The following is a 56,425-nucleotide window of genomic DNA, read 5'->3' as shown; positions in this document are numbered from 1 at the left end:
ACGGAGAATCGGTCGGGTGCAATGGAGAACACCGCCGCCGCCAGGGCCGCCATGGTCTCGCCCTGCGTGATGTCGGCGACCCGGATGTCATAGGTCGGAGACAGGGCCGCCACCTGATCGCGCCACAGGTCTGCGTCGTTCAGCAGCCCCGGGATCAGAACCAGACAGGGCCGCTCCATGGTTCAGCCCGCCGTCCCGACCGTCGCCTTCGCAGCGATCACGCGCAGCACGGCATCGGCCGCCAGTTCCGACGGGTCCAGCCCGCCGCGCCCCATTAAATCCAGGGCCGCCGTCTGGCGTCGCGCCTGTTCGGTCGCCATAGCCGGATCAGTCAGCAACCGACCGACCGCCGCAGCCAGGATGGCCGGGGTGGCTTCATGCTGGATGAACTCAGGCGCGATCCGGTCGTCGGCGGCGACGTTGAACAGGGTGATGTGTTTCGCCGTCACCAACCGCTTCATCAACTGATAGCTCAACCCGTCGATCTTGTAGGCGATGACCATGGGGGCGCCGGCCAGGGCCAGTTCGGTGGAGACCGTGCCGCTGGTGGCCAGGGCGGCCGTCGCGGCGCGCATGGCATCGTACTTTTCGGCCTCGTCCACCAGATGCACCCGAAACGGCCAGGCGGCGACCCTTCCAGCCACATCCTTGGCCACCGTCCCGGCGGCGACAACGGCGAGTTCCAGCGTTGGATCGATGGCCTTCAACTTGCCGATCGCCGCCTCATAGACAGGCGTCATCCGCGTGATCTCGCTGGGGCGGCTGCCCGGAAGCACCAGCAGCAGTTTGGTGTCGGCGGCGATGCCGCGTCGCGCACGGAAGGCCGCACCGTCGGCATCCTCTACATCGACGTGCAGGGCGGAAGAGCCGACCACGGTCGTCGACAGCCCTTCCCGCTCGAACCATGGCGCGTCGAAGCTGTAGAGGGCCAGCAGATGATCCACCGCACCCGCCAGCGTCCTGGCCCGGCCCGGCCGTGACGCCCACACCTGCGGCCCGACGTATTTGATCAGAGGCACGTCCGGTCGCGCGGCGCGGATGGCCTTGGCGACACGGATCGTAAAGCCCCAACTGTCGATCAGGACCACGGCGTCAGGTCTTTCTCGTTCGGCCAGGGCCGCCGTCTCGGCGACGCGACGTTTGACCTTGCCATAAGCGCGCAAGCCCTCGATCCAGCCTAGGATCGACAGTTCGGCGATGTCGAACGGGCTGACGACACCCTCGGCCGCCATCCGTGGACCGCCGACGCCGACGAAGGTCACGTCCGCGCCTAGCCGCGTCTTCAGGGCCTTGGCGAGACCGGCGCCGAGCGCATCGCCCGAGGCCTCGGCCGCCACCAGCATGATCTTCAGCGAACGGCTCATCGCGCTTCGCCCCAGACAAACAGGCCCAAGCGGTCCGCCGCCGCGATGATGGCTGCGCGGTCGATCAGGATCAGGCGTCCCGCCACCCCCCCGATGCCCGCCAGGCCCGCCGCCGCAGCCATCTCGACCGTGCGTGGACCGATCACCGGCATGTCCACCCGCAGGTCCTGGATCGGCTTGGGCGCCTTGCCCAGCGCGCCCTTGCGGTCATTCGCAGAGCCGCGCAGATCGGCAGGTAACCCCGCGACCCGGCTCAGCATGGCGTCGGTCCCTTCCTGAGCCTCGACCGCCAGCACCAGGCCATCACACACGACCGCGCCCTGACCGATGTCCAGTTCACCCGATTTTTCAGCAACGTGCAGCGCTTTCTTCAGGTCAGCCAACTGTTTCTGCGTCGGCGACACGCCCCCCAACGAACCGGCGGCCAGCGTCTCTCCACCCAAGATATCGTCGGCGCCCTCGACGGCGAAGCCCTCGGCCTCGAACACCGACAGGATCTTGCGCAGCAGGGCGTCGTCGCCTTTGGTCGCCGCCGCCACGATGCCGGGCAACAGGGTCGCGCCCTTGAAATCTGGCTTCAGCGTCTTGAAATCGGGCCGATTGACGATGCCCGCCAGACAGACGGTCGTGCAGCTCTCGGTCTTCAGCGCCTTCAGGATGGCGCCGATCTGGGCCATGCCGAACTCGGCGCCCGGCCAGCGGATCAGGTGGGGATCGGCGAACCCGGCCAGTCGGATCAGGAAGACCGGCCGCCCCTCGACGTCGCACCGCGCCGCCACCGCCGCCGGCAGGTCGCCGCCGCCGGCGATCAGGCCCAGCTTGCCGGAACCGGTCATTCCGCGTTCGGCAGGCACAGCGGACGCCGCCCGCCGTCGCGGATGAAGGCGATGATCTCCATGATCTCGGGCAGATCGGCATAGGTTTGAGCCACGCCGTCGATCCGACCCGCGAACTCGCCCTGCCCCTCGAACAGGTCGCGATACGCCGCCAGAAGACGCCGCACCTGGTCCTTGTCATAGCCCTTGCGCTTCAGCCCGATCAGGTTCAGCCCGCGCAAACGCGCATGATTGCCCCAGGCCGAGCCATAGGGGATGACGTCGCGGGTCACGGCCGCCAGGCCGCCGATGATCGCCCCCTGCCCTACACGCCCATTTTGATGCACGGCGCACAGACCGCCCAGGAAGACTTTGTCCCCAACCTGAGCATGACCGCCCAGGGTGGCGTTGTTGGCCATGACCACATTGTTTCCGACCACGCAGTCGTGGCCGACGTGGGCGCCGGTCATGAACAGGTTGTTGGCGCCCACTACGGTCACGCCCGCGCCCTGTGGCGTGCCCCGGTTGAAGGTGCAGTGCTCGCGAATCAGGTTGTTCTCGCCGATCTCCAACCGCACCGGCTCGCCCTTGTAGCCGTTGTGCTGCGGATCGCCGCCGATGACCGTGAACGGGTGGATCACCGTCCCGGCGCCGACCGTCGTGTCCTGCTGAACCACCACATGGCTGACCAGACGCACGTTGTCGCCCAGCACCACGTTCGGTCCGACCGTGCACCAGGGCCCGACCTGAACCCCGTCAGCCAGGGTCGCCGTGGCGTCGATCAGGGCGGTCGGGTGGATGGTCATCAGGCCGCAGGCTCCGGCGCTGGAACGGGCACGGTCACGACCATGGCCATGAATTCGGCCTCAGCCGCCAGTTTCCCGTCGATGAAGGTCTCGCCCCGGAATTTGTAGGCGTCGCCGCGCGCCTTGATCACCTTGACCTCCATGCGCAACTGGTCGCCCGGCCGCGCCGGCTTGCGGAAACGCACGCCGTCGATCGACATGAACATGATGACCTTGTCGGCTACGGCCACGTCCAGCGTCTTGGACATCAGCAACGCACCGGTCTGGGCCATGGCCTCGACGATCAGGACGCCCGGCATGACGGGATCGATCGGGAAATGGCCCTGGAAGAAGGGCTCGTTGTGGGTGACGTTCTTGATGCCGACGATCGAGGTGCGCGGCACGAAGGCTTCGGCCTTGTCCACCAGCAGGAAGGGATAGCGGTGCGGCAGCCGCCGCATCACCTCGGCGTAATCGATCTTGCCGTCTTCGCTCATCCCTATGATTCCTTTGGTGCCTTCTTTGAAGAGGCCTGTTTGGCGAGCCAGATCGTCTCGCGCAAGAACTGTCGGATCGGACGCGCCGGATATCCGGACCAGGTTTCGCCCGCCGGAATGTCGGCCAGCACGCCCGCGCCGGCCGCGACCCGAGCGCCCTCGCCGATGGTGATGTGGTCGCCGATGCCCGCCTTGCCGCCGAAGATGACGTTGTCGCCGCTGGTGACTGAACCCGAAATACCGGTATTCGCAGCCATCAGATTGTTGCGCCCGATGACGCAGTTGTGGCCGACCATGACCAGATTATCGATCTTGGTGTTCTCACCGATGACCGTGTCGTCATAGGCGCCGCGGTCGATGCAGGAGTTGGCCCCGACCGTCACCCCGTCCTGCAGGATCACGCGACCCAACTGCGGAATGTCCATGGCGCCGGCGGCCGTGCCCGTCGCGCCGAAACCGGCCTCGCCAATGCGGGCGCCGGCATACAGCTTCACCCGATCGCCGATCAGGGCGAAGCCGACCGTGACGTTCGACCCGACGACGCAGTCCCGGCCGATCTGCACACCCGGCGCGATGACACTGCTGGCGCCGATGCGTGACCCACGCCCAATACGGACGCCCTTGCCCAGGATCGCGCCCGGTTCGACCACGACGCTGTCGTCCTCGGCCGCTTCGTCGCGCGTGATCGCCGCGTCGAGCGTGATGGGTCGATGCAGCAGAAGCGACGCCTTGGCCCAGGCGGCCTGAGGCGTTCGCGAGACGATTACGGCGGCCCCTTCAGGTGCCGCTTCGATAGCCTCGGCCGGCACTATGACGCAACCGGCCTTTGTCGCCGTCAGGGCCGAGGCGAACTTGCGGTCGCCCAGAAACGCGATCGCGCCCCCGTCCGCAGAGGACAAGGGCGCGACGGAGGCGATCATGCGATCCCCGCCCCGCGCGACCTCGCCGCCGATCTGTGCCGCCAGTTCGGCGACGCTGAGGGGCGACAGGGTTTCGAAGAAGCGAGGATCCGGCATCGGCGGCGGCTTAGTTGGCGGCCGCCGGTTGAGCTTGCGTCTGAGCCGGCACCGGAAGGCGGTTGAAGCTCAGGGTCGGCAGGGCGGTGTTCAGACGCTGGATAGCCATGTCGGTGACGTCCATGGCCGGGTTCATCATGAAGACGCTCTCACGGTCCAACAGCAGGCCGCAGCCCTTCTCTTGATACAGGGCGGTCAGGATCGGCGAGACGGCTTCGGTGATGGCCTGGCGCTGCATACCCAGGGTGTAGCGCAGTTCGTTTTCACGGGTGGATTCCAGCTGCTGAGCTTCCTGAGCGCGCTGTTGCAGAGCCTGACGGCGCTGTTGCAGTTGATCGGCCGGCAGGCTGGCGCCCGACGTTTGAAGCTGCTGGGCTTCGGTCTGAATCTGCGTGGCATAGGGTTGCAGTTCGCCCTGAACTTCCTGAGCCAGCTGCTGCATGCGGGCTTCGACCGCCTGACCGGCTGCCGATTGAGCCAGCAGACGCGCGTTGTAATAGACGCAGACGCCAGGGATGACCGGGCCGGGGTTGGCCGGCGCTGCGGCCTGCTGCGCCGAAGCGGCGGTGGCGATGAGCGAAGCGGCGGCGGTCGCCGCGATGATCAGAGCTTTCATAGGGTTTCCTCGTGCGGTCGAAAAAGCCGCGATTAGAACTGGGTGGAGGTCGAGAAGCGGAAGGATTCCGTCTTGTCGTAGTCTTCCTTGGACAGGACCTTAGAGATGTCGAAGCGGATCGGTCCCATCGGCGACTTCCAGTGAATGCTGATGCCCGCCGACGCCCGCAGCGACAGCTCATCGGCGATATTGGTGTTCTCGGTGCCTGTGGACGTCAGCTTGTATCGATCGTCCAGCACGCCCAGCGTGCCCACGTCTGCAAACAGCGAAGTCTTGATGCCGTACTGCTCAGGCAGATAGTTCGGCAGAGTCAATTCGACCGTGCCGATGGCGTAGAAGTTGCCGCCCAGTGCGTCAGTTGTGTTCAGGTCGCGAGGGCCCATACCGGCCGTCTCGAAACCACGGAAGCTGTTGCCGCCCTTGAAAAAGCGGTCGTTGATGCGGATCGGATCGCCGTTCCAGCCGCTGACGTAGCCCGTCGAACCTTGGACACTGACGATCCAGGCAGGTGTGAAGCCATAGTACCAGCTGGCGTCAGCCTCGGTCTTCACATAGTTCACATCGCCGCCCAGACCAGCAAGATCCTGTCGCAGTGAACCAGACCAACCCCGCGTCGGTCGAACCGGGTCATTGGTGTAGTTCACTTGCAGGGTGTAGCCGGCCGACGAGTTGATATAGCTGCCGACCTGGTCGCAGAGCGCCGAAGACCCTTGCCCTGCCCCCGCGCAGTAGCCGGATGGCACGATGATCTCGTCCGACTTGAGGAAGTAGCGGGTGCTGAGCAGCATGTTGCCGTTCAGCGGATAGGACAGGCGCAGGCCCGCGCCGGTCGAGCGATAGTCGTACGACGAATATTCGCTGAGATCGTAACGCGAGTGGAACACGTCGAAGCCCGCCCGAAGGTCACGGCCCAGGAACTTGGGCTCGGTGAAGCGGAAGTCCACCTGCTGGCGCAGCGAACCCCATTCCAAACGCGCAACTACGTTCTGGCCGCGCCCGCGGAAGTTCCGTTCCGAAATGCCCAGGTTGACGGTGAAGGAGTCGACCGAGCTGAAGCCTGCGCCGACGGACAGCTCGCCAGTCGGCTGTTCTTGGACGTTGACGTTGATGACCGACCGATCGGGCGCGCTGCCGCGTGTTTCCTCGACCGTCACGTCCTTGAAGAAGCCCAGCGCGCGCAGATTGTTGCGCGACCGCTCCATCAGGGCGCGATTGAAGGCGTCGCCTTCGGTCAACAGCAGTTCGCGACGGATGACCGGGTCGATGGTGCGGGTATTGCCCACCACATTGATGCGATCGATATAGACGCGCTGACCTTCGGACACGTTGAAGGTCACGTCGACCGTGTCCGTTTCGGGATTGGCCTTGTAGGTCGGATTGATCTCGACGAAGGCGTAGCCGGCCGAACCGGCGGCGAAAGTCAGAGCGTCGACCGCCTGCTCGATCTTGTCACTTTCATACAGGGCTCCCGAACGGATCGGGATGAGGCGCTGCAGGAAGTCCGCGTTCAGGCGGTCGTTCTGAGTGACGACCTTCACCTCTCCGAAGTTGTATTTGTCGCCCTCGTTCAGCGTCAGCGTCAATTGGAACGCCTGATCGTCGGGCTGAAGCTCGGCCACCGACGAGACGACGCGGAAATCATAGAAGCCGCGATTGGTGTAGAACTTCCGCAGTTGCTCCTGATCGTATTCCAGCCGGTTGGGGTCATAGTTGTCGTTGTTGGAGAAGAACTTCCACCAGGTGGATTTCTCGGTGACCATCACGCCGCGCACGTCGCGATCCGAGAAGGCCTCGTTGCCCAGGACGTTGATCGCGCTGATGCCGGTTTGCGGGCCTTCGTTGATCTCGAAGATCACATCGACGCGGTTTTGTTCCAGTTGGACCAGCTTGGGCGTTACCGTCGCGGATATGCGGCCCTGCAGGCGATACAGTTCGATGATGGCGCCGACATCTTCCTGAACCTTGGCGCGGGTATAGATGCCGCGCGGCGACAGGGTGACTTCCTTGGTCAGCTTGTCCTGCGAAAGCGCCTTGTTTCCCTCGAACACCACCTGATTGATGATGGGGTTCTCGACGATCTGGACGATCAGGTCGCCGTTCTGGATGCCCAGTTGTACATCGGCGAACAGGCCGGTGCGCGACAGGGTGCGAACGGCGACGTCCAGCACGGAGGCGTCCACCGCGTCGCCGGGCCGGATCGGCAGATAGGACAGCACCGTGGTCTGATCGATCCGCTGCGCGCCCTGCACGATGATGCGGTTGATCGTGATGGTCTGAGGCGCCGCGATAACGATGCGCGGCTCGGCGCCGGCGACGGCGGCGGGCGCTTGCGGCGTCGCGGTCTGAGCAGGATCAGGAGCCGGTAGAGCGGGCGCGGGCGCAGTCTGGGCCAGGGCAGGCGCGCTCAGCCCGGCGGCGACCGCCAGAGCCAGCAGGCTTGAACGGGCGCTCAGTCTAACAGCGGCGCGAGAGGTCATGTCGTTCATTCGGTAAACCATCGGGGGCTGGCGTCGGCTCACGAGACGAGCCCGCCGAGGAATTGGAAGAGGTTGAGCTTCTGTAGGTCGTTCCACGTCGCGAACAACATAAATCCCGCCAAAAGCGCAAGGCCTGCACGATAGCCCATCTCCTGGAACCGCGCCGACACAGGCTGCCTTGCCACAGCTTCGTAGCCGTAGAAAAGCAAGTGCCCTCCGTCGAGGATCGGGATGGGAAGCAGATTTAGAAAGCCGATTCCGATCGAAAGTATGGCGGCCAAGGTTGTCAGGGTCAGGATCAGGTTGATTGCAATGGCGCCGGGGGCCGGATTGGCCTCGACCGCGGCCGTCGTCAACGACCCTGTCGCCTTGGCGATCCCCAGCGGTCCGCTGAACTGATCGCCGGACTCGCGACCGGTCACCAACCGCCCGAGATAGGTCAGGGTCGAGCCGATCACGTCGCCGGTCTGGCGCACGCCCTCGACCACGGCGCCGACCGGGCCATAGCGGACATGGCGCACATCGCCCGCCGACGACCCAAGGCTCAGACCGATGCGGCCGACCTTGACCCGTCCGGCGATGGGGTCGTTCTCTTCGCGGCGTTCGGGCGTCGCGACCAGTTCGACGGGCCGCCCGGCGCGCTCGACGGTGAAGCGGACGGGATCGCCGGTGGACAGCATGACGGTACGCGTCACCGCGCTGCCGTCCTTGATGGCCTTGCCGTTCACGTCGGTGATCAAGTCGTTGATCTGGAAGCCGGCGGCGGCGGCGGGTGATCCCGCCTGAACCTGAGCGACCCGAGCGGGGCGCAACGAAACGCCGATCGCCATGAAGACGACCGCAAAGATGGTGATGGCCAGGATGAAGTTGGCGATCGGCCCGGCCGCGACGATCAGCGCGCGCTGCCACACCGGCTTGAAATGGAAATAGTCGCGCTCGGCGCCCGGCCCGCGCTCGGCGACCACACGCTGGCGCAGTTCATCCAACCCTGCCCTATCCGGCACGCTGGAGGCGTCGAGATCGCCCGAGAACTTCACATAACCCCCCAGCGGCAGCCAACCCAGCCGCCATTCGATGCCGTGGCGGTCGGTGCGGCTGAACACGGCCTTGCCGAAGCCGACCGCGAAACGATCCACCTTCACGCCAAAGGCGCGCGCGACGAAGAAGTGACCCAGTTCATGGATGGTGACGATGAACGTCAGCACCAGCAGGAACGAAGCGATTGAGATCAGGACCTGACCCAGGACGCCCAGCATTCGAAAATCGTCTCCCCTGGCCTGATATCAGGCCGCGTTCGCAAGACAGGCGATGACGGACCCGGCCATTCGACGCGTCTCGGCATCGACCGAAAGGGCCGCGCCGCAGGCGTCTCCAGAGCCGAAAGCCATCCCCGCTTTCGTCGCACGCTCAAGCGTTTCGGCGACGACTGCGGCAATATTGAGAAAGGCCAGCTTGCGGTCAAGAAATGCAAAGGCCGCGACCTCGTTGGCGGCGTTGAACACGGCGGGCGTCGCGCCCCCTGCCTTCAAGGCCTGGCGGGCCAGATCAAGCGCTGGAAACCGCTCCAGATCGGGCGCTTCGAACGTCAACCGGCCCAGGGCCGCAAGGTCCAGCTTGGGCGCGGGCCAAGCGATCCGGTCAGGCCAGGCCAGGGCGCATGCGATGGGCGTGCGCATGTCCGGCGGCCCCATCTGAGCCAGCGTCGAACCATCCACATATTCCACAAGGCTGTGGATGATCAATTCGGGGTGCACCACCACGTCGATTCGCTCCTGCGGCATATCGAACAGATAGGCCGCCTCGATCATCTCCAGGCCCTTGTTGGCCATGGTGGCGCTATCGACCGAAATCTTGGCCCCCATGCTCCAGTTCGGATGCGCGACCGCCTGTTCGGGCGTGATTCCGATCATCTGCTCGCGCAGCGTTTGCCGAAAAGGTCCGCCCGATGCCGTCAGGATCAGCCTGGCCACCCGCTCAGGCGCATCGGCCGGAAAGACCTGGAAGATGGCGGAGTGCTCGGAATCGACCGGGATCAGCCGCCCCCCTGCCCGCTTGACCCGTTCGATCAGCGCCGGCCCGCAGCAGACCAGGCTTTCCTTGTTGGCCAGCGCCAGGGTCGCGCCTGTCCCGGCCGCCGCCCAAGCCGACTTCAGCCCCGCCGCACCGACGATGGCGGCCATGATCCAATCGGCTGGCCGTGTCGCCGCCTCGACGATGGCGGCATCGCCCGAAGCGACGTCGATGTCTGTGCCGGACAAGGCGTCGCGCAGTTCGCTCAAACGCGCCGGGTCGGCCGTGACAGCGAGTTTCGGTCGCCAGCGTCGCGCCTGTTCCGCCAGCTTGGCGATGTTCGCCCCGCCGGTCAGCGCCTCGACCTCGAATGCGCCAGTGCCCGTGGCTTCGGCCTGATCCATCAGGTCCAGCGTCGAGACGCCCACGGACCCCGTCGATCCCAGCACCGTGACACGCCGCCGGATCACGCCCCCCGCTCCAGCAGCACGACGATCAGCCGCCCCGCCGCCACGACGACGACGGCGAACATCAAGCCGTCGACCCGGTCCAGCAATCCGCCATGACCGGGGATGGTGTTGCCTGCATCCTTGACCCCGAACCGCCGCTTCAACGCCGATTCCCACAGGTCGCCGGCCATCGTCGCCAGCGCCGCCGCCAGACCCAGCACAGCGCCCCACACGACGGTCAGGGCGCCCATCTCCAGCCAGGCGGTCATGATCGCGCCCGCGATAGCGCCTGCGACGATCCCGCCGATGAAGCCGGACCATGTCTTGTTGGGCGAAAAACGCGGCCACAGCTTTGGTCCGCCGAAGGTCGATCCGGCCAGATACGCCAGGATGTCCGCTGACCAGGCCACGGCGAAGACCAGCACCGTCCAGTGAAGGCCGACGACGCTGTCCACGTCGCGCAACCAGATCAGCAGGACAGACGGCCAGCCGAGGTAGAGGACGCCGTAAGCCGCATCCAATGCCTCCTGCCCGCGACTGCGCGCATAGACGCCGGCAGCGACCGCGCCGAACACCAGCATGATGAAGGCCACGGACATGGCGCCGAAATGCGCGCTGATCACCGCCGCCACGACGCCGAAGCTGACTGCCCCGCCCATCACCCGGCGGGCGTGCGGCGCACTCATGCCCGCCCACTCGAAGGCCAGAACGACGCTGGCGACGATCATCAACGCCAGGAACCAGACGTCGCCGGCCCATGTTGCAGCCACGGCGGCGGGCGCCAGCACGACGGCGGAGGCGGCCCTGAGAGCGATGTCGCGACCCTTGACCGCCATCAGGCCGTCGCGCGCTCAGTCGCGACCACGCGGCCGCCATAGCGACGGTCGCGTTGAACGAAGGTCGAGATCGCCTCGGTCAGCGCCTTGGGGCCATAGTCCGGCCACAGGATGTCCTGGAACACCAGTTCGGCGTAGGCGGCCTCCCAGAGCAGGAAGTTGGACAGCCTTTGCTCGCCGGACGTGCGGACGATCAAGTCCAGCGGCGGCGCCCCGGCCGTCGCCAGCCCCGCAGTCAGGGTATCCTCGCTGATCGGCTCGACGGTTTCACCCGCCAGCATCCGCTCCATATGCCGACGGGCGGCGTCCACCAGATCGGCCCGGCCGCCATAGTTGAAGGCGACCTGCAGCAGGAAGCGGTCGTTATGCGCCGTCTGGGCCTCGGCCTTTTCGATGATGGCGGCGATGTCGGCAGGCAGACCTTCGCGACGCCCTAATATCTTCAGCCGAACGCCGGCCTTGGCCAGGCGCGCCAGGTCGCTGGCGACATAGGTCCGAACCAGCCCCATCAGGTCCGACACCTCGTCCTCGGGCCGGCTCCAATTCTCGGTCGAGAAGCCGAACACGGTCAGGCATTCGATGCCCAGATCGGGCGCCGCCTGGATCGTGCGTTTCAGCGCCTGCACGCCTTCGCGATGGCCTAGGGCGCGCGGCAGGCCCCGCGCCTTCGCCCAGCGGCCGTTGCCGTCCATGATGATGGCGACATGACGCGGCCCATCGGGACCCCGTCCTTGTGGGCGTTGGCCAGAAGGCGCGGCGCTGTCTGCCGTCATCTGTCGTGCGATCCCTTCAGGGCCAAGCCGTTTCGCCTCAGACCTGCATGATCTCTTGTTCCTTGGTCTTCAAGGCCTCGTCGATGCGCTTGATGGCCGCGTCGGTTTCCTTCTGGACCTCGGTCTCCATCTTCTTCTGCTCGTCCTGGCTGATCTCGCCGGCCTTCTCGGCCTTCTTCAGATCATCATTGGCGTCGCGACGGACGTTTCGGACCGAGATCTTCTGTTGCTCGGTGTATTTGCCGGCCAGCTTGACCAGATCCTTGCGGCGTTCCTCGGTCAGCGGCGGCACGGGGATACGCAGCGTCTGGCCATCGACGATGGGGTTCAGGCCCAGGTTGGCGTTGCGGATCGCCTTTTCGACCGCGACGACCATGCCCTTGTCCCAGACGTTGACGCTGATCATGCGCGGCTCGGGCACGCTGATGGCGGCGACGGCGCTCAGCGGCGAGGCCGAGCCATAGGCCTCGACCCGCACGGGCTCCAGCAGGCCGGCGTTGGCGCGTCCGGTCCGCAGGCCGCTGAACTCTTCCTTCAGGGCGGTGACCGACCGCTCCATGCGGTCGCGATAGGTCTTCAGTTCAGGCTTTGCCATGGTCTTGGTCTCTCTTGTCTTTCCTGGTCACGCAGACGTTCAAGCGACGTCCTGAATGACCGTGAACGTACCTTGGCCGGTCAGGGTCCGGCGCAGCGAGTTGTCTTCCCGAATGGAGAAGACCACGATCGGTATGCCCGTGTCGCGCATCATGGCGATGGCCGACGCATCCATGACCCGCAGATCCTTGGCCAGAACATCCTGGTAGGTCAGGGTCTCGTAGCGGGTGGCGGTCGGATCCTTCTTGGGGTCGGCGGTATAGACGCCGTCGACGCTGGTGCCCTTCAGCAAGGCGTCACAGCCCATTTCGGCGGCGCGCAGGGCGGCGCCCGAGTCTGTCGTGAAGAACGGCGCTCCGACGCCGGCGGCGAAGATAACCACCCGTCCCTTTTCCAGATGACGCAGGGCGCGGCGGCGGATGTAGGGTTCGGCGATGGCCGCCATCGGAATGGCGCTCTGGACGCGGGTCGAGACGCCGATCTTCTCCAGAGCCGACTGCATCGCCAAGGCGTTCATGATGGTGGCCAGCATGCCCATATAGTCGGCCTGGGCGCGTTCCATGCCCGCCGCCGCCTTGGACAGGCCGCGGAAGATGTTGCCGCCGCCGATGACCAGGCAGATCTCGACGCCCTCGGCCGCCACGTCCGCGACTGACTTGGCCACCGCATCGACGGTGTTCATGTCCACGCCGAACGATTGATCCCCCATCAGCACCTCGCCGGAAACCTTCAGCAGGACGCGTTTGTAGCGGAAGGTCGAGGTGGCGTCGGGCATGCGGGAAGGTCCGTTTGACTGCGGCGCCATTGAATCAGGCGACTTCTTATAGACGAAGGGCGCGCCGGCCATCAAAGCCGAACGCGCCCCTCTGATACAAAACCCTCACGAATGAGGGGAAGACTTATTAGTTGCCGCCCATCATGGAGGCGACTTCCGACGCGAAGTCGGGGCCTTCGACCTTCTCGACGCCTTCACCCAGCGCCAGGCGGACGAAGCCAGCCAGGTGCAGGTTGGAGGAGCCCAGTTCCTTGGCCGAGTTGGCGACCAGCTGTTCGATGGTCACGTCCGGGTCCATGACGAACGGCTGCTTAGACAGCACCACGTCCTTCTGGAACTTGTTGATCTGACCTTCCACGATCTTGGCGATCATGGCTTCCGGGCGACCTTCTTCCTTGGCTTTTTCGGTCAGGACGGTGCGTTCCTTCTCGATGGCGGCGGGGTCCAGGTCGTCGGTGTTCAGCGACAGCGGAGCGGTTGCTGCGACGTGCATGGCGATCTTGCGGCCTAGTTCGCGCAGGGCGGTCTTGTCGCCCTCGCCTTCCAGGGCGACCAGCACGCCGATACGGCCCACGCCCGGCGAAACCGCGTTGTGGACGTAGGTCGAGACGACGCCTTCCGACACCGACAGGCGGGCGGCGCGGCGCAGTTGCATGTTCTCGCCGATGGTGGCGATCATGTTGGTCACTTCGTCCTGGACCGTCTTGCCGGCTTCCAGTTCGGCGCCGTGCAGGGCGTCGACCGTGTGGTGGTCAAGACCCAGTTGGGCGAACGACTTGGCGGCGTTCTGGAACAGTTCGTTGCGAGCGACGAAGTCGGTTTCGGCGTTGAATTCGATGGCGGCGGCGACTTCGCCCTTGCCGTCTTCCTTCGACGCCACGGCGACCAGGCCTTCAGCGGCGACGCGGTCGGCCTTCTTGGCGGCCTTGGACAGGCCCTTGGCGCGCAGCCAGTCGATCGCTGCTTCGATGTTGCCGTCGTTTTCGACCAGCGCCTTCTTGCAGTCCATCATGCCGACGCCCGAACGCTCGCGAAGTTCCTTCACGAGGGCGGCAGTGATCTCGGCCATGTTCTTCTCCTTGGGGGATTTCGTATGTGGGAACGGCCGGACTGACTTAGCCCGGCCGTGTGTCAGTTCGTCAGGCGGCGCTCACAAGCGCGAACACCGCCCTGCAGGCGATCAGCCCGTGGCCTTCTCGGTTTCAACGGCGTCGTTCGCTTCAGAAGTGGCGGCTTGCGCGGCTTCGTCGGCGACAGCCGGTTCAGCGGGAGCCGGTTCAGCAGCGGCTTCCAGTTCGGCGGCGACCGATTCCGTACCGGCCGGCGCGGCGTCGGCTTCGACCGGGGTCGAAGCTTCACGCAGCATCGGCTCTTCCGGATTGATCGCAGCGCCCAGGTCCACGCCCGAGGCCGAAGCGCCGGCGGCCAGACCGTCCAGGACGGCGTCGGCGATCAGGTCGCAATAGGTCTGGATGGCGCGGGCGGCGTCGTCGTTGCCGGGGACCGGATAGGTGATGCCGTCCGGGTCCGAGTTGGTGTCCAAGATGGCGATGATCGGGATGTTCAGCTTGCGGGCTTCCTGGATCGCGATCGCTTCCTTGTTGGTGTCGATCACGAACATGATGTCCGGGATCGAACCCATGTCCTTGATGCCGCCCAACGACAGTTCCAGCTTGTCCTTCTCGCGCTGCAGGTTCAGCAGCTCCTTCTTGACGCGACCGTCGCCACCGTTCTCGAGGATGACTTCCAGCTCACGCAGGCGAGCGATCGAGCCCGAGACGGTGCGCCAGTTGGTCAGCGTGCCGCCGAGCCAACGGTTGTTCATGTAGTACTGGGCGCAGCGCTTGGCCGCTTCGGCGACCGGCTCGGCGGCCTGACGCTTGGTGCCGACGAACAGGACGCGACCGCCCTTGGCGGCGACGTCACGCACGGCCACCAGAGCCTGGTGGAACAGGGGCATCGTCTGCGACAGGTCGATGATGTGGATGTTCGAGCGCGAGCCGAAGATATAGCGGTCCATCTTCGGGTTCCAGCGGTGCGTCTGGTGGCCGAAGTGAGCGCCTGCTTCAAGCAGGGTGCGCATCGAGAATTCAGGCAGAGCCATGATCGTTCAGTCCTTTTTCCGATCAAACGTGGCGCGGGGGATTAAAGGTCGAACGACCCTCGGAATGGTGCGTATCGGGATTTCTCCCCGACTCGCGCCTCACCCGCGTTGCGAAATGCGGGGGCCGTTTAGGCCGAATGGGCCGCAATAGCAAGCGCCACCCCTCTGAACGCAAGAAGGCGGCCCCTTCCGGGACCGCCTTCGACCTCGGCGACCTTCACCTTAGTTCATCGCGTCCAGCAAAGCCTGGGCCCGGTCGCGGTGCATGGTCACGGGCGCGACCAATTCACGAGCCAGCGTAGCCAAGGCGGGCGCCTCGGTGTTGTCCGAGAAGCCGTTCAATAGAGTAAGCGTCTCGTTATGGGCGGCCACCTGCTGGGTCAGATAGACCTTGTCGAAGTCACCCGGCGTTGCGGCGTTCAGATTGTCGATCATGCCCTTGCGACGCTCATCCAAGGTCGTCGGAACGGCGACGTTGGGCGCTGCGGTCGCTTGTGCGGCGGCAAGCTTCTCGCCGGCGGCTGTGTGATCCTTGGTGATCATGGCGGCCAGCGCCTTGACGTCGGCATTGGCCGATTTGGCTTCGGCCACCTTGGCGGCTTCCAGCTCATACATGTTGCCGGTTCCCAGGCCCGTTACGAAACCATCCACGGTATTGGCGCCCATGGTCATGGCGGAGGTCTGGCCGACGACGCCGGAAGTGGCGTCTTGCGTGGCATTGACGGCCTCATTGGTGTTCTGGCCGGCGCTGTCTCCACCCTGGTTGCAGGCGGCGAGGAGAGCGAGTGAAGCGACGCTGGCGATGGCGAGGTATTTCATTGGAACAGTCTCCCTTATGGACTCCCAAAACTCATCACGCCGCCGTGAGGTTCCGACATATCAATAGCTTGACCATAATTGGACAGTCGCAGCCTAGGCGTCTTCCAGCATCACCACGCCCGGCGCCGACTTCAGCGCACCGCGCAAGGCCCCGTCCAGGCGATAGCGACCCGGAAGCTTCAGCTCGACCTCCTGTCGGCCGTCCAGCGAGGCGATCAGGGAGATTTCACCGCCCTTGCCGATCGCGCCTGACCGGGCCCTTTCCAGTCGTGCCTTCAGGGCTTCGGCATCGGCGCTGCGAGCCGAGACATGGATGCGCAGGCCGATGTTGGCGTCGTCCAGCAGGTTGTCCATGCGTGACGCATCGTCGCCGAAGAAGCGCACTTCCCCTTCCGACGACTTGGCGCGCACCCGCACCATGACCGAGGCGCCGGGCTCCAGCACCTCACGACATTTGCGCAGTTGTTCGGGCGGGAACAGGCATTCGAACTCGCCCGTCGGGTCCGAGAAGGTGACGAAGGCGAACTTCTCGCCCGTCCGCGCGCTGGCCCGCTCCTGCTTGCGGCGCACGACGCCCGCCATCTGGAAAGCCTCATGCCCGGATTCCGCCAGAGGAATGGCCTCGGCGACGAAGGTGACGCGCTTGCGCCTCAGGGCCGAGGTCATGTCGTCCAGAGGGTGGCCGGACAGATAGAAGCCGACGGCCGACAGTTCGTGATCAAGTCGTTCCGGTCCGACCCAAGGTTCGACCGTCTTCAGCCGCGGCCGGCCGACGTGGGCCTGGTCACCGCCGAACAGGCTGACCTGGGACGAGGCGCGTTCGGCCGCGACGCTCTGGCAATAGGCCATCAGAACATCGGCCTGTTCCAGCAACTGACGCCGATTGGGGTGGATGCTGTCGAATGCGCCGGCCTTGGCGAGACCTTCCAGCGCACGCTTGTTGACGCTGCGCGGATCCACGCGCTCCAGGAAGTCGAAGATGTCGGCGAAACGCCCGCCCGTCTCGCGCACCTCGATGACGTGTTTCATCGCCTCCAGGCCCACATTGCGGATCGCGCCCAGAGCGTAGAGCACCGCACCCTTGTCGTCGTCCCAGGCCACGTCGAAGTCGGCCGACGACCGGTTGATGTCGGGCGAAAGCACCGGGACCTCGAACCGTCGCGCGTCCTGATAGAAGACCGCCAGCTTGTCGGTGTTCGAGAGGTCCAGGCTCATGGACGCGGCGAAGAACTCGACCGGCTGGTTGGCCTTCAACCACCCCGTCTGGAACGAGATCAGCGCATAGGCGGCGGCGTGCGACTTGTTGAAGCCATAGCCGGCGAACTTGGCGACCAGGTCGAAGATGAAGCCGGACTGGGTCTCGGGGACGGTCTTTTCCAGCGCGCCCTTGACGAAGCGAAGGCGCTGGAAATCCATCTCCTCCTTCTTCTTCTTGCCCATGGCCCGACGCAGCAGGTCGGCCTCGCCCAGGCTGTAGCCCGCCAGGATCTGGGCGATCTTCATCACCTGTTCCTGGTAGATGATGACGCCGTAGGTCTCGGTCAGCACCTCCTTCAGACTGGGGTGCAGATAATCGACCTCGGCCCGACCGAACTTGCGGTCGATATAGGTGTCGATCATCTCCATCGGGCCCGGCCGATAGAGGGAGATAAGGGCGGTGATCTCCTCAATGGAGCCGCAACGCATCTTGCGCAGCGTGTCGCGCATACCTTGGGATTCCAGCTGGAACACGCCGACCGTCTGGCCCGAGGCCATCAGCTCATAGGTGCGGGCGTCATCCAGCGGCAGCAGGTTCCAGTCCTGCGCCGCGCCGCGCCGCTCAAGATAGGCGCGCGCCCGATCCAGGACGGTCAGGGTCTTCAGACCGAGGAAGTCGAACTTCACCAGACCCGCCGGCTCGACCCATTTCATGTTGAACTGGGACGCCGGGATGGTGGAGCGCGGATCCTGATACAGCGGCACCAGCTCGGTCAGCGGCCGGTCGCCGATGACGATGCCTGCGGCGTGGGTCGAGGCGTTGCGATACAGCCCCTCCAGCTCCAACGCCGTTTCCAGCAGGGTGCGAACCGCCGGCTCGGCGTCCCTCGCCTCTTTCAGGCGCGGTTCCAGTTCGATGGCCTGGGCCAGGGTTACGGGCGCAGCCGGGTTGTTCGGCACCATCTTGCAGAGCCGGTCCACCTGACCCAACGGCATCTGAAGCACACGACCGACATCGCGCAGCACGGCCCGCGCCTGCAGGGTGCCGAATGTGATGATCTGGGCCACCCGGTCCTTGCCGTAGCGGTCCTGGACGTAGTCGATCACCTCTTCGCGTCGCTCCTGGCAGAAGTCGATGTCGAAGTCGGGCATGGAGACCCGCTCGGGATTCAGGAAGCGTTCGAACAGCAGGCCGAACCGCAAGGGATCCAGGTCGGTTATGGTCAGCGACCACGCCACCAGCGAACCCGCCCCGGACCCCCGCCCCGGGCCCACGGGAATGCCGTGGGTCTTGGCCCATTTGATGAAGTCCGACACGATCAGGAAGTAGCCGGGGAACCCCATCTGCTGGATGATCCCGACCTCCCATTCCAGACGGGTCCAGTATTCCGCTTCCGGGACGGCGGGCGTGATCTCGGTCAGGCGGACCTTAAGGCCTTCGCGCGCCTGGTGGGCCAGTTCGTCCGGTTCGGACCGCCCCGCCCCGGCGTCGAAACGCGGCAGGATCGGCGCGTGCGTCTCGACCAGGAAGGCGCAGCGGCGCGCGATGTCGATGGTGTTGTCGCAGGCCTCGGGCAGGTCGGCGAACAGTTCGCGCATGACGGCGGCGGGCTTGAACCAGTGCTGGCCCGTGATGCGGCGGCGATCCTCCTGGCCGGTGAAGGCGCCGTCGGCGATGCACAGCAGGGCGTCATGCGACTTCGTCTGGGCGGCCTTGGCGTAATAGACGTCGTTGGTGGCGACCAAGGGCGTATCGTTGGCGTAGGCCCATTCGACCAGGCCCGGCTCTGCGCGCTTCTCGTCATCCAGGCCGTGACGTTGAAGCTCGACATAGAATCGGTCGCCGAAGGCGGCCTTCATGGTCGCCAGGGTCGCGGCGCCTTCGGCCTTGTTGCCTTGGGCGAAGAGCGGGTCGACCGGGCCGTCCGGGCCGCCGGACAGCAGGATCAGCCCTTCGGAACGCGCGACGACCTGTTCCCAGGATACGCCCGGCTCAGCCATCTCACCCGCATCCAGATAGGCCGAAGACGACAGAGCGCACAGGTTCAGCCATCCGGCGGTATTCTGAGCCAGCAACACCACGGTCGGGACCTTGGCCCAGCGGGCCTTGATCTGGCCGCCGATCCCGAAGACCGGCAGGGCGCAGGCGACGAGAGGCTGGACGCCCGCCTCCTTGGCCGTCTGGCTAAACTCCAGCGCGCCGAACAGATTGGCCCTATCCGCGACCCCGACCGCCGGCATGCCCGCATCGGCGGCCAGCTTGCCGACCTTGGCGGCCTTGATCGCGCCTTCGAGCAGCGAATAGGCCGAGCGAACCCGCAGATGGACGAAACCCTGAATGTTCACCGGCTCGCTCACACCTTCTCCGACCGCCTGCCCACTCATTTGCGGCCTAGTCCGCCCTGACTCCCATATCGGGCGGCGATCAACCATCGCAAACCTGCTCTCGGGCGGATAGGCTGTGGATCACTGACTTCAGACGGTTATCGGCAAAAACGCCGTCTAATCCGTCTAATTCGTCTGATCTCAAGCGCCGGTGACGTTGATCGCTACGGTCCAGACCATCAGCACGAAGCCGCCGCACGACGCCAGCGACAGCATATCTCTCATCAAACGCGGCATGACATTGTCTCCCACCAATCCGATATGTTCCGCTAATGTTCTATGTTGGCTTTTTGTTCTCGTCAACCACGCTGTGTGAAACCATTCGATCAACGCCGTCGTAGTGAGTGGAAACGGAGATCGCACGATGTCTACTCGCACCACGCTTGTCGCGCTCGCATCCCTGACCATCGGAGCGTTTGCGCTCGGCGCGCCTCTGCCCCGCCCCGCCGAGGCCCAGACGGCGGCGACGCTTCAAACAGCCATCTTCGCCGGTGGGTGTTTCTGGTCGGAAGAAAAGGCGTTCGACGACGTTCCGGGCGTCCGGTCTGCCGTGTCGGGCTTCGTCGGCGGACACACCGTCAATCCGACCTATGAACAGGTCGTGCGCGGCGGCACCGGCCATATGGAAGCGGTCCAGGTCACCTTCGATCCGCGCGTGGTTTCCTATCGCACCCTGGTCGATCGTTACTGGCGCACAATCGACCCAACCGACCCGAACGGCCAATTCTGCGACCAGGGGCCGTCCTACCGCTCAGCCGTGTTCGCCACGGATGGCCAACGCACCGACGCCGTCACCTCGCGGGACGCCGCCATGCGTGTTCTGAAGAAGAGCTTCACGACGCCTGTCGTTGGCGCCCAGCGCTTCTGGCCAGCGGGCGAAGAGCATCAAAACTACGCCAAGCGTCACGCCGCTAGCTATCAGGCCTATCGGATCGGATGCCGCCGCCCCGAACGCCTGCGGGCGATCTGGGGCGACGCCGCCGTCAGTTGATCAGTAGGCGTGGCTCTGGGCCGCGCGCTCTTCCAGATGACCGTCCTTCAGGGCGAAGACACGGTCCATATGGCCGGCCAGCTCCATGTTGTGGGTGGCGATCAAGGCCGCGACGCCGGTGTTCTTGGCCAGGTCGCGCAGGGCTTCGAACACCGACTGGCTGGTGGTCGGATCCAGGTTGCCGGTCGGCTCGTCGGCCAGCAGCAGGCGCGGCCCGTTGGCGAGCGCACGGCCGATGGCGACCCGCTGCTGCTCGCCGCCTGACAACTGCGCCGGCTGATGCGTTAGCCGTTCGCCCAGGCCAAGCGCCGTCAGCGTGACCTCGGCGCGTTTGCGGGCTTCGTCCTGAGGCACCCCCGCAATCCGCATCGGCAGGGCGACGTTGTCGCGTGCATCGAACTCGGGCAGCAGATGGTGGAACTGATAGACGAAGCCGATCCGGCCCAGACGCAGGCGCGTGCGCGCGCGCTCGTCCAGATTTCCGACCTGTTCGCCGTCGATGGCGACCGTGCCGCTGGTCGGTTTTTCCAACAGGCCTGCGGCGTGCAGCAGGGACGACTTGCCCGAGCCCGACGGGCCGATCAGCCCGACCAGCTCGCCAGGAAACACGTCCAGATCGACGCCCTTCAGAACGGTCAGGCCGCCCTGGGCGGTGTCATAGGTGCGGGTCAGGCCGCGCACCGACAGGATGGGAGCCTTACTCATAGCGGAGCGCCTCCACGGGATCGATGCGAGATGCGGTCCAGGACGGCGGCAGGCTGGCGATACAGCTCATCAGCAGCGACCAGAAGGTCACCCAGGCCACATCCGTCGGGTCGACCAGCGCGGGGATGGCGTCCAGCATATAGACGTCGGAATCGAACAGCTTGGTCTGCAGCACGAACTCCAGGAAATGCTGGATGGGACCGATGTTCCAGCAGAACAGCAGGCCCAGCACCAGACCGGCGATGGTGCCTGCCACGCCGATCATGGCGCCGGCCATGAAGAAGACGCGCAGGATGGACGACGGACTGGCGCCGATGGTGCGCAGGATGGCGATATCGCGGCCCTTATTCTTCACCAACATGACGATGCCGGAGATGATGTTCATGGCGGCGATGGCGACGACCAGGCCCAGGATGATGCTCATCGCCACCCGCTCGACCTTCAGCGCCCCGTAGAAGGCGGCGAGGCGTTCGCGCCAGTCGCTGACGACCGCGCCTGGCCCAGCCGCGTCACGAATGGCGGCGGTCAGGGCGCCGACCTGGTCGGGATCGTCGACCTTGATCTCGATGGCGTCCCAGACGCCTTCCTTGCCGAAGAAGAGCTGCTGCTGTTCCAGCGGCATGAAGATGAAGGCGCGGTCGTAATCGGCGGCGCCCGAGCGGAACAGGCCGCCGACGAAATAGGTCTTCTCCAGACCGCCCAGATTGCCGAAGGCGCTGTCGGCGCCGGTGGGCGAATACAGGGTCACCGGATCACCGACCCGCAACCCCATGGAGGTGGCCAAGGCCGCGCCGACCAGGATGCGATCGCCGCCGTAGGGGCCCTTGCCGAACCCGGCGCGCTCCTGCGGCGTCAGGCTGTCGAACACATATTGGGTCTTGGCCAGGTCTTCGGGACGGATGCCCTTGGCGATGGCGCCCGTCGTATAGCTGCCGACGCGGATCAGGCTTTGCGCCTCGTTCAACGGGCTGGCGCTGGCGACGCCCGGAACGGCCTGGATCCGTTTCAGCGCAGCTTCGCGATCCGGCGAAGTCAGGACAGCGCCCTGCACATACATATGCCCGTTGAAGGCCAGCATCCGGCCCAGCAATTCGCTGCGGAAGCCGGACATGATGCTCATGACGCTGATCAGGACAGCGACAGCCAGCATGATGCCGATGAAGCTGATCACCGCGATGGTGGCGACGCCGCCCTCCTTGCGCTTGGCGCGCAAGTAGCGGAGGGCCAGGCCGATCTCCCACGAGGAGAAGGCGCCGGACGGACGGGACGGCAGGCTCAAGCGGTCAGCCTTTCGATGGCTTCGGCCAGGGGCACAGAGACCTTCTCGCCGGTGGCGCGGCGCTTCAGTTCGACCACGCCGTCCGCCAGCCCCTTGGGACCGATGGTCAGCTGCCATGGCACGCCGATAAGGTCGGCGGTGGCGAACTTGCCGCCCGGACGCTCGTCGGTGTCGTCGTACAGCACGTCCTTGCCGAGCTTCTCCAGCTGGGCCACCGCGTCCTCGCAGGCGGCGGAGACGGCTTCGTCATTGGCGCGCAGGTTGATCACGACCACGTCGAACGGGGCCACGGCGTCAGGCCAGATGATGCCGCCCGCGTCGTGGCTGGCCTCGATGATGGCGCCCAGCAGGCGCGATACGCCGACGCCATAGCTGCCCATGTGGACCTCGGTGTCCTGACCGTCCGGCCCGGCGACCTTGGCCTTCATCGGGACCGAGTATTTGGTGCCGAAATAGAAGATGTGGCCGACCTCGATGCCGCGCGCCGACAGACGGTCGCCCTCGGCGGTCTGGGCCTCGAACTGGGCCGCGTCGTGCATTTCCTCGGTCGCGGCGTACAGGGCCGTGCGCTCGTCGAACACGGCCTGCAGCGCCTCGGCGTCGAGGTCGTGACCGGGAGGGGCCATCTCGACCAGCTTGCGGTCGCAGAAGACCTCGCTCTCGCCGGTTTCGGCCAGGACGATGAACTCATGGCTCAGGTCGCCGCCGATCGGGCCGGTGTCGGCGCGCATGGGCACAGCCTTGAGGCCCATGCGGGCGAAGGTGTTCAGATAGGCCGTGAACATGCGGTTGTAAGCGACGCGCGCAGACGCCTCATCCACGTCGAAGGAATAGGCGTCCTTCATCAGGAACTCGCGGCCGCGCATCACGCCGAACCGGGGCCGACGCTCGTCGCGGAACTTCCACTGGATGTGAAACAGGTTCAGCGGCAGCGACTTGTAGGACTTCACATAGGCCCGGAAGATGTCGGTGATCATCTCCTCGTTGGTCGGCCCGTAAAGCAGTTCGCGCTCGTGCCGGTCGGTGATGCGCAGCATCTCGGGACCGTAAGCGTCATAGCGGCCGCTCTCGCGCCACAGGTCGGCCAGTTGCAGGGTCGGCATCAGCAGTTCGACAGCGCCTGCGCGCATCTGCTCCTCGCGCACGATCTGCTCGACCTTGCGCAGCACCTTCAGGCCAAGCGGCAGCCAAGCATAGATGCCGGCGGCCTCCTGCTTGATCATGCCGGCGCGCAGCATCAGCTGGTGCGAGACGATCTGGGCGTCCGAAGGGGCTTCCTTCAGCGTGGGCAGGAAAAAGCGCGACAGGCGCATGATCGGAAATCCTAGGCGTAGAGACGGAACAAGGCTTTAGCCGCTCGACCGGGGCGAAAGCTAGGCCGGGTTGCGGTTTAGACGGCCGGTCCGTTGGCGAAGTTCGGCAAGGGCAGCCAGCCGGTGAAGATCAGCACCATGATGAATATCCAGAGCAGGGCCGAGACCCAGGTGGTCGTCAGGAACTTCTTCTTCAGATTTGGCGTCGTGGGCGCGCCCCACTGGGTCCCGTCCGTCGGCGGCTCGTGCGTCTCGCGCGATGTGCCCAGCGGCAGCACGGCGAACAGCACCGTCCACCAGGCGATGATGTAGATGCCGACCATGGTGAAGACGCCGATGGGCATGACGGACCTCTAGGGATGCGGCCGGCCGACGCCGTAGCGGGCCGCCAGATAGGGAGCGATGGCGTGATCCTGAAGGAAGCGCCGGCCGGTCGTCTCGCTGACCTGCGCGTCGGGCCAATCCAGTTCGCCGTCCAGGATCAGGATGGGACAGCCTTGATGCGCCTCACCCACCTGATAGATCACGGGCGGGCGCGGGCGGGCGTGATCCAGATAGACCAAATCCAGCGCGTCACGCAGTTGCGGATAGAAGGCCAGCACGCCCTCGACATAGGCGCCGGCCGGACAGAACAAGGGACCGCCCTGATCGTCATGCCAGTCGGGGTTCAATAAGAAGAGTCGCTCGGCCATCGGCGTGGATATAGCGGAACTACCGCCTCTGTCGCGACCGCTATTTCACCCCAGTCCGACGCCTGGATCACGCGTTCGACGCTCTGATCGCATCAGCGCCTATCGGGCGCAGCTTGGCGGAGGTCGGATACGCGCACGGCTTCGATCCGCGCTGAAGGACTTGTAGACGCCTGCGCAGGCCGGGCCTCTTGGATTTCGCGCGGCGAGGCTTAAATGCCAAGCCTTGCTGAACGGAATCCGCAACATGGCCGACTACGACTACGACCTCTTCGTCATCGGCGCCGGTTCGGGCGGGGTGCGGGCGGCGCGGCTGACGGCGCTGGATGGCAAGAAGGTCGCGGTCGCCGAGGAGTACCGGGTCGGCGGCACCTGCGTCATTCGTGGCTGCGTGCCCAAGAAGTTCATGGTCATGGCGTCGGAAGTCAGCCACGCGCTGGAGATCGCCGAGGGCTACGGCTGGTCCTTCGACAATGCCAGGTTCGACTGGCCCACCTTCCTGGAGGCCAAGGACGTCGAGATCGCCCGCCTGTCGGGCATCTACGCCGCCAACCTGGGCAAAGCCGGGGTCGAACTGGTCCACGGCCGCGCCGTCCTCAAGGACGCCCATACGGTCGAGATTGTCGGCAAGAACCGCACCATCACGGCTGAGAAAATCCTGATCGCCACGGGCGGCCGCCCGTGGAAGCCGGAGGATATGCCGGGCATCGGACACGCGATCACCTCGGAAGAAGCCTTCCATCTGCCGGAACTGCCCAAGCGCATCCTGATCGCGGGCGGCGGCTATATTGCGGTGGAATTCGCGGGCATCTTCGCCGGCCTCGGCGTCGAGACCACCCTGATCTATCGCGGCCCCAACATCCTGCGCGGCTTCGACGACGACGTGCGCGCGCACCTGGCTGGCGAGATCGAGAAGCGTGGCATCAAGGTCGTGCTGGGCTGCCAGCATGAGAAGATTGAGAAGACCGCCACCGGACTGGTCAATCATCTGGAGAATGGCATGAAGCTGGAAGCCGACGTGGTGATGTTCGCCACCGGCCGCATCCCCCACGTCAAGGACCTGGGCCTGGAAGCCGCCGGCGTCGAGTTGAACGACGAGGGCGCGATCAAGGTCGATCCGTATTCGAAGACCACGGCCGACAACATCTGGGCTATCGGTGATGTCACTGACCGGATGAACCTGACGCCCGTCGCCATCCGCGAAGCCGTCGCCTTCCACCAGACCGTCTATCGCGACAATCCCCAGCACTTCGACTATGAAGCCGTGGCCACCGCCGTTTTCAGCCAGCCGCCGGTCGGCGTCGTGGGCCTCAGCGAGGCCGAGGCGCGCCGGTCATGCTCCAAGGGGGTGGACGTCTACGTCACCCGCTTCCGTCCGATGAAATACGCCTTCACCGGCTCGGACGAGCGGGTGCTGATGAAGTTGGTGGTCGACGCCGACAGCCAGCGCGTCGTCGGCGTCCACATCGTCGGCCCCGACAGCCCGGAGATGATCCAGTTGGCCGCCATCGCCGTGAAGGCCGGCCTGACCAAGGCCCAATGGGACGCCACCTGCGCTGTCCACCCGACCATGGCCGAGGAACTGGTCACCCTGAAGGAGAAGCAGTCGAACGCCACCTCGGCCGGCTGACGCCCTTACGGCCGGGGCCGGTCGCGGAACCGTTCCAGCAGGTCCAGCCGCGCGCTAAACGGAACCGGCGTCACCGTCGGCCCGGCATTGCCGAAGTTCATCAGTCGGGTGTCCCCTGCCCTGGCGCGCGGCCACTCGACCCGGCCGACGCCATTGGGGTCGCCTGAACGCGCGAAGGCGGTCCAGTATCCGATCATGGCCTCCGACGCCTTGCGATCGCGATCCTCGACCGGATACGGCAGGGTGTTCAGTGTGCCGAACACATAGGGTCGCTCGATCGCGTGGGTCGCGCCGCCATGCGGCTCGGGGTTCTGCGGCGACGAGATGTCGAACCGATAGATCCAGGCCGGATGACCGGCCCTGTTATGCAGCCGCGCCAGCATCCGCGCCGGCTCGGAGAAGACCATGTCCGTGATGGCCAGCTTGTCGAACGCCTCCAGCCCGCCGTAGGCCTGGACCGCGTCGGCCCGCTCCAGCCAGGTCATGTCGTCGTCGATCTGGCCATAACCATTGCGGTCCGTGGGTCGCATCCACCAGAACTCGGCGCTGTTCGTCCCGATGATCAGCGGAACCGGCGCTTGCCGTCCCGCCTTGAAGGCCGCCTCGACCGTAGACGGCACAATGCGCCCGTCGATCAGCGTCAGGTCGCCGTTGGCGAAGACCGGCGGCGGGGTCAGGAACATGTCGGCGGGCGCGGCGCGCAGATCGGCGGCGGTCCTCAGACCGGCGCCAAAGGCCCAGACCTCACCCCGCTCGCGCGCTGACGGGGAGCCGTGCGGTCCCTTCTTGTCCAGCGGCGTCTGCAACTCGCGCCCCAGGCCCGACTGCACCACGGCCCGGTCGAACAGGCCCCGCGCCGGCGGCGAGATCATAAGCCGCGTCACGATGGCCCCGCCCGCCGACTCGCCAAAGATCGTGACGTTCTCGGGATCGCCGCCGAAGTCCGCGATATTGGCACGCACCCATTTCAGCGCCGCCGTCACATCCATCAGGCCATAGTTGCCCGCCGCCTCGCCCGCCGGCCGCTCGGCCGCCAGCGCCGGGTGGTCGAAGAATCCCAGCCGCCCCAGCCGATAGTTCAGCGTCACCACGACGACGCCGCGCTTGGCCAGGGTCGTGCCGTCATACAACTGAGCCGTCCCCGACCCGTTGACCAGCCCGCCGCCATGGATCCACACCATGACCGGCGCCGGCTGGCGCGTGCCCACCGGCCGCCAGACGTTCAGGTTCAGGCAGTCCTCGCTCATCGGCAGAGGACCGACGCCCGGATCGCCGCTGGGCGGCGCCTGCATGCACAGCGGCCCATAGGCGCTAGCGTCGCGCTGTCCCTGCCAGGTCGGCGCGGCGCCCGGCGGACGCCAACGTCGCTCGGCCGTCGGCGGCGCGGCGTAGGGAATGTTCTTGAACGTGGCCACGTCGGCATCGGCGCGTCCGATCAGGACGCCCTGCTGAATGCGGACGGTGGGCTGGTCGGCTGCAGGCGCCATCATGAGCGAGAGGGTGGCGAAGACGCCGGCGATTGTCATCAGCGCTGATTAGCAAATCCTGCGTTCAGGCCAATGACATTGCGATCACAGTTGACAACTGTACGGCGTCGAACCCTTTCCAACATTATGCGTTACGGCGAAGTGGGTACGGGGCAAGCGTTGCAGGATCAGGTCAAAACAGGCGACACGGCCGTCGATTTCGGCGCGGCCTTTGCGGCCTCGCCGAACTCCTATGTCCTGCTCACGCCGGACCTACGGATCGTGGACGTCAACCAAGCCTATATGGACGTGACCGGCGCAAAGCGCGGCGAAGTCGTTGGCCAGCCGCTGTTCGCCGCCTTTGATTCGGGGCCAGGGTCCGAGGCGCCCGAAAACGTGCGTCAGGTCCGCGCCTCATTGGAAAAAGCCCGCGACACCCGGCAGCGAGATGATCTCGCCCTCGTTCGCTTTTCGATGCCCCGTCCATCGACCGGCGGAGTGAATGTTTTCGAAGAACGGATCTGGAGCGCCACTCACACGCCGATCCTGAACAACGACGGCGATGTGGTGATGCTGCTCCAACACACCATGGACGTGACCGACCTGTCGCCTCCGACCCGGCCGGACGAGCCGACCACCGCGCTCGATGCGATCATCGGCGGCTCGGTCCTGCGTCGCGCCCAGTCGGTGCAGGAAGACAATCGTCGCCTGGAGACCGAACGCAACCGCCTCGTCGAAATGTTCATGCAGGCGCCCGGCTTCGTCGCCATCCTGTCTGGGCCTGAGCACCGGTTCCAGATGCACAACGCCGCCTATGGACAGTTGATCGGCCACCGTGAAATCGCTGGCAAATCCGTGCGCGACGCCCTGCCCGAACTGGAAGGGCAAGGCTTCTACGACTTGCTGGACACTGTCTTCGCCACTGGCGAGCCCTATGAAGGCCGCGACAGCATGGTGCAGCTTCGGCGGACGCCCGAGGGGCTGTTGGAAACGGTTCATCTCAACTTTATCTACCAGCCGATTCGCGACGAAGCTGGAGCCATGGTTGGCATCTTCGTGCAGGGCCATGACATCACCGAAAACGTCCAGGCAGCCCAGCGCCAGAAATTGATGATCGACGAATTGAACCACCGGGTGAAGAACACCCTGGCCACGGTCCAATCGATCGCGATCCAAACCGCTCGATCCAACATCGATCCCGCCAGCTTTGCGGAAACGTTCCAATCGCGGATCATGGCGCTTTCTCATACCCACAACCTGCTGACGCAAAGTCATTGGGAAGGCGCGGATTTGCGGGCCATTCTCGAACATGAAACCGAAGCCTACGGTCCGACCCGCATCAGCCTGAACGGCCCCCCTGTGGCGCTGGAACCCGCCGTGGTCCTGTCGCTCGGGATGATCTTCCACGAACTGGCGACGAACGCCGCCAAATACGGGGCGCTTCACAACGCCGACGGTCGCGTCATGATCGATTGGGCGCTCGCCGATCAGCGGGCGCTGAAATTGAACTCGTCTGGCGCGAAATGGGTGGTCCGAAAGTTACGGTTCCGGACAGAAGAGGTTTCGGTAGCCGTTTGATTGAACGAAACATTCGCCATGATCTGGCGGGCGAGATCGATCTGGTCTACGCCCCTGATGGATTGATTGCGGAACTGACGGTTCCACTCGACAGGACGGCCGCACGATGACCCAACCCCTGACCGGCCGCCGCGTCCTGATCGTCGAGGATGAATCCCTCGTCGCGATGCTCCTCGAGACGATCCTGGAAGACATGGAATGCATTCCCGTCGGCCCGGCGTCCAATATTGACGACGGCGAGACCCTGGCCCGCGATACGGCCGACCTCGACGCCGCCTTGCTGGATGTCAACGTCGCCGGCCGACAGGTCTTCCCCGTCGCCGAGGTGCTGAAGGCGCGCGGCGTACCCTTCGTGTTTTCGACCGGCTACGGCGAAGGCGGCCTGCCCGAAGAATGGCGCGGCCAAGCCACCATCCAGAAGCCCTTCACCGAAGCCGCCATCCGCGACGCCCTGATGAAGGCCATTGGCGTCGCACAAGCCTGAGCCCTAGCTCGGCATTCGCCGGGGCGCGAACCAGCCGGATTCGGTCAGTTGCACCGAGCCTGCGACCGCCAGCACCTTAAGGGTGTGGGTAATCAGACGTTTGGCGCGCGGCCGACTTCCGGCGAACTCATCAATCAGGTCGATGGGCGACATGGGAATTCCCTGTCTGCGAAGGATGGCGAGGAGTCTGGACGCCAGAACGCCTGGTTCCTCCGGCAGGATCGCCTTTTCCCGCGATGGCGGCAGAACCGGCTGCGTCGGTGTCGCTGAACCCTGTCGAACCTTGCCGGTCCGATAGGCTGGCCGCAAAAAGCGAATATCACCCTGCGCCTCTTGATCGGCCCTGGCCTGGTTCAGTTCGATCAGACGCGAGACGATCTGATCGTCGGCTAAGTCGTCGGGCCAGCCATAGGCGCGGGACACCAGGCGATCGAGGCGCTGGTGCAGATGGTCGATGATACCGATACGCCCCTTGTCATGAACCATGCGTTCGGCAGTGGACAATCCATCTGCCTGACCCATCCGCGCTCTGGCGTTGTAAAGTCCGGTCATGGTCAGGGCGTCGCTGTTGCGAAGCACGTCGGCCCTCACTGCATCCAGTTCTTCGGCCAGAACGCCGATTTCCGCCGCCAACGCGCCATTTAGATCAGGAAACGGAAAGGCATCGAAGCAGACGCCTTTCACATAGACCGCCTCGTGGGCGTACTCGCCAATACGGCCCGCGTTCGCGGCGAACCAGGCGCGATGCTGGCGCGACGACAGGACCCCAAGCACAACCGGATCATCAATGGCGATCACCACGAGCTTGTTGTCCGATAGCGTTGAAGCATCCATGAAGCGGAACCAGCGATGTTTGGCGGTTTCGACCGTGACGATGTAGCGGTTCAGCCCGTCCAAGGCGTCGCGAAGATCTCGGCGCGGCTCGCCGAAAATCCACCAGTTATCGCGATAGGTCGCCCTGTTGTTGCGATCCCGATCCGGCTTCACCGTCTCCAAAAGATGCTGGAAAATTAGTGGATGTCGGCGACGCACCTCGCCCTCGGCCCAGCCGAAGAAGTCGATCACCTGCAGCCCACGCGATCGGTCCGCTAGATCGCGACCGTTGCGATAATCTCGAATCGGCGACGGCGCTTGAGAGTCAGAACCGGTCAGGAGAGCGTTCGCTCTCTCGGGAGTAACCTGAAAGCCCGCCCCCATAAGTTGAACACCACGATAGGCCAAACCGGCGTTGGCCTTGAGCTGTCGTACCCGCGTCAACCGGCTGTCCAGCATAAGGTCCGCACCAATGTCGCCATGCCGCTCTTCGAACATCGTGGCGTCGGCATCCCTGATCTTTAACCAGCGCCCCTGCCCGTCCGGCCCGCCACGCTCGGCGACGGACATGGCGATCCTGACGTCGGCGCAGCCCACGCCCTTCGCCCAGGGATGGTCCGCAATCGCGAAAACGAGCCTGATCGGCGGCCGTTTGCCGAGGTGATGCTCCAGCACACGGCGTGAAAATGTCTGAGTGATTGAGTTGGTGGTGATGAATCCGAACCGTCGCAGGATCGTATCGGGTTGGGTCAGAATATCAGCCGCGCGATCCCACCAGGCGGTGACGAAATCCGCCGAGAGGAAGCGTCCGCCTCGAATGGCGCTCAAGGCGTCGACATAACCATCGCCCAGTTCGCGTCGGAGATCCTTGCCGCCGATGAAGGGCGGATTGCCAATGATGAAATCCACCTCAGGCCATGGAGTCGGGCGTGGATCGATGTAGCGCACGGCCTCTCGCTCGGCGCTCTCCCGCCAAGACGCCATTTCGACACGCGAGTACTCAATCAGGGCGTCAGCCTGTCGAATGGTCCGAAAGTTCTTGAGTATGGGCTCCGACGGCATGGGGGCGCCGGACACCCGAAAGTGCCATTGCAGATGGCCGATCCACATGACCATCTCCGCAATCCAGGCGGCGTTAGCGTTCTTTTCGAGCCCATAGAATTGCTCGGGACTGACGACTTGACCCTGGAACGCCAGAACGCCCTGATGGTCGCCCATTTCCCCAAGCGCGCTGAAGACCTCCTCCTCCAGCTCCTTCATCATTCTCATGGCGACATAGAGAAAGTTGCCGGTGCCGCAGGCGGGATCCAGTACACGCGTCTTGCACAGCTGCTTATGAAAGGCGTGAAGACGACGGCGCGCGTTGATGACGTCGCCCTGTACAAAGTCATTCACGGCCTCGCCTTCGACAGCTTCCCAGTCCGCGCGCAACGGCTCCATGATCGTCGGTTCGATCAGTCGCTCGACATAGGCGCGAGGGGTATAGTGCGCGCCCAGTTCGGCCCGCTCGGATGGATCAAGCGCCTGCTCCAGCAGGGTTCCGAAAATGGCCGGCTCCACATCGGTCCAGTCGCATTTCGCTGCCGCAATCAGTGCTGACAACTCATCTTCGGTGATCGGCAACGCCTCGACGTTTTTGTACAGGCCGCCGTTGAACCGACGAACGGATTGGTGGGTGGCGACGCAATAACCGCCTTGGTCCATCGCCACGAACAGTGACCGCGCACCATTATGGAGTTGCTCCGCTGTACCCTCATAGGTTTCGAGCAATTCCAAAAAGCTGCGTCGTCTGATCAGCCCGACGCTATCCGCGAACATGGCGAAGATGCATTGCATGACAAAACGCGCAGTCTTGCTGGCCTGGGCGGCGCGGTCGACCCGCCCGAGTCCAACATGACGCCGACCGTTGATCGACCTCACCAACCATGCCAGAGACGTCGCAATCTCCGTCGTCACCGCCGCCGACCGCACCGCCGGATCGAGCGACATTGGATCAGTCCACACCCGGCGCAGCCGCTCACGGACCTCGGACGAACGCAACTGATCCAGAGTGTTGCGATACCGCGCCCGGTCGGGGAACGGCGCGTAGATTTTGCCTTGCCGCGCGAAGTCGGACCACAGTTCTATGGACCTGCCGACGTCCACAGTGATCAGGAACGGCGGCCATTCGTCCAAGGCTTTGGCGTAGTTTTCCGCCTGGCGTTTCGCGATGCGCATGACGCGATCAAGCGCCTCTCGCGACGGCGCACGACACTTGGCGGTAGGTTTCGCAAATAGCGCCAGTTGCGCTGCGGGATCCAGCGGTCCGCCATCGCCTCGCTTGGGCGACTGCTTGGCCTCGAGCACGAAACAGCCTCGCTTGGCGCAGTCGATCGATCCTGTGGTGATCGACCCATTATCATGCCGGAATTTGACCGGCCGCTCGAAGCAGTAGTCCAGATCCCCCGTCTTCTCATCGTCCGGCGCGGGCGCGCCGATCAGCCTGCACAGCTGGATGATGAAGGTCTGATAATGGGCTCGCTCGCTGATCGGTACAGCGGACCAATGAGCGATAAAGGCCTCGACCTGGTCTGATTGTTCTCCCGCCATAGAAACAATCTAGGATTATTTCTCGTAGAAATGCAATCTATACGGGCGTTCCATTTCTGTAGCGGGTGGAGCACATTGGCTTGCCTAGCCAGTAGCAAAGCTCCGCCGGACGAGAGACGTCCCAGACCGCAAGGTCCGCCGCCTTGCCCAGTTCGACGGTGCCGATCTCGTCCAGCATCCCAAGCGCACGCGCCGCTTCTCGCGTCGCGCCGGCCAGAGCTTCTTCGGGGGTCAGACGGAACTGGACGCAGGCGAGGTTCAGTGCGGCGGTCATGGAGGCCACGGGCGAGGTGCCGGGGTTGCAGTCGGTGGCGATCGCCATACGCACGCCGTGGCGACGCAGCAGATCGATGGGCGGCGCCTGGGTCTCGCGCAGCATCAGATAGGCGCCGGGCAAGAGAACCGCGACGACGCCGGCGGCGGCCATGGCGGCGACGCCTTGCTCGGTCGCATGTTCGATGTGGTCCGCAGACAGCGCTTGATAGCGCGCCGCCAGCGCCGCGCCGCCGCCGTTCGACAACTGGTCGGCATGCAGCTTCACCGGCAGGCCCAGAGCGCGCGCCTTGTCGAACAGGCGCGACACCTCTTCGGTGGAGAAGGCGATGGGTTCACAATAGGCGTCTACCGCGTCGACCAGGCCTTCGGCATGGGCGGCGGGCAGGACGTCGTCGATGGCCAAATCGACATAGGCGGCGCGATCTTCGCGATACTCGGGCGGCACGGCATGCAGGCCGAGATAGCTGGTGCGGACGCGCAGCCCGCCCCCGCGCCCTATGCGGCGCGCGACGCGCAACATCTTCAGTTCCGTCTCGCGATCCAGGCCATAGCCCGACTTAATCTCGACGGTCGTCACGCCAGTGGCCTTCAGCCCCGCCAATCGCGTCATGGCAGACGCGAACAGGTCGTCTTCCGATGCCGCACGCGTTGCCTTGACCGAGGAGACGATGCCGCCACCCGCACGCGCGATCTCTTCGTATGTCGCGCCGCCCAGCCGCTGCTCGAACTCGGCTGAGCGGTCGCCGCCGAACACCAGGTGCGTATGGCAGTCGATCAAGCCCGGCGTGATCCAGCGCCCGTCCAGCCGCTCGGTTTCGGCCGCATCCACGGCGGGCAGATCGGCGTGCGGCCCCACCCAGGCGATCCGGCCGTCGGCGATCACCACAGCGGCATCCTGGATGGCGCCGTAGGGGACCGGTCCGTCGACCATGGTGGCGACGTGACAGTCGAGCAGCAGACGGTCGGCCTTCATCGGCGGGGCTCCTTTGAGTGGGCTGACGAGAAACGCGCCACCAGATCGTAGCGGTCGCCGGGGAAGGTCTGCCAGACCCGCGTCACCCCCTGCCCGTCGCGCCATGTCCGCCGCTCGACGCACAGGCAGGCCGCGCCCGGTTTGAGTTCCAGCAGGCGTGCGGCGCGGGTGTCAGCCGCGATGGCAGAGATGCGGTTCTCGGCCTCGGTCCAGGGTGCCGAGTCCAGCAGCCAGCTTCCCGGCGGAACCGTTTGGAAATCAACGTCTATGGCTTGAGGCGCTGCGCCCAGGGCGATCAGCCGATGCTCCAGCGCCAGCGGTGCGCCGTCGGCGCTGTGCAGACAGGTCAGGTCCAGCAGACGACCGTCCGACGCCAGTTCGATTTCTTCCGCGCCCTCCGGTTGGCGTTCGGTTCGCTCCAGAAGAACATAGCCGTAAGCCTGCCCCCGCTCGATCACCTCGGCCCGCAGGTCGGGAATGGCCAAGACGGCGGCATGCGCCTTGGGCTGGGCGACGAAAGTGCCGGCTCGACGCCGACGCGTGACCAGCCCCCGGCCCGCCAATTCGGAAATGGCCTTGGACACGGTCATACGCGAGCAGCCGTAGCGTTCGGTCAGTTCATGTTCGAACGGAATCCGGTCGCCGGGCGACAGATCGCCGGACAGGATGCGCCCCTCAATATCGGCGTAGATGCGACGATGCAGGCTCATCCCAGCACCGTCGCCAGCGCCTTGCGATATCGCGCCTCGACGGCGTCCCGCGCGATGTGGCGGCCGTTCTTCACGACCTCGCGCCCAGCACGCCAGACCGACGAAATCGAGCCCGTCGGCGCACCGAAGATCCAGCTATCGAGCAACGCATCGCCCGAACGTCCGGCGAAGGCCATGCCGCTGGTATCGAGCGACACCAGATCCGCCGATGCGCCGACGTACAGACCCGATGACGCACCTGTCGCCTGAGCGCCGCCCGCCAACGCATGGTCGAACAGGGCGCGGCCCGTCGAGCGCTTCGCATCCGCCATGACGGCGCGCCCGCGCAGCGCCAGCCGCTGGCTGTATTCCAGCATCCGCAACTCTTCAGCTACGCCGATCTGGACGTTGGAATCTGTGCCGATGCCGAACCGGCCGCCAGCCCGCGTGAACTCGGCCGCCGGAAAGACCCCGTCGCCCAGATTGGCCTCGGTTATGGGGCACAGGCCGACGACTGCGCCGCGTTCAACCACGCCGCGCCATTCGGTCTCGGTCACATGGGTCGAGTGGATCAGGCACCAGCGTGGATCGACCGGCGCATTGGCCAGCAGCCATTCGACCGGCCTCGCCCCCGACCAGGCTAGGCAGTCCGCCACCTCCTTGGTCTGTTCCGCGACATGGATATGGATCGGTCGGTCGCCCGCCAGCGCCGGCATGGCCGCCAGCTCGTCCGGGCTGACAGCCCGCAGGCTGTGCGGGGCCACGCCGACCACGGCGTCAGGCAGATCGGCGGTCAGAGTCCGGCACCGCGCGACCAGATCTGCGAACCCGTCCAGATCGTTGATGAAGCGCCGCTGTCCATGCGACGGCGGCTGCCCGCCGAACCCGGCATGGGCGTAGAAGACCGGCAGCATGGTCAGGGCGATCCCCGTCGCCCGCGCCGCCGCCACGATGCGCGCGGCGATCTCGGCCCGATCCGCGTAGGCGGCGCCTGACGGGGCGTTATGCAGATAGTGGAACTCGGCGACGCGGGTGAAGCCGCCCTCCAGCATCTCCATGAAGGCCAGGGCGGTGATGGCCTCGATCTCTTCTGGCCCGCCCCGGTCGAGGAAGCGGTACATCAGTTCGCGCCAGGTCCAGAAGTCGTCGTCGGAAGGCCCGCGCGCCTCAGTCAGACCTGCCATGGCTCTCTGGAAGGCATGGCTGTGGACATTGGCGACGCCAGGCAAGGCGACGCCGCCGCCCTCATCACTACCGATGCGGGCCACGCCCGCTTCGAGACTGACGATCCGCCCGTCCGCCACGCCGATGCGGACATCGCGCGCCCAGCCGTCCGGCAGCAGGGCCGCCTCGAACCAGAGGGTGCGATCCACAGGCGGCGGCTGAAGGGTCACTGGACAGGTCCGTTTGATTACGATCAATATGTCTAGACATACCACGATGGATCGATTTGGCGAGGGAGGGTTGAACGGATGCAGGACTGGCTGACCGTGCATGAGGGTCCGGCGCCGTTGGTGATTGGCCTGCCGCACACAGGGACGGATATCCCGGCCGCCATCGAGGCGCGGATGACCTCTCCCTGGCTCGCGCGCAAGGACGCCGACTGGTGGGTGGACCGGCTGTACGATTTCGCCGTCGATATGGGCGCGACGCTGGTGCGCACCGGCGTGTCCCGCAGCGTCATCGACGTAAACCGCGACCCGTCGGGCGTCTCCCTCTATCCCGGCATGACCACGACCGGCCTCTGCCCCACCGAAACCTTCGACGGCGAGCCGCTGTATCGGGCGGGTCAGGAACCCGACGCGGCCGAGATCGCCCAGCGACGCGCGACTTGGTTCGCCCCCTATCATGCCGCCCTGCAGAGCCAGTTGGACCGGCTGAGCAGCCAAGGGCCAGTCGTCCTCTACGACGCCCATTCGATCCGTTCGGTGGTGCCGCGCCTGTTCGAGGGCGAACTGCCCCAGTTCAATATCGGCGACAACGACGGCACGACCTGCGCAAGGGAACTGAGCCAGGCCGTCGAAGCCGCCTGCGCCGTCAGCGGCGCCAGTCTGGTCGTCAATGGCCGGTTCAAGGGCGGATGGACAACGCGCCACTATGGCCGGCCCGAAACGGGCATCCACGCCATCCAGATGGAACTGGCGGACCGGGGCTACATCCTCGATCCCGCCGGGCCGGTGTCGCCCGACAACTGGCCCAGCGCCTACGAGCCGGAACGCGCCGAACCGATGCGCGGCCATCTGCGCCGCGTCCTGACCGCCTGCATCGATTTTGCGAAGAGCCAAAGATGAACACGCCCAACGCCCGGATCGTCCGCAGCCCGCGCGGACCCGAAAAGACGGCCAAGACCTGGGCCGCCGAGGCGGCCATGCGGATGCTGATGAACAATCTCGACCCCGAGGTGGCCGAGCGGCCCCAGGACCTGGTCGTCTATGGCGGCATCGGCAAGGCGGCGCGTGACTGGGTGGCGTTCGACAAGATCGTCGAGACCCTGCAGACGCTGGGAGCCGACGAGACCCTGCTGGTTCAGTCGGGCAAGCCGGTCGGCGTCTTCCGCACCCACGCCGACGCTCCGCGCGTCCTGATCGCCAACTCCAACCTGGTGCCCAAATGGGCGACCTGGGAGCATTTCAACGAACTCGATCGCAAGGGCCTGATGATGTACGGCCAGATGACGGCCGGGTCGTGGATCTACATCGGCACCCAGGGCATCGTCCAAGGCACCTACGAGACCTTCATGGAGGCCGGTCGTCAGCATCACGGCGGCGACTGGTCAGGCAAATGGATCCTGACGGCGGGCCTTGGCGGCATGGGCGGCGCCCAGACCCTGGCGGCGACCATGGCCGGCGCCTCCTGCCTGGCCATCGAATGCCAGCGCAGCCGGATCGAGATGCGGCTGAAGACCCGTTACCTCGACGTCATGGCCGAGACGCTGGACGACGCTTTGGTCTTGATCGAAGACGCCCGCCGAACGGGAAACCCGATATCTGTCGGCCTGTTGGGCAATGCAGCGGACGTCCTGCCTGAGATGGCCAGGCGCGGCGTCCGTCCCGATCTGGTCACCGACCAGACCAGCGCCCACGACCTGATCAACGGCTATCTGCCCTCCGGCTGGACGGTCGCCGAGTGGGAAGACAAGCGCGTCAGCGATCCCGACAGCGTCGCAGCCGCCGCGCGCACGTCCATCATCAAACACGTCAATGCGATGCTGGCCTTCCAGGCGATGGGCGTGCCGACGACCGACTATGGCAACAACATCCGCCAGGTCGCCTTCGACGCGGGCGTCACCAACGCCTTCGACTTCCCCGGCTTCGTCCCGGCCTATATCCGCCCGCTGTTCTGCCGTGGGATCGGACCGTTCCGCTGGGCCGCCCTCACCGGCGATCCAGACGATATCCGAAAGACCGACGCCGCCATGAAGCGGCTGTTCCCCGACAACGCCGGCCTGCACCGCTGGCTGGACATGGCGGGCGAGCGCATTGCATTTCAAGGCCTTCCAGCCCGTATCTGCTGGATCGGATTGGGTGATCGCCACCGCGCCGGCCTGATGTTCAACGACATGGTGGCGTCCGGCGAACTGTCCGGCCCCATCGTCATCGGTCGCGATCATCTGGACAGCGGATCCGTCGCCAGCCCGAACCGCGAGACCGAGGCCATGGTGGACGGTTCCGACGCCGTGTCCGACTGGCCGCTGCTGAACGCTCTGCTGAACACGGCGTCTGGCGCCAGCTGGGTGTCGCTGCACCATGGCGGCGGGGTCGGCATGGGCTATTCCCAGCACTCGGGCGTCGTCATCGTGGCAGACGGCACGTCAGAAGCCGCCAGACGGCTGGAGCGGGTGCTGTGGAACGACCCGGCCACCGGCGTCATGCGACACGCCGACGCGGGCTACGAGATCGCCAAAGAGGCCGCGCGCGAGCATGGTCTGAACCTTCCCAGTCTCGCCTGACCCCATGTTTCAGGGCTGATCCACGGCCCGCCACGCCTTCGAGGAAAGCCGCATGGAATTCGCCGCCGTCGCCCTGCCCTTGGCTCTCGGGGTCATCATGTTCGGCCTCGGGCTAGATCTGACGCCCGCTGACTTCGTGCGCGTGGCCAAGCAGCCCAAGGCGGCCGCCGTCGCCCTGGGTTGCCAGTTGCTGCTACTGCCGGCGCTCTGTTTCGCCCTGGTGCTTCTGTTCCGACTGCCGCCCATCCTGGCGGTAGGGATGCTGCTGCTGGCGGCCTCGCCCGGCGGCACGACCGCCAACCTCTATAGCCACCTGTTTCGGGGCGATGTGGCGCTGAACATTTCTCTGACGGCGATCAACTCGGTCATCGCCGTCGTCACCCTGCCGGTCATCACCAACCTGGCCATCGCCTGGTTCCAGCCAGGCGACCTCAGCGTCGGGCTACAGTTCCGCAAGACGCTGGAGGTGTTCCTGATTGTTCTCGCGCCGGTCGCGCTGGGCATGACCGTGCGGGCGCTGAAGCCGGGCTTCGCCAGCGCCATGGACAAGCCTGTCCGCATCGCCTCTGTGGCCATCCTTGTCCTTGTGATCGCAGGAGCGGCGGCCAGCAGCTTCGATCTGCTGGCCTCCAACGTCCTGCTGCTGGGAGGGATTGCGACCGTCTTCTGCGGCCTCAGCCTGACGGTCGGCTATGTCGTTCCGCGCCTGCTGAAGATCGAGAAAACCCAGGCGGTAGCCAGCGCCTTCGAAGTCGGCATCCACAACGCCACCCTCGCCATCGTGATTTCCCAGGGCGTGCTGGGGCGGCCCGAGATGTCGCTGCCCGCCGCCGTCTATGGCGTGCTGATGTTCCCGATCGCGGCGCTGTTCGGACTGTGGATCACACGACGCCCCGGCTGATCCAGATTTATCGTTCCCCTCAGGGACAGACAGAAGCAGACATGACACTTATCCTAGGCCAATCCCCTCTCTCCCTGGCCCAACTGCGTGCCGTGCTCGACGGCCCCGTTACGGTTGGATTGACCCCCACCGCATGGGCCGATGTGGAAAAGGGCGCAGCGGTCATCGCCGCCATCGTAGCCGAGGGTCGCACCGTCTATGGCGTCAACACCGGCTTCGGCCTGCTGGCCAATACCTCCATCGCGCCGGGTGACCTGGAGACGCTGCAGCGCAATCTGGTGCTGAGCCACGCCTGCGGTGTCGGGCCGCTGCTGCCCGATGCGGTGACGCGTCTTTTGATGGTGCTGAAGATCGCCAGCCTGTCGCGGGGCGCCTCGGGCATCCGACGCGAGACGCTGGAGGCCCTGGTCGCCTTGGTCAACGCCAACGTCTTGCCCTGCATCCCGTCGAAGGGATCGGTCGGCGCCTCGGGCGACCTGGCGCCCTTGGCCCATATGTCCTGCGTCCTGATCGGCGTGGGCGAGGCACGGTTGAACGGCGAGACGCTGGAGGCCGAGGCGGCCCTGGCCAAGGTCGGCCTTTCACCCCTGACGCTGGGCCCCAAGGAAGGCCTGGCCCTATTGAACGGCACCCAGTGTTCGACGGCTCTGGCACTGGCGGGCTTGTTCGCGACCGAGGCGGTGTTCGCCGCCGGCATCGCGGCCGGCGCCCTGTCGGTCGATGCGCTGAAAGGCTCGGACGCCCCGTTCGATCCACGCATCCATGCTCTGCGCGGTCAGCCGGGCCAGATCGCCGTCGCCGACCGCCTTCGCGAGTTGATGACCAACTCGGCCATCCGCGACAGCCACCGCGACGACTGCGCCAAGGTGCAGGATCCCTATTCCCTGCGCTGCCAGCCTCAGGTCATGGGCGCGATTCTGGATGTGCTGAACACCGCCGCCGCCACGTTGGAACGTGAGGCCAACGCTGTAACCGACAATCCGCTGGTCTTCATCAAGGACGGTGATGTGATCTCGGGCGGGAACTTCCACGCCGAACCCGTTGCTTTCGCTGCCGATCAGATCGCCATGGCCCTGTGCGAGATCGGCAATATCTCTGAACGCCGCACATCGATCCTGGTTGATCCAAAGATGAGCGAGCTACCTGCCTTCCTGGTCAAGGAAAGCGGCCTGAACTCCGGCTTCATGATCGCCCAGGTGACCGCCGCCGCGCTGATCGCCGAAAACCGGATGGTCGCCCACCCATGCAGCGTGGACACCGTCCCCACCAGCGCAAATCAGGAGGACCACGTCTCCATGGCCACCCACGGCGCGCGGCGCCTGCTCGACATGGCCGAGAACGCGGCGACGGTGGTGGGCATCGAACTGCTAGCGGCGGCGCAGGGGCTGGAGTTCCACCGCCCCCTGACCAGCTCGCCGGTTCTGGAGCAGGTGTTCGCCATCGTACGCGAGGCCGCCGCCCCCTACGCCAGCGACCATTATTTCGCGCCGGATATCGCCCGTGCGACCGATGGCGTGCGCGCCGGTCGCTATCGGGCCTTCGCCGGCGACCTGCTGCCCTCCGCCTGACGGGAATCAACCGCCCAGAATACCCAGGTGCTCCAGCAGAATCACCGTGCCCAGGCCGATCAGGGCGACGCCGCCGATAATCTCGGCGGTCTTGCCGAACCGGGTTCCAACGGCCTTGCCGATCAGCATGCCGATGGTCGTCAGGACGAAGGTGGTGAAGCCGATCGAGGCGGCGATCACCCAGATGTTCACCCCGATAAAGGCCAGGCCCACGCCGACGGCCGCCGCGTCGATGCTGGTGCCGACGGCGGTGGCGATCAGAGCCCAGCGGCCGGTCCGGCGCGGCGCGGCGGCGTCTTGCGCATCTCGCGGCTTGGCGCCTTCCCAGATCATCTTGCCGCCGACGATCAGCAGAAGCGTGAAGGCGATCCAGTGGTCGATCTGTGCGACCAAACCCGCCGCAACAAGCCCTAGCCCCCAACCGATCAGAGGCGTGATCGCCTCGATGACGCCGAACACCAGCCCGGCCTTGATGGCGTCCTTGACGGCCGGTCTATGCGACGCCCCGCGTCCGACGGCGGCCGCAAAGGCGTCCGTGGACATGCTGAGTGACAGGATGGCGATGGCGCCTGGGGTCATGACACAGCACTCGACCGAACGCGTGACAGCGGCCCCACCCCGGCCGGTCGCGGCGGTGGAACGCGCTGGTCTCGCTAGGCGGTGCTTGTCCGCTGATCGCGCCACGCGTCGAAACGCGAGTATGTTGACGCGATCCCGACGACGAACGTCGGAAGCTACTCCCCAACAGGAGGCGGTCCTCTACACGCCGAGCCGACGCGTTGGCAACCGCGCAGGTCAGTCAAAGGGTTGCAGCGGCGCCCGTCTCAGGGCCGCCAGATTGGCGGAGTTGGTGCAGAAACAGACGGTTCTCAGCTGTCGAATGACCAGCTGAAAATGATCCAAGACGGCCTCGGTCGAGAGCGTCGCCGCCGCCAACACCCCCGCGGCCTGTCCCGCCACGTCCGCGCCGAGACGAATCGCCTTGGCGACGTCCAGCCCGTTGCGTACTCCGCCCGATCCGATGATGACGGCCTCCGGGCAGGCGCGCCTGACATCCACTAGAGCATGAGCCGTGGGCGTGCCCCAGTCGGCAAAGATGGCGGCGTGGGCCTTTTCCGCCGGATCCGCAGCGCGTTCGCCCTCGACCAGCCCCCAGTTCGAACCACCGGCTCCGGCGACGTCCACAGCGGCCACGCCCATGTCCACCAGCCGCCGCGCCGTGCGTCCAGACAGGCCCGCGCCGGTCTCCTTGACGACGACCGGAACCTCCAGCTTGAGGACCAGGGCCTCCAGCGCCGCCCCGACGCCCCACCAGTCGCGATCTCCCTCGGGCTGACAGGCCTCCTGCAGCGGGTTGAGGTGAACGACCAGGGCGTCGGCGTCGATCATCTCGACCGCTCGCCGGGCCTCGTCCAAACCGAAGCCCCGCGTCAGCTGGGCGGCCCCGATGTTGGACAGGATGAAGGTGTCCGGGGCCCGACGACGCAGCGTCCGGTCCAGGCCGCCTGCCGCTCCACCCTCGACCGCCGCGCGCTGGGAGCCGACCGCCAAGGCGATGCCCAAATGCTGGGCCGCCTCGGCCAGGCGCGCATTGATCGCCTCGGCCCGCGTCGGTCCGCCAGTCATGGCGCTGATCAGCAATGGCGACTTCAACCGCCGGCCCAGGAAGTCGGCGCCCAGGTCGATCTTGTCGTGATCGAGGTCGGGCAACGCCTCATGGACGAAATGCACGCGGTCGAAGCCTGCATCGCGAGCGTGCCTGCCGCGCCCGGCCAGCACCACGTCCAGGTGCTGGTCCTTGCGGTTCGGCGGGGCGGCGTCGGTCATCGCCCTATTTCGGCGTCACGACGACCGGCGCCTCATCGTGCGCGACAGTCGATGCGCCGGCGGGCTGGCGCTCGACCGTCAGGGCGTAAGCGCCCGTCTGGTTGGGGCCATAGGCGCGGGCGCGGACCAGATACCAGCCGTCGTCCGGCGCGGTCCAATCCAGCTTGGCGTGGGCGTCCGACAGGCTGTCGTCATCGGTCGCCAGGCTGGAGAAGTCGCCATCGTCATCGACCCGGCCCAGATCGATGAAGGAATCGAAGGCGTTCGAAACCATGGTGATCCGCAGCTTCTCATCCTTCTTGGCCTGGAACCGGTAAGCGTCGAAATAGGCTCCTTCGTCGCTGAGGGCCGCGCTGTTGGACAGGGTTCCGCGCACAGTTCCACCAACCAGCAGGCTGCCTGGCTTGGGCTCCGGCCCGCGATCCAGCAGTTCGAGCGAATACAGCCCCTTGCCGTCCGCGCTCAGCGGCGAGGCCCGCACCACATAGTCGCCAGCCGACGGCAGGGTGAAGTTCAGGCGCGAATCCGTGCCTTCCGCCAGGCCGTCGTCGTCGCTGGCCAGAGCCTCAAACGTATCGCCAGCCTCGCCGATCTCCAGATAGGCGTCGAAATCGCCCGAGCGCAGGATCGCCTGGACGCGCTGCCCCTCCGTCCCGCTGAAGACATAGGCGTCATAGCGTTTGCCGTCGTCGCCCTGGGGGTCCTCGTCCGTGATCTCGCCTTCGACCTTCTGCCCGAATGTCGCCGGCGTGGGCGGAGGCGGCGGCGCGGTTTCGGTCAGCTTCAACGTATAGTCGCCTTCGGCCTCGTCGCTGAAGCCGCGCGCCTCGATGATATAGTCGCCGTCGGCGTCCAGGGTGCGGGCGATGCGGGAATCGGTGCCCGATCCGGCGCCGTCGTCATCCTCGGCCAGCACGGAATCGTCCGACGCGCGACGCAGGGTCAGATAGGCGTCGAAGTCGCTGGACTTCATCTCGATGGCGACGCGCTGGCCGTTCGTGCCGGTGAAGCGATAGGTCTCGGCGCGCTGGCCATTGTCGTTGGTGGCGCTGTCCGAACCCAGCTCGCCCTTGATCTCGTCGCCCACGGCGATCGGCTTGGACGGCGGGGCGGGCGGCGCCTCGGCCAGACCCACCTCATACCGACCCAGGCCGTCTTCCAGCGAGGTTGCGCGGATGATGTATTCGCCGGCCGTCGGCGCCGTGAAAGTCAGGCGCGAGTTCAGCCCGCCGCCAGGCGCATCGTCGTTGGAGCTGATCTCGACGAAATCGGGACCGTTCATCCGCCCGACCCGCACCAGGGGATCGAAGGCGCTGGAATCCAGGGTCACGACGAACCGGTCCCCGGCGTTGGCCCGGAAGGCGTAGGCGTCATAGCGGCCGCCATCCTCCTGCTCAGGATCACGGGCGGTCAGTTCGCCGCTCTGGGTCGCGCCAAGGCGGATTCCGCCGGCCCGCGGCGCACGCGGCGCGGCCGGCCGTTCCTGCAACGACAGGCGATAGTCGCCGCCGTCCAGCCCGCTCAGCGTCCTGGCCCGCAGGACATAGGCGCCGGCCCGCTCGGGCGTGAAGCGCAGCCGGGCATCCGTGCCTTCTTCCAGCCCGTCGTCGTCGGTCGCCAGCGGCTCACCCTCGGCGCCTTCCGCATAGATCGCCAGAAAAGCGTCGAAGGCGTCGGACCTCAGAATGGCCTCCAGCCGCTGGCCTGCGCGTGCGTCGAACCGATAGTCATCATAGCGATATTCGTCGTCCGCCGCCTTGCCGTCGTTGCCCGTTAGGGCGCCGTTTACCGTCGCGCCAATTCGCAAGGGCTGGGCGTCCTGGGCCAAAGCCGGCGTGGCGGCCCACAGAAGGGCGACGGTGCTGACAGCGGCGGCAAGAGACGGACGATTTATGAATTCCTCCAGCATTGGACGCGGATCATAGACGCCGAACCGTGACGGCTGTAAATCGCCGCCATCCTGATTTACCGCCAGACGGAGCTGCCATGTCGGCCCAATCCACGCCTGCGACCCTGATCGACGGCAAGGCCTTTTCGGTCGCCCTGGTGGAGCGCGTCGGCGCGGCCGTAGCCCGACTTGAGAGCGCACACGGCGTCAAACCCGGCCTGGCCGTCGTCATCGTCGGTGAAGATCCCGCCAGCCAGATCTATGTGCGCAACAAGGGCGAGACGACCCTGCGCGCCGGGATGCGGTCCGACACCCACCGTCTGGCTGACACGACCAGCCAGGACGAGCTGCTGGCCCTGATCGCCCAGTTGAATGCAGACCCGGGCATCCACGGCATACTGGTGCAGCTGCCCCTACCCAACCACATCGACGCCTCGGTGGTGCTGGACGCCATTTCTCCGGACAAGGACGTTGACGGCTTCCATGTCGTCAATGCGGGGCGTTTAGCCGTCGGCCTGCCGGGCCTGGTCCCCTGCACCCCGCTAGGCTGTCTGATGCTGCTCAAGGATCAGTTGGGCGACCTGTCGGGTCTGAACGCCGTGATCGTCGGCCGCTCCAACATCGTCGGCAAGCCGATGGCCCAGCTTCTGCTCGGCGAGAGCTGCACCGTCACCGTCGCCCATTCGCGCACGCGCGACCTGCCCGACGTGTGCCGTCGCGCAGATATCCTGGTCGCCGCCGTCGGTCGTCCCGAGATGATCAAGGGCGACTGGATCAAGCCGGGAGCCACCGTCATCGACGTGGGCATTAACCGCGTCCCCTCGGCCGATCCCGTCAAGGCCGCCGAGGGCAAGACGCGCGTCGTCGGCGACGTGGCCTTCAAGGAGGCGGTCGAGGTCGCCGGTCGCATCACCCCTGTGCCGGGCGGCGTCGGCCCCATGACCATCGCCTGTCTGCTGGCCAACACCTATTCGGCCGCCTGCCGCATCAACAATATCGAACCGGAGCCATTGGACGCTTGATGCATTCAAAGGGCCGGTGAATAGTCCCGCCAGACGGCGCTATCGCCGACTGGGAGATGTCATGGTCCGCTTCAACGCTCGCGCCGTCGCTCTGACCGGCGCTCTGATGATCGTCCCCGCCGTCGCGGGCTGTGGTTACAACACCATTCCGACCAAGCAGGAGCGCGCCGAGGCGGCTTGGGCGGACGTGCAAAGCCAGTATCAGCGCCGCGCCGACCTGGTGCCCAATCTGGTCGCCACTGTCCAGGGTGCCGCGATCCAGGAACGCACCACCCTAACGGACGTGATCAACGCCCGCGCCCGCGCCACATCTGTCAACGTTTCGGCCGACGATCTGGATAACCCCCAGGCCTTCCAGCAGTATCAGGAGGCCCAGGGCCAACTGTCCGGCGCCCTCTCGCGTCTGCTGGTCACGGTCGAAGCCTATCCCCAGCTTCAGGCCAACCAGAACTTCCTGACCTTGCAGTCGCAGCTGGAAGGCACCGAGAACCGCATCGCCATCTCGCGCCGCGACTACAACGAGGCCGTCCGCGACTACAACACCACCCTTCGCACCTTCCCGCAGGTGATCTGGGCCAAGACCCTGCATGGCGGGTCGCAGCCGATGCAGCTGTTCACCGCCACCGCCGCCGCCCAGTCCGCGCCTCAGGTCAACTTCAACCTGAACGCCCCGCCCGCCAACGCCTCGGCGCCCGGCGGCGGCGCACCCACCGTGGCGCCGGGCGCGACCCCACCCGCCCAGTGACAAACCTTCAAGCGGCGGTGCGGCGTCCGACGGGCCTCGCCGCTCTCCTCTTGGGGCTGGTCGCAGCGTTGCTGTTCGTCTTTCCGGCGGCAGCTCAGACTAAATTCGACTTCCCGCCACTGACCGGCCGCGTGGTCGATCAGGCCAATCTTCTCGATCCCGCGACGGAACAGGCCCTGACCGAAAAGCTGGCGGCGCTGGAGGCCAGCTCCACGGACCAGTTGGTCGTCGTCACCGTCAACAGCCTCCAGGACCAGGAGATCGAGGACTACGGCTATCAGCTGGGTCGCGCCTGGGGCATTGGTCAGAAGGAAAACGACAACGGCGCCCTGCTGATCCTCGCCCCCAACGAACGCAAGGTCCGCGTCGAGGTCGGCTATGGGCTGGAGCCGATCCTGACCGACGCCTTCTCGTCCCAGATTATTCGCGACGACATCCTGCCGTCGTTCCGCGACGGCGATTACCAGGCGGGCGTGGTCAAGGGCGTGGACGCCCTGATCGCCCAGCTGTCGCTCGATCCCGCAGAGGCGCAGGCCCGCGCGCAGGCGGCTGCGGCTCAGCAACAAGACACCACGGGCGAATCCATCATCCCGATCGTCATCATCGCGGCCATCTTTCTGTTCATGTTCCTGATCGCCATGCGGTCCGGGCGCGGGCGGCGCAGCAACGTCGGATCCGTGCTGCTTTGGGCCGCTTCCGAAGCGCTGCGAAGCTCGGGGCGTGGCGGCGGCGGTGGTTTTGGCGGCGGTGGCGGTGGATTCGGCGGCGGGGGCGGCAGTTTCGGCGGCGGCGGCGCCTCAGGGGGATGGTGATGCAGATCACAGACAGCGACCGCGCCCGGATCGCCGAGGCCATCTCTGCGGCCGAGCAGCAGACCTCCGGCGAAATCTTCTGCGTCGTTTCGCGACGCGTGTCCGCCTACGTCGATGTCAGCCTGGCGTGGGCGGCGGCGATGGCGCTTCTGGCGCCCATCGTCTTCATTCCCTTCGTGCTGGATTTCCGTTGGCCCGGCGACGGCTGGGAGGCCGCGCATCAGGTCGCGCAAGACGCCACCACCGGCCAGGCCCTGGCCCTCTACGCCCTGTCCCAGGCGGTGGTGTTCGTGGGCGTCTTCCTGTTGACCCGCATACCCGCCGTTCGCCGTTTGGCGACGCCTCCAGCCATTCGACGAGCGCGAGTGCGTGAGGCCGCCTTGCAGCAGTTCCTGGCCCACGGCGTCCATGTCACCGAGAAACGCACCGGCGTCCTGATCTTCGCGGCCCTGGACGAACAGCAGGTCGAACTGATCGCGGACGAAGGCATCTACGCCAAGGTGGACGAAGACGCCTGGGCACAGGCCGTCGCCGTGCTGACCCGAGAACTGCGCGCCGATCGTCCGGTCGAAGGGTTTGCAGCCGCCGTCGGCCTGTGCGGACAGGTGCTGGCCCGACACTTCCCGCCGCGCCCCGACAACCCCAACGAACTGCCTGATCACCTGATCCTGCTCTGATCGTCGTATCGGGGTCGCAATCGCGCGCCAGAAGGCCTAGCCCACGGTCAACGTCCAAGAACCGACACGTCCATGCCTCGCCTTCTCACCTATAATGTCCATCGCTGCGTCGGCACCGATCGTCGGCTGGATGTCGACCGGATCGTCGCAGTTATCGGCGAATATGAGCCGGACATCGTCTGTCTCCAGGAACTGGACGTCGGTCGCCTGCGCACCGGCGGCGTGGACCAGGCCGAGGCCATCGCTGCCGGCCTGTCGATGAGTTCTCGTTTTCATCCCGCGATGCAAGTCGAGGCGGAGTTGTATGGCGACGCCATTCTGACGCCCCATCCCGAACGCCTGATCCGCGCCGCCGCCCTGCCGACGGTTTCCGGCATTCCGGGCCTGGAGCCGCGCGGCGCCATCTGGTCCGAGATCGAGATCGACGGGACCGCCATCAACGTACTGAACACGCACCTGGGCCTGGTCCCGCGTGAGCAGCGACTTCAGGCGGCGGCCCTGGCGGGCTCCGGCTGGGTGGGGGGCTGCACAGGTCCGACCCTGCTGGCGGGCGACTTTAACGCCACCTCAATCACCCGCCCCTATCAGACCCTGTGCCGCAGCCTGCAGGACTGCCAACGCCAGCTCGGCTTGAAGCCCAGCGTCAAGACCTTCCCCTCGGCCTTCCCCGCCATCCGCATCGACCACTGTTTCGTCAGCCCCGAGATTCGCATCCGTGCGGTGCGGTCGGCTTTCTCACCCTTGGCGCGTGTGGCTTCTGACCATCTGCCGCTGATCATCGACTTCGAGGTGATTCAGCCCGGCGCCTGACCGCCCTCGGATGCCGGTCGGGTGCGGTGCGATCGGTTCAGGCGCTTCCATGGTCGCCAGGCGTCCGTCGAAGAGGTCGGATCGCCCAATTGCCATTCCGCGAACATTCGCTGGATTCGCGTCGGCGGGTCCGAGCCCAAAGGCTTGAGCCGGTCCGTCTCGAAGCTGCAGATCGCGGCCCCCACCGAACCATACACCCCTTCCACCGCCGCATAGTCCTCGGTCGCGACGCCGAGCCAGTGGGCGATGGTGCGATGGCGATGGGCGGTGATGACCGCCCGTCCGGCCTCATCAATCGGCTCGGCGGCGATGTCGCATTCGGTATCCAGCCCCATGGAACGATTGTTCAGATTGGTCGACCCGATCCTGAGCAGCCGGTCGTCGATGATCGACACCTTGGCGTGGACGATGATCCTGTCGCCATCCTCCGTCAGCGGGGCGAAGGCGAAGAAGCGGTTGTATTTATCGGCCTGCTCCAGCCGATGCAGCACCTCGGCCCGGGCCGTGTCCATGGTCATGCTGTCGAACCAGCTGGGGCTCTTGGCTGTGGAAATCACAATGATCTGCGGCCCATCCACTTCTGCCAGCCGTTCGGCGAGGGCTGCGGCGATGACCGGCGAGGTGAAATACTGGTTCTCGAAATAGATCAGCCGTTTGGCGCGGCGAATGGACTCCAGATGCAGGGCCTCGCTTTCACGCACCTCGTGCCGCCCGGACCATTTCGGCTCGGTACGGGCGATGCCGACAGGCACGTCGGTCATCTGCACCGGCACGCCGTCTGGCCAGGGATCGCCCTCGACCTCGTCCGGGATCGTCCGTTCCCACGTCGCCTTGAACCAGCGTTCGCGCGCCAGATCGCCCAGCGCGCGCGCCGCCGGGCCATCCATCACACTCATCACCTCATGCCGCGCCTTGCAGATCACGCCGCTGGGCAGGGCGCGGCGCGGGTCGCCGTCCAGATGTTCCTCGGTATCCCAGCGGTCAGTCGAGATGTCGCCACCGCCACAGAAGGCCACCTTGTCGTCGATGACCACCACCTTCTGGTGATGGCAGGCGCCGATGGGACCGGGCGAATCCAGCCGAAACTCCACCATCCGTTTGCGGAACCAGCGTTGCGCCTTGTGCGGATAAAAGCCCTGCGACGCCGCGATCAGCAGAGGCGACTTCCAGATCAGCAGCCGCACGTCCAGATCCGGCTTCTTCTTCACCATCATCCGCAGTTGGCGACCGATCTCGGCCGACTTGTCGCCGGGCCGCGTCTCAGGGTCCAGATGCGTGCGAGGATCGAACTGCCAGCCCAGCAGGACGATGGACCGCTCGGCCTTGTGCAACGCCGACGACAGGGCGTCGAAATAGGCCTCGTTCTCCATCAGCACGGAAAAGCGATGCGCGACCGCAGATGTCCACAGGCCCGGGCCGGGCTCCAGCAAACTGCCGTCGTAACTGTCGCCGCCTTGCGTCATGCGACCCATCTGCCTGATTCGCGTGACACGGTGTCGGAGCGCCTGCATCCTCCGTTCCATGCACGTCGCGTCGGGTCAATCTTTCAGGGCGGGATTGTGACGTCCGCCCATTGAGCGCATAAGGAGCGTAGCCATACGGGCTGCGAGGGAGGGTAGAATGCAGGCGCTTGTCGAACTGATCGCTGGCTTCATCGCCGTGCTTGCCGCCGTCGTCCTGTCCCAATTCGGCGTCGACACCCACACGCCGAATCATGCCGACCGCGAAGTGCGCCGCGTCGCTGAATGTCATGACGCCGGATCGCACGCCACGCTGCTGCCGGAAACTTCGCGCGACTGCTGATCGCAGCCACCTCACGCGCTTCGACGACGGCGTTCATCGACAGGTTGCGGACTTGAGTCGGTTTCGTCCGCACCGATCATGCTCTAGGGTTTACTCGGCGCTGTCGGACGCCCGCGTAGAGATCGAGTTTTAGAGCTGATGAAGTCTCCCAAACGGCCGCCGCTGAAGCTGACCGACGACGAGGTCGTTGCGCCCGTCGAACTGTCGACCCCGGACGCGGCGCCGTCCGACGACGCGACGTCAGAGATCGAGCCCATCCCCGAGCCCGATTTCGAAGTCATTCAGCCGACGTTCGAGGCGGCTGCGTCGGAGGCGCCTCCATTCGAACCGCCCATGTCGGAGCGCCGTCGTCGTCGCCTGCTGGAGGAGCAACGTCTCGCCGAGGAACGCGCCTTGGCCGCCGAACGCGGACCCGCCGACCCGGAACCGATGGCTCCGCCCGAATTGACCGCAGAGCCGATGCCGGAATCGACCGCCGCCGTCGAAATGGCCGTGGCCGCCGGGAAGCCGCCTACGACTTTCGAACTGTCCACACCGCCTGCGGTGAAGACCGTCGCCGCCAAGAGCCAGGCCGAACCGTCCGGCCGTCACGCCTATCTGATTTCCGGCATCGCTTCGGCGCTGTGGATCGGCGGCGTCGCCTCCTGGGCCGCCTATGAGTTCGGCGCCGGCGGTGCGGAGCTGGATCCGCTGCGGATCGCCATCTACGTCTTGATCGCCCTGGCGCCCGCTGGCCTGGCCATCATGCTGGCTCATGCGGTGCGTCAAGGCGCGAGTCTGGCCGCCGAGACCCGTCGCGCCCGGCAACTGGCCGAAGCCCTGGTCGCCCCGACCGCCTTGGCCGCGCAACAGACCGGCGAAGTCCTGCAGTCGCTACGATCCGACATCGACCATGCCGCCCTGGCGGCCGAGCGCGCCCGCAACGACATGGCCCTGCTTCGCGAAGCGCTGTCGCAAGAGACGACCCGCCTGAACGAGGCGGCCGAGAACGCCGGCCGCACCGCCCGCCGCCTGACCGAGAACCTGGGCCGCGAGCGCGACCAGATGCAGACGCTGGGCCTCCATCTGGACACCCAGGCGTCCGGCGTCATCGACGCGGTCGAGCGCCAGTCGCGCATGGTCGCCGACGCCTCCGACTTGGCCCAGGCGCAACTGCGGGAGGCCGAGGCCGCGCTTGCGGCCCGCGCCGCCGATCTCGCCGCCGCCGCAGGCGAGGCTCAGGACGCCGCCCGCGTCGCCTCAGACGATCTGGCGCGCCAGACCATTCGCCTGGAAAATGCAGGCTCCGGCGTCGCCGAACAGATCCAATCGGTCGAAGAAGGCCTGGGCCAGCAACGCGCCGCCCTGGTCACCGCCGCCTACGCCCTGCGCACCGATCAGGAGGACTTCTCCGCCCAGGTCGAAAGCCAGCGCGCCCAACTGGTCGAGCACCTGTCGGCCACCCGCAGCGCCGCAGGCGACCTGGATCGCACGTCCCAGACCTCGCTCGAGTCGATGCGCGATCTGGTCGAGGCCGCCGCCGACCAGTTCCGCGCCCTCGTGGACATGTCTCAACGCGAGGCCGACGGTTTCGATTCCGCCACCAAGGTCGCCCTGGATCGCTTCGAAGCCCTCGCCGCCGAGGCGCGCGACGCCCTGATGGAAGAAACCCGCCGTGCGTTAGAACAGATGCGCGCCACGGCCGAGGATTCTCGCGCCGCCGCCGCCGACGCCGCCGAACAGGCCCGGCTGCGCACGGACCGACTGGGCGAATCCCTGTTCGACGCCGCCCAGAAGGCCGATCAGGCCGCAGACGCCCGCATCGCGGACGCCCGGCGCATCGTGGGCGAAACCTCCGGCCTGGTGGACGAGGCCGGCGAGCGGATGGTCAATCGTCTGGAGACCCTGGTCGGACGCCTCAACTCGGCCCTGTCCGAGATCGACACCGCCGTCGCGGACATCGACGAACGGGCCTCGCGCCTGCCGCAGGAAGCTCGCGCCCGCGCCGACGCCGTGCGCGCCACGGTCGAGGACGGCCTGGCCTCCTTGTCCGCCGCCTCTCGCAAGGCCGCCGAGGACACCGAGGCGCTGGATGTCGGCTTCCAGGAACGGGTGCGCCGCAACTACGACATGCTGACCGAGGCCGTGCGGCTGATGGGCGTGGTGTCGGGCGACGCCTCTCCTGCCCGCCGTCGCGAGCCGACGCCGGAACCCGAGCCTCGTCCCGAACCGCGCGCCTCGCGCTCAGGCCCGCCGCCCGTCGAAGAACGCAAGTTCGGCCTGCGCAGCCGCCTTCGCCTTGAGCCCGCCGACACGCCGCGCCCGGCCTCGGACGACCGCCTGGACTGGAGCGATCTGGTGTCCGGCGCCGACGAAGACGAGGCCCCGCTGGAACTGGACACCCTCTCCCCTTCGCCCGCCGAGGCAGAGGCCCTGTCCGACCGCGTCGCCGCCGCCATCCGACGTATGGGCGTGGATCCCAACGCCCTGCTGCCCCGCTCGCGCGTCGAAGAAGCGGCCCGGGCAATCAGCAAGGGCGATCCCGACGCCGCGCGCCAGATCGTGCGCCGCGTCGCCCCCGCCGCCGTGCGCAGCGTCTCTCGCCGCGTGCTCAGCGACGCCGAACTGAGGGCCGACGCCGAACGCTATGTTCGCAACTTCGCCGTGATGCTTTCGGCCTCGGCCCGCGCCGGCGACAGTGCGGCCGTCCAAAGCAGTCTAGCCTCCGACAGCGGGCGCGCCTTCATGTTGCTTGATGCGGCCGTGGGCGACCTGGGTTAAGGATCATCAGGGCTTGACCGCGTTCGGAAGTTACAGCCTCCTGCGCTTCACCGAACTGTCATGGATGGGGCTATGGCCGGCACGATGAACGAAATCGACGGCCCTGCGAGCGTTGACCGCCGCCCCGGCATTATTATCTGCGCCTATGACGGCGAGGACGCGGGTTGGGACCTAGTGGAAGATCTGTCCGGCGAGATTTGGAGCCCCGTCGGCGCACGCGCCGTTCCCATCGCCGCCGCCGATCCCGATGTGCTGGCATCGATGCTGGCTGCGCGCCTGGGCAGCGGCGAATGTCGCGCCGTCTTGCTTGTCGGGCGCACGCACAAGGGCGACAGCTTCCGCGTCCAGATGCGAGCCGAAAACCGAACACTCGACTACAAGGGCCGCCTGTCACGCACAGGCCCCGGCATCGCCCGCACCACTGCTCCCGTCGCCGACATGGTGCGCGCCCTGACGGCTGCCGGCCTCACGGCCGACGCCTCATCCGAGGCCGAGGAAGATGTCGGCTCCTACCTCCTCTATCGCGTCCTGTCCGATATGCCGGATGGCCCGCTGACCCCCTCCGTCGGCCTGCTGCGCGCGCCTGCCCCGGCTAATGAGGCCGCCTTGCGCAAGGGCATCAAGGCCGCCGCTTCCGCGATGGCCAGCCATCTGACGCCTCTCCCTCGCGCCGGTTAACCTTTTCGGATCGCAGACATTCGGGATTCGCCGGTCTAGGGTTCTCGAATGATCGTGAGTCGCAACCTGATCCTCTTCGCCGCCCTGAACGGCGTCCTGGCCATAGCCTTGGGCGCCTTCGCCGCTCATGGCGCGGGGCCACAGGTGAAGTCCCTTCTGACCACCGGCGCCCAATACCAGTTGGTCCACGCCGTCTTCGCCTTCGGCTGCGCCCAATGGGTCGCCGGCGGTCGGATGGCGTGCCTGGCCGGCTGGCTGGGCGCGGTCGGGGGGCTGGTCTTCTGCCTCTCCCTGGCCCTGATCGCCTTCCTCAGTGTCCCCGCCTTCGGTGCAGTCGCCCCGATCGGCGGCCTGCTGATGATCGCCGGCTGGGTCTGCCTGGCCATCGCCGCGCTTCGTTCCTAACCACTTCGTTCTCGCAGAAAGACCGTCCCTTCATGGCCTTCCCTACGCCCGCCGAGCCGCGTCGTGTGCTCCACCCCGAGATCGAATCCTACGCCTCGGGCTGGATGACGACCAAGGGCGTGCACGAAATCTATTACGAGGAATCCGGCAATCCCCAGGGCCTGCCCGTCCTGGTGCTGCACGGCGGACCGGGCGGCGCGGTGAACCCCGGCATGCGGCGCTTCTTCGACCCCGCCATCTATCGCATCATCATGTTCGATCAGCGCGGCTGCGGCCTGTCGCGGCCCCACGCCTCGCTGGAGGACAACACCACCTGGACCCTGATCGACGATATCGAGCGGCTGCGGGTGCTGTGCGGCATCGACAAATGGGTGGTGTTCGGCGGGTCCTGGGGTTCGACCCTGTCGATGGCCTACGCCATCACCCACCCCGAGCGTGTCATCGCCTTGCTGCTGCGCGGCATCTTCCTGCTGACGAAGAAGGAGTTGCACTGGTTCTACCAGGATGGCGCTTCGATGATCTTCCCCGACGCCTGGGAACGTTTCGTCGCCCCCATCCCCGAGGCCGAGCGGGGTGACCTGATGGCCGCCTATTACAAGCGTCTGATCGGCGACGACGCAGCCGAACGCGAACGCTGCGCGGTCGCCTGGTCGAGCTGGGAGGGCGAAACCGTCAGCGTCGAGGGCCCCAATGCCCGCCCCGACAAGTTCGCCGAGCCCGACTTCGCCGTCGCCTTCGCCCGGATCGAGAACTGGTTCTTCACCAACGCCGGATTCTTCGAGGAAGACGGCTGGCTGCTCAAGAATGTGGATCGGATTCGTCACATCCCATGCTGGATCGCTCAGGGCCGGTTCGACGTGGTCACGCCGATCTCGGGCGCCTGGGCTCTGCACCGCGCCTGGCCAGAGGCGCATCTGGACATCGTCTGTGACGCCGGCCACGCCTCGTCCGAGCCGGGCATCGTCGACAGCCTGGTCCGCGCCGCCGACTGGGCCGCAATGCTCTAGACACGAAAAGGCCGCCGCGCCGGACAGCGCGGCGGCCTTTTCATTCCGACTTCAGAACCGCTTTGTTGCGCGGTCGTCGATGCTCCACGCACCGGGACCGGCCGTGAAAATGTAGAGGAAGACGAAGCAGAACAGGATGGCCGCGTCCCCGCCATTCACGGCCGGATAAGGGTCGCGCGGGAAGTGGAACATCCAGTATGCCACCGCCATCTGTCCCGCAGCGATGAAGGCCGCTGGACGCGTGAACAGGCCCAGGATCAGCAGCAGGCCGGTAATCACCTCAATCAGGCCGCCGATGCCGAACAGGGACAGCAGCTCCTGCTGACCCGGCTCGGCCCCGACCGGAAAGCCGAACACCTTGACGACGCCATGCGCCAGAAACAGCAGGCCGGCGACAATTCTCAGCGCCGCCAGCGCGCGAGAAGACCAGCCATTCACTTGATTGAACATTCTCATTCCTCGGTTGTCGGTGCGGACTTCACGGTCGGATCAGGTCCGACCGTGAAGCTTGATCCTAAAATCAGGCGGCGTCCACCAGAACGATTTCCGCGTCCGACAACGCCTTGACCGTGACGACATCCTCCTG

General features: G+C 65.9%; 52 protein-coding genes and 1 riboswitch (2 of these 53 running past the window's edge). Of the genes, 18 read left to right on the top strand and 34 right to left on the bottom strand.

The features are described 5' to 3' along the window. The 18 genes from ACZZZD_RS02515 to dnaE all read right to left on the bottom strand — a co-directional run. Window positions 1–179, bottom strand: the beginning of a protein-coding gene (locus ACZZZD_RS02515) for an alpha/beta fold hydrolase (protein ID WP_463432358.1). The gene continues 520 nt to the left of window position 1, outside the view; the window shows 179 of its 699 coding nt (coding positions 1–179); the start codon lies at window positions 177–179; the stop codon falls past the left edge of the window. A gap of 3 nt (window positions 180–182) precedes the next feature. Then, complete coding sequence (lpxB, locus tag ACZZZD_RS02510; protein WP_463432356.1) at window positions 183–1,364, bottom strand: lipid-A-disaccharide synthase; 1,182 nt, start codon at window positions 1,362–1,364, stop codon at window positions 183–185. Beyond that, the gene (gene lpxI, locus ACZZZD_RS02505; protein WP_463432354.1) at window positions 1,361–2,200 is read right to left on the bottom strand and encodes a UDP-2,3-diacylglucosamine diphosphatase; all 840 of its coding nucleotides are present in this window, start codon (window positions 2,198–2,200) and stop codon (window positions 1,361–1,363) included. Before lpxI ends, lpxB begins: the two co-directional genes overlap by 4 nt. Beyond that, on the bottom strand, window positions 2,197–2,985 hold the full coding sequence (gene lpxA / locus ACZZZD_RS02500) for an acyl-ACP--UDP-N-acetylglucosamine O-acyltransferase (RefSeq protein WP_463432352.1): 789 nt from the start codon (window positions 2,983–2,985) through the stop codon (window positions 2,197–2,199). Before lpxA ends, lpxI begins: the two co-directional genes overlap by 4 nt. Beyond that, window positions 2,985–3,461 (bottom strand): 3-hydroxyacyl-ACP dehydratase FabZ, encoded by a 477-nt coding sequence (gene fabZ / locus ACZZZD_RS02495; protein WP_463432350.1) that lies wholly within the window; start codon window positions 3,459–3,461, stop codon window positions 2,985–2,987. Before fabZ ends, lpxA begins: the two co-directional genes overlap by 1 nt. 2 nt (window positions 3,462–3,463) lie before the next feature. Further along, on the bottom strand, window positions 3,464–4,477 hold the full coding sequence (gene lpxD / locus ACZZZD_RS02490) for a UDP-3-O-(3-hydroxymyristoyl)glucosamine N-acyltransferase (protein WP_463432348.1): 1,014 nt from the start codon (window positions 4,475–4,477) through the stop codon (window positions 3,464–3,466). Window positions 4,478–4,487: 10 nt separating this feature from the next. Then, complete coding sequence (locus ACZZZD_RS02485; protein WP_463432346.1) at window positions 4,488–5,093, bottom strand: OmpH/Skp family outer membrane protein; 606 nt, start codon at window positions 5,091–5,093, stop codon at window positions 4,488–4,490. Between the two features lie 32 nt (window positions 5,094–5,125). Beyond that, a complete protein-coding gene (gene bamA, locus ACZZZD_RS02480; protein WP_463432344.1) occupies window positions 5,126–7,579 on the bottom strand; it encodes an outer membrane protein assembly factor BamA in 2,454 nt (817 codons plus the stop codon). Window positions 7,580–7,608: 29 nt separating this feature from the next. Further along, on the bottom strand, window positions 7,609–8,826 hold the full coding sequence (locus ACZZZD_RS02475) for a M50 family metallopeptidase (protein ID WP_463432342.1): 1,218 nt from the start codon (window positions 8,824–8,826) through the stop codon (window positions 7,609–7,611). Between the two features lie 27 nt (window positions 8,827–8,853). Further along, window positions 8,854–10,050, bottom strand: a complete 1,197-nt coding sequence (gene dxr, locus ACZZZD_RS02470; protein ID WP_463432340.1) for a 1-deoxy-D-xylulose-5-phosphate reductoisomerase — start codon at window positions 10,048–10,050, stop codon at window positions 8,854–8,856. Next, window positions 10,047–10,865 (bottom strand): phosphatidate cytidylyltransferase, encoded by an 819-nt coding sequence (locus ACZZZD_RS02465; protein WP_463432338.1) that lies wholly within the window; start codon window positions 10,863–10,865, stop codon window positions 10,047–10,049. Before ACZZZD_RS02465 ends, dxr begins: the two co-directional genes overlap by 4 nt. Then, window positions 10,865–11,638, bottom strand: a complete 774-nt coding sequence (gene uppS / locus ACZZZD_RS02460; protein ID WP_463432336.1) for a polyprenyl diphosphate synthase — start codon at window positions 11,636–11,638, stop codon at window positions 10,865–10,867. Before uppS ends, ACZZZD_RS02465 begins: the two co-directional genes overlap by 1 nt. A gap of 37 nt (window positions 11,639–11,675) precedes the next feature. Further along, window positions 11,676–12,233: a ribosome recycling factor gene (gene frr / locus ACZZZD_RS02455; protein WP_135195906.1), complete on the bottom strand. Its 558-nt coding sequence runs from the start codon at window positions 12,231–12,233 to the stop codon at window positions 11,676–11,678. Window positions 12,234–12,272: 39 nt separating this feature from the next. Further along, window positions 12,273–13,007, bottom strand: coding sequence for a UMP kinase (pyrH, locus tag ACZZZD_RS02450; protein ID WP_159851155.1), 735 nt, complete (start codon window positions 13,005–13,007; stop codon window positions 12,273–12,275). Window positions 13,008–13,134: 127 nt separating this feature from the next. After that, entirely contained in the window at window positions 13,135–14,076 is a 942-nt protein-coding gene (gene tsf, locus ACZZZD_RS02445) for a translation elongation factor Ts (protein WP_463432333.1), read from the bottom strand. Between the two features lie 111 nt (window positions 14,077–14,187). After that, window positions 14,188–15,111, bottom strand: a complete 924-nt coding sequence (gene rpsB / locus ACZZZD_RS02440) for a 30S ribosomal protein S2 (protein ID WP_463432331.1) — start codon at window positions 15,109–15,111, stop codon at window positions 14,188–14,190. 222 nt (window positions 15,112–15,333) lie between these two features. Further along, window positions 15,334–15,930, bottom strand: coding sequence for a DUF4142 domain-containing protein (locus tag ACZZZD_RS02435; protein ID WP_463432329.1), 597 nt, complete (start codon window positions 15,928–15,930; stop codon window positions 15,334–15,336). Window positions 15,931–16,023: 93 nt separating this feature from the next. Then, the gene (gene dnaE / locus ACZZZD_RS02430; RefSeq protein WP_463432327.1) at window positions 16,024–19,512 is read right to left on the bottom strand and encodes a DNA polymerase III subunit alpha; all 3,489 of its coding nucleotides are present in this window, start codon (window positions 19,510–19,512) and stop codon (window positions 16,024–16,026) included. Between the two features lie 364 nt (window positions 19,513–19,876). Here dnaE and msrA point away from each other — a divergent pair, with 364 nt between their 5' ends. Next, the gene (msrA, locus tag ACZZZD_RS02425) at window positions 19,877–20,503 is read left to right on the top strand and encodes a peptide-methionine (S)-S-oxide reductase MsrA (RefSeq protein ID WP_463432325.1); all 627 of its coding nucleotides are present in this window, start codon (window positions 19,877–19,879) and stop codon (window positions 20,501–20,503) included. Here the strand turns inward: msrA and ACZZZD_RS02420 are convergent, their stop codons facing one another. The 5 genes from ACZZZD_RS02420 to ACZZZD_RS02400 form a co-directional block, all read right to left on the bottom strand. Continuing rightward, window positions 20,504–21,208, bottom strand: coding sequence for an ABC transporter ATP-binding protein (locus ACZZZD_RS02420; RefSeq protein WP_463432323.1), 705 nt, complete (start codon window positions 21,206–21,208; stop codon window positions 20,504–20,506). It abuts the gene before it with no gap. After that, window positions 21,201–22,487 (bottom strand): lipoprotein-releasing ABC transporter permease subunit, encoded by a 1,287-nt coding sequence (locus tag ACZZZD_RS02415; protein ID WP_463432321.1) that lies wholly within the window; start codon window positions 22,485–22,487, stop codon window positions 21,201–21,203. Before ACZZZD_RS02415 ends, ACZZZD_RS02420 begins: the two co-directional genes overlap by 8 nt. Then, window positions 22,484–23,800, bottom strand: a complete 1,317-nt coding sequence (gene proS / locus ACZZZD_RS02410; RefSeq protein ID WP_159851141.1) for a proline--tRNA ligase — start codon at window positions 23,798–23,800, stop codon at window positions 22,484–22,486. Before proS ends, ACZZZD_RS02415 begins: the two co-directional genes overlap by 4 nt. 77 nt (window positions 23,801–23,877) lie before the next feature. Continuing rightward, window positions 23,878–24,144, bottom strand: a complete 267-nt coding sequence (locus tag ACZZZD_RS02405; protein WP_463432318.1) for a DUF1467 family protein — start codon at window positions 24,142–24,144, stop codon at window positions 23,878–23,880. Window positions 24,145–24,153: 9 nt separating this feature from the next. Further along, on the bottom strand, window positions 24,154–24,492 hold the full coding sequence (locus ACZZZD_RS02400) for a DUF3088 family protein (RefSeq protein ID WP_463432316.1): 339 nt from the start codon (window positions 24,490–24,492) through the stop codon (window positions 24,154–24,156). A 244-nt stretch (window positions 24,493–24,736) separates the two neighbouring features. Here ACZZZD_RS02400 and gor point away from each other — a divergent pair, with 244 nt between their 5' ends. Next, window positions 24,737–26,119 (top strand): glutathione-disulfide reductase, encoded by a 1,383-nt coding sequence (gene gor, locus ACZZZD_RS02395; protein WP_463432314.1) that lies wholly within the window; start codon window positions 24,737–24,739, stop codon window positions 26,117–26,119. 5 nt (window positions 26,120–26,124) lie between these two features. On the opposite strand, the gene ACZZZD_RS02390 is transcribed toward gor, so the two are convergent. Further along, window positions 26,125–27,645, bottom strand: coding sequence for a carboxylesterase/lipase family protein (locus tag ACZZZD_RS02390; protein WP_463432312.1), 1,521 nt, complete (start codon window positions 27,643–27,645; stop codon window positions 26,125–26,127). Window positions 27,646–27,732: 87 nt separating this feature from the next. Here ACZZZD_RS02390 and ACZZZD_RS02385 point away from each other — a divergent pair, with 87 nt between their 5' ends. Next, a complete protein-coding gene (locus ACZZZD_RS02385; RefSeq protein WP_463432310.1) occupies window positions 27,733–29,163 on the top strand; it encodes a PAS domain-containing sensor histidine kinase in 1,431 nt (476 codons plus the stop codon). 106 nt (window positions 29,164–29,269) lie between these two features. Next, window positions 29,270–29,647: a response regulator gene (locus ACZZZD_RS02380; protein WP_463432308.1), complete on the top strand. Its 378-nt coding sequence runs from the start codon at window positions 29,270–29,272 to the stop codon at window positions 29,645–29,647. Window positions 29,648–29,650: 3 nt separating this feature from the next. Here ACZZZD_RS02380 and ACZZZD_RS02375 read toward each other — a convergent pair whose 3' ends face one another. The 4 genes from ACZZZD_RS02375 to ACZZZD_RS02360 are packed head-to-tail and all read right to left on the bottom strand — an operon-like array spanning window position 29,651 to window position 36,381. Further along, a complete protein-coding gene (locus ACZZZD_RS02375) occupies window positions 29,651–33,049 on the bottom strand; it encodes a class I SAM-dependent DNA methyltransferase (protein ID WP_463432306.1) in 3,399 nt (1,132 codons plus the stop codon). A 37-nt stretch (window positions 33,050–33,086) separates the two neighbouring features. Then, window positions 33,087–34,298 (bottom strand): imidazolonepropionase, encoded by a 1,212-nt coding sequence (hutI, locus tag ACZZZD_RS02370; RefSeq protein WP_463432304.1) that lies wholly within the window; start codon window positions 34,296–34,298, stop codon window positions 33,087–33,089. Further along, complete coding sequence (hutC, locus tag ACZZZD_RS02365) at window positions 34,295–35,008, bottom strand: histidine utilization repressor (RefSeq protein WP_463432302.1); 714 nt, start codon at window positions 35,006–35,008, stop codon at window positions 34,295–34,297. The genes hutI and hutC overlap by 4 nt, the downstream gene beginning before the upstream one ends. Beyond that, entirely contained in the window at window positions 35,005–36,381 is a 1,377-nt protein-coding gene (locus tag ACZZZD_RS02360; protein WP_463432300.1) for a formimidoylglutamate deiminase, read from the bottom strand. Before ACZZZD_RS02360 ends, hutC begins: the two co-directional genes overlap by 4 nt. Before the next feature lie 78 nt (window positions 36,382–36,459). Here ACZZZD_RS02360 and hutG point away from each other — a divergent pair, with 78 nt between their 5' ends. The 4 genes from hutG to hutH are packed head-to-tail and all read left to right on the top strand — an operon-like array spanning window position 36,460 to window position 41,405. After that, window positions 36,460–37,278 carry an N-formylglutamate deformylase gene (gene hutG / locus ACZZZD_RS02355; RefSeq protein ID WP_463432298.1) on the top strand — a complete coding sequence of 273 codons (819 nt, stop codon included), beginning with the start codon at window positions 36,460–36,462 and terminating at the stop codon, window positions 37,276–37,278. Continuing rightward, window positions 37,275–38,936 (top strand): urocanate hydratase, encoded by a 1,662-nt coding sequence (gene hutU, locus ACZZZD_RS02350; protein ID WP_463432296.1) that lies wholly within the window; start codon window positions 37,275–37,277, stop codon window positions 38,934–38,936. The genes hutG and hutU overlap by 4 nt, the downstream gene beginning before the upstream one ends. A 52-nt stretch (window positions 38,937–38,988) precedes the next feature. Beyond that, window positions 38,989–39,837 (top strand): bile acid:sodium symporter family protein, encoded by an 849-nt coding sequence (locus tag ACZZZD_RS02345; protein WP_463432294.1) that lies wholly within the window; start codon window positions 38,989–38,991, stop codon window positions 39,835–39,837. A gap of 41 nt (window positions 39,838–39,878) precedes the next feature. Then, window positions 39,879–41,405, top strand: a complete 1,527-nt coding sequence (gene hutH / locus ACZZZD_RS02340; protein ID WP_463432292.1) for a histidine ammonia-lyase — start codon at window positions 39,879–39,881, stop codon at window positions 41,403–41,405. A 6-nt stretch (window positions 41,406–41,411) separates the two neighbouring features. Here hutH and ACZZZD_RS02335 read toward each other — a convergent pair whose 3' ends face one another. From ACZZZD_RS02335 to ACZZZD_RS02325, 3 genes are all read right to left on the bottom strand, one after another. Beyond that, the gene (locus ACZZZD_RS02335; RefSeq protein ID WP_463432290.1) at window positions 41,412–41,984 is read right to left on the bottom strand and encodes a manganese efflux pump MntP; all 573 of its coding nucleotides are present in this window, start codon (window positions 41,982–41,984) and stop codon (window positions 41,412–41,414) included. A 3-nt stretch (window positions 41,985–41,987) separates the two neighbouring features. Further along, window positions 41,988–42,157, bottom strand: a riboswitch (yybP-ykoY riboswitch). A 43-nt stretch (window positions 42,158–42,200) separates the two neighbouring features. Next, the gene (gene fni / locus ACZZZD_RS02330) at window positions 42,201–43,232 is read right to left on the bottom strand and encodes a type 2 isopentenyl-diphosphate Delta-isomerase (RefSeq protein WP_463432288.1); all 1,032 of its coding nucleotides are present in this window, start codon (window positions 43,230–43,232) and stop codon (window positions 42,201–42,203) included. A gap of 4 nt (window positions 43,233–43,236) precedes the next feature. Further along, window positions 43,237–45,141: a PPC domain-containing protein gene (locus ACZZZD_RS02325; RefSeq protein ID WP_463432286.1), complete on the bottom strand. Its 1,905-nt coding sequence runs from the start codon at window positions 45,139–45,141 to the stop codon at window positions 43,237–43,239. A 77-nt stretch (window positions 45,142–45,218) separates the two neighbouring features. Here ACZZZD_RS02325 and folD point away from each other — a divergent pair, with 77 nt between their 5' ends. The 5 genes from folD (at window position 45,219) to ACZZZD_RS02300 (ending at window position 49,186) form a co-directional block, all read left to right on the top strand. After that, window positions 45,219–46,142: a bifunctional methylenetetrahydrofolate dehydrogenase/methenyltetrahydrofolate cyclohydrolase FolD gene (gene folD, locus ACZZZD_RS02320; protein WP_463432284.1), complete on the top strand. Its 924-nt coding sequence runs from the start codon at window positions 45,219–45,221 to the stop codon at window positions 46,140–46,142. 61 nt (window positions 46,143–46,203) lie between these two features. After that, window positions 46,204–46,887, top strand: coding sequence for a LemA family protein (locus ACZZZD_RS02315; protein WP_463432282.1), 684 nt, complete (start codon window positions 46,204–46,206; stop codon window positions 46,885–46,887). Next, window positions 46,884–47,699: a TPM domain-containing protein gene (locus ACZZZD_RS02310; protein ID WP_463432280.1), complete on the top strand. Its 816-nt coding sequence runs from the start codon at window positions 46,884–46,886 to the stop codon at window positions 47,697–47,699. The genes ACZZZD_RS02315 and ACZZZD_RS02310 overlap by 4 nt, the downstream gene beginning before the upstream one ends. Then, window positions 47,699–48,376, top strand: a complete 678-nt coding sequence (locus tag ACZZZD_RS02305) for a TPM domain-containing protein (protein ID WP_463432278.1) — start codon at window positions 47,699–47,701, stop codon at window positions 48,374–48,376. Before ACZZZD_RS02310 ends, ACZZZD_RS02305 begins: the two co-directional genes overlap by 1 nt. A 72-nt stretch (window positions 48,377–48,448) precedes the next feature. Next, window positions 48,449–49,186 carry an endonuclease/exonuclease/phosphatase family protein gene (locus ACZZZD_RS02300; protein ID WP_463432276.1) on the top strand — a complete coding sequence of 246 codons (738 nt, stop codon included), beginning with the start codon at window positions 48,449–48,451 and terminating at the stop codon, window positions 49,184–49,186. Here the strand turns inward: ACZZZD_RS02300 and ACZZZD_RS02295 are convergent. After that, window positions 49,171–50,649, bottom strand: a complete 1,479-nt coding sequence (locus ACZZZD_RS02295) for a phospholipase D-like domain-containing protein (RefSeq protein WP_463432274.1) — start codon at window positions 50,647–50,649, stop codon at window positions 49,171–49,173. The two genes, ACZZZD_RS02300 and ACZZZD_RS02295, sit on opposite strands and share 16 nt — an antisense overlap. A gap of 157 nt (window positions 50,650–50,806) precedes the next feature. On the opposite strand from ACZZZD_RS02295, the gene ACZZZD_RS02290 reads away from it, so the two are divergent. The 5 genes from ACZZZD_RS02290 (at window position 50,807) to pip (ending at window position 55,839) form a co-directional block, all read left to right on the top strand. Continuing rightward, on the top strand, window positions 50,807–50,989 hold the full coding sequence (locus ACZZZD_RS02290) for a hypothetical protein (protein ID WP_463432272.1): 183 nt from the start codon (window positions 50,807–50,809) through the stop codon (window positions 50,987–50,989). Window positions 50,990–51,127: 138 nt separating this feature from the next. Further along, window positions 51,128–53,749, top strand: a complete 2,622-nt coding sequence (locus ACZZZD_RS02285) for a tipN (RefSeq protein ID WP_463432270.1) — start codon at window positions 51,128–51,130, stop codon at window positions 53,747–53,749. A 72-nt stretch (window positions 53,750–53,821) separates the two neighbouring features. Next, complete coding sequence (locus ACZZZD_RS02280) at window positions 53,822–54,427, top strand: hypothetical protein (RefSeq protein WP_463432268.1); 606 nt, start codon at window positions 53,822–53,824, stop codon at window positions 54,425–54,427. A 48-nt stretch (window positions 54,428–54,475) separates the two neighbouring features. Further along, the gene (locus ACZZZD_RS02275; protein ID WP_463432267.1) at window positions 54,476–54,832 is read left to right on the top strand and encodes a DUF423 domain-containing protein; all 357 of its coding nucleotides are present in this window, start codon (window positions 54,476–54,478) and stop codon (window positions 54,830–54,832) included. 32 nt (window positions 54,833–54,864) lie between these two features. Then, on the top strand, window positions 54,865–55,839 hold the full coding sequence (gene pip / locus ACZZZD_RS02270; RefSeq protein WP_463432266.1) for a prolyl aminopeptidase: 975 nt from the start codon (window positions 54,865–54,867) through the stop codon (window positions 55,837–55,839). Window positions 55,840–55,890: 51 nt separating this feature from the next. Here the strand turns inward: pip and ACZZZD_RS02265 are convergent, their stop codons facing one another. Continuing rightward, on the bottom strand, window positions 55,891–56,289 hold the full coding sequence (locus ACZZZD_RS02265) for a DoxX family protein (RefSeq protein ID WP_463432265.1): 399 nt from the start codon (window positions 56,287–56,289) through the stop codon (window positions 55,891–55,893). A 70-nt stretch (window positions 56,290–56,359) separates the two neighbouring features. Beyond that, on the bottom strand, window positions 56,360–56,425 hold the 3' portion of the coding sequence (locus tag ACZZZD_RS02260; RefSeq protein WP_463432264.1) for a pirin family protein. The gene runs 633 nt beyond the window's last position; the window shows 66 of its 699 coding nt (coding positions 634–699); its start codon lies beyond the right edge, outside the window; the stop codon is at window positions 56,360–56,362.

This window comes from Brevundimonas sp. AC546 (assembly GCF_979258305.1).
This window is presented reverse-complemented; position numbering and strand designations above follow the sequence as displayed.

Excerpts from the sequence above, each read along its gene's own strand:
- ACZZZD_RS02400 (WP_463432316.1), bottom strand. The coding sequence starts at position 24,492 with ATGGCCGAGCGACTCTTCTTATTGAACCCCGACTGGCATGACGATCAG.
- ACZZZD_RS02390 (WP_463432312.1), bottom strand. The coding sequence starts at position 27,645 with ATGACAATCGCCGGCGTCTTCGCCACCCTCTCGCTCATGATGGCGCCT.
- ACZZZD_RS02290 (WP_463432272.1), top strand. The coding sequence starts at position 50,807 with ATGCAGGCGCTTGTCGAACTGATCGCTGGCTTCATCGCCGTGCTTGCC.
- fabZ (WP_463432350.1), bottom strand. The coding sequence starts at position 3,461 with ATGAGCGAAGACGGCAAGATCGATTACGCCGAGGTGATGCGGCGGCTG.
- ACZZZD_RS02325 (WP_463432286.1), bottom strand. The coding sequence starts at position 45,141 with ATGCTGGAGGAATTCATAAATCGTCCGTCTCTTGCCGCCGCTGTCAGC.
- ACZZZD_RS02375 (WP_463432306.1), bottom strand. The coding sequence starts at position 33,049 with ATGGCGGGAGAACAATCAGACCAGGTCGAGGCCTTTATCGCTCATTGG.
- ACZZZD_RS02295 (WP_463432274.1), bottom strand. The coding sequence starts at position 50,649 with ATGACGCAAGGCGGCGACAGTTACGACGGCAGTTTGCTGGAGCCCGGC.
- ACZZZD_RS02265 (WP_463432265.1), bottom strand. The coding sequence starts at position 56,289 with ATGTTCAATCAAGTGAATGGCTGGTCTTCTCGCGCGCTGGCGGCGCTG.
- ACZZZD_RS02380 (WP_463432308.1), top strand. The coding sequence starts at position 29,270 with ATGACCCAACCCCTGACCGGCCGCCGCGTCCTGATCGTCGAGGATGAA.
- ACZZZD_RS02305 (WP_463432278.1), top strand. The coding sequence starts at position 47,699 with ATGCAGATCACAGACAGCGACCGCGCCCGGATCGCCGAGGCCATCTCT.
- msrA (WP_463432325.1), top strand. The coding sequence starts at position 19,877 with ATGTCTACTCGCACCACGCTTGTCGCGCTCGCATCCCTGACCATCGGA.
- ACZZZD_RS02275 (WP_463432267.1), top strand. The coding sequence starts at position 54,476 with ATGATCGTGAGTCGCAACCTGATCCTCTTCGCCGCCCTGAACGGCGTC.
- ACZZZD_RS02385 (WP_463432310.1), top strand. The coding sequence starts at position 27,733 with ATGCGTTACGGCGAAGTGGGTACGGGGCAAGCGTTGCAGGATCAGGTC.
- hutH (WP_463432292.1), top strand. The coding sequence starts at position 39,879 with ATGACACTTATCCTAGGCCAATCCCCTCTCTCCCTGGCCCAACTGCGT.
- ACZZZD_RS02465 (WP_463432338.1), bottom strand. The coding sequence starts at position 10,865 with ATGGCGGTCAAGGGTCGCGACATCGCTCTCAGGGCCGCCTCCGCCGTC.
- ACZZZD_RS02345 (WP_463432294.1), top strand. The coding sequence starts at position 38,989 with ATGGAATTCGCCGCCGTCGCCCTGCCCTTGGCTCTCGGGGTCATCATG.
- dnaE (WP_463432327.1), bottom strand. The coding sequence starts at position 19,512 with ATGAGTGGGCAGGCGGTCGGAGAAGGTGTGAGCGAGCCGGTGAACATT.
- lpxI (WP_463432354.1), bottom strand. The coding sequence starts at position 2,200 with ATGACCGGTTCCGGCAAGCTGGGCCTGATCGCCGGCGGCGGCGACCTG.
- ACZZZD_RS02475 (WP_463432342.1), bottom strand. The coding sequence starts at position 8,826 with ATGCTGGGCGTCCTGGGTCAGGTCCTGATCTCAATCGCTTCGTTCCTG.
- hutC (WP_463432302.1), bottom strand. The coding sequence starts at position 35,008 with ATGAGCCTGCATCGTCGCATCTACGCCGATATTGAGGGGCGCATCCTG.
- fni (WP_463432288.1), bottom strand. The coding sequence starts at position 43,232 with ATGACCGACGCCGCCCCGCCGAACCGCAAGGACCAGCACCTGGACGTG.
- uppS (WP_463432336.1), bottom strand. The coding sequence starts at position 11,638 with ATGACGGCAGACAGCGCCGCGCCTTCTGGCCAACGCCCACAAGGACGG.
- lpxB (WP_463432356.1), bottom strand. The coding sequence starts at position 1,364 with ATGAGCCGTTCGCTGAAGATCATGCTGGTGGCGGCCGAGGCCTCGGGC.
- ACZZZD_RS02405 (WP_463432318.1), bottom strand. The coding sequence starts at position 24,144 with ATGCCCATCGGCGTCTTCACCATGGTCGGCATCTACATCATCGCCTGG.
- gor (WP_463432314.1), top strand. The coding sequence starts at position 24,737 with ATGGCCGACTACGACTACGACCTCTTCGTCATCGGCGCCGGTTCGGGC.
- frr (WP_135195906.1), bottom strand. The coding sequence starts at position 12,233 with ATGGCAAAGCCTGAACTGAAGACCTATCGCGACCGCATGGAGCGGTCG.
- folD (WP_463432284.1), top strand. The coding sequence starts at position 45,219 with ATGTCGGCCCAATCCACGCCTGCGACCCTGATCGACGGCAAGGCCTTT.
- lpxD (WP_463432348.1), bottom strand. The coding sequence starts at position 4,477 with ATGCCGGATCCTCGCTTCTTCGAAACCCTGTCGCCCCTCAGCGTCGCC.
- ACZZZD_RS02435 (WP_463432329.1), bottom strand. The coding sequence starts at position 15,930 with ATGAAATACCTCGCCATCGCCAGCGTCGCTTCACTCGCTCTCCTCGCC.
- ACZZZD_RS02315 (WP_463432282.1), top strand. The coding sequence starts at position 46,204 with ATGGTCCGCTTCAACGCTCGCGCCGTCGCTCTGACCGGCGCTCTGATG.
- tsf (WP_463432333.1), bottom strand. The coding sequence starts at position 14,076 with ATGGCCGAGATCACTGCCGCCCTCGTGAAGGAACTTCGCGAGCGTTCG.
- ACZZZD_RS02300 (WP_463432276.1), top strand. The coding sequence starts at position 48,449 with ATGCCTCGCCTTCTCACCTATAATGTCCATCGCTGCGTCGGCACCGAT.
- hutI (WP_463432304.1), bottom strand. The coding sequence starts at position 34,298 with ATGAAGGCCGACCGTCTGCTGCTCGACTGTCACGTCGCCACCATGGTC.
- ACZZZD_RS02280 (WP_463432268.1), top strand. The coding sequence starts at position 53,822 with ATGGCCGGCACGATGAACGAAATCGACGGCCCTGCGAGCGTTGACCGC.
- rpsB (WP_463432331.1), bottom strand. The coding sequence starts at position 15,111 with ATGGCTCTGCCTGAATTCTCGATGCGCACCCTGCTTGAAGCAGGCGCT.
- lpxA (WP_463432352.1), bottom strand. The coding sequence starts at position 2,985 with ATGACCATCCACCCGACCGCCCTGATCGACGCCACGGCGACCCTGGCT.
- pip (WP_463432266.1), top strand. The coding sequence starts at position 54,865 with ATGGCCTTCCCTACGCCCGCCGAGCCGCGTCGTGTGCTCCACCCCGAG.
- proS (WP_159851141.1), bottom strand. The coding sequence starts at position 23,800 with ATGCGCCTGTCGCGCTTTTTCCTGCCCACGCTGAAGGAAGCCCCTTCG.
- ACZZZD_RS02335 (WP_463432290.1), bottom strand. The coding sequence starts at position 41,984 with ATGACCCCAGGCGCCATCGCCATCCTGTCACTCAGCATGTCCACGGAC.
- pyrH (WP_159851155.1), bottom strand. The coding sequence starts at position 13,007 with ATGCCCGACGCCACCTCGACCTTCCGCTACAAACGCGTCCTGCTGAAG.
- hutU (WP_463432296.1), top strand. The coding sequence starts at position 37,275 with ATGAACACGCCCAACGCCCGGATCGTCCGCAGCCCGCGCGGACCCGAA.
- ACZZZD_RS02485 (WP_463432346.1), bottom strand. The coding sequence starts at position 5,093 with ATGAAAGCTCTGATCATCGCGGCGACCGCCGCCGCTTCGCTCATCGCC.
- bamA (WP_463432344.1), bottom strand. The coding sequence starts at position 7,579 with ATGAACGACATGACCTCTCGCGCCGCTGTTAGACTGAGCGCCCGTTCA.
- ACZZZD_RS02285 (WP_463432270.1), top strand. The coding sequence starts at position 51,128 with ATGAAGTCTCCCAAACGGCCGCCGCTGAAGCTGACCGACGACGAGGTC.
- hutG (WP_463432298.1), top strand. The coding sequence starts at position 36,460 with ATGCAGGACTGGCTGACCGTGCATGAGGGTCCGGCGCCGTTGGTGATT.
- ACZZZD_RS02420 (WP_463432323.1), bottom strand. The coding sequence starts at position 21,208 with ATGAGTAAGGCTCCCATCCTGTCGGTGCGCGGCCTGACCCGCACCTAT.